Source organism: Tenacibaculum sp. (assembly GCF_048269885.1).
GTDB lineage: Bacteria > Bacteroidota > Bacteroidia > Flavobacteriales > Flavobacteriaceae > Polaribacter.
On sequence record NZ_JBLWTZ010000002.1, the window covers coordinates 1 to 57,671 of the forward strand.

General features: G+C 33.0%; 54 protein-coding genes and 1 tRNA gene. 20 read left to right on the forward strand and 35 right to left on the reverse strand.

The features are described 5' to 3' along the window. On the reverse strand, positions 1-364 hold a 364-nt coding region (locus ACN0WY_RS01305), incomplete at its 3' end, for a GNAT family N-acetyltransferase (RefSeq protein ID WP_417799303.1). Positions 365-367: 3 nt separating this feature from the next. After that, positions 368-2,551 carry a glutamine synthetase III gene (locus ACN0WY_RS01310; RefSeq protein ID WP_330487372.1) on the reverse strand — a complete coding sequence of 728 codons (2,184 nt, stop codon included), beginning with the start codon at positions 2,549-2,551 and terminating at the stop codon, positions 368-370. Positions 2,552-2,735: 184 nt separating this feature from the next. Between ACN0WY_RS01310 and ACN0WY_RS01315 the strand changes: the two genes are divergently transcribed. Then, complete coding sequence (locus ACN0WY_RS01315; RefSeq protein WP_330487373.1) at positions 2,736-3,746, forward strand: glutamine synthetase beta-grasp domain-containing protein; 1,011 nt, start codon at positions 2,736-2,738, stop codon at positions 3,744-3,746. 73 nt (positions 3,747-3,819) lie between these two features. Here ACN0WY_RS01315 and ACN0WY_RS01320 read toward each other — a convergent pair whose 3' ends face one another. After that, a complete protein-coding gene (locus tag ACN0WY_RS01320) occupies positions 3,820-4,761 on the reverse strand; it encodes a calcium/sodium antiporter (RefSeq protein WP_417799304.1) in 942 nt (313 codons plus the stop codon). Positions 4,762-5,279: 518 nt separating this feature from the next. Between ACN0WY_RS01320 and ACN0WY_RS01325 the strand changes: the two genes are divergently transcribed. From ACN0WY_RS01325 to ACN0WY_RS01340, 4 genes are all read left to right on the forward strand, one after another. Continuing rightward, positions 5,280-6,608: a cell envelope integrity protein TolA gene (locus tag ACN0WY_RS01325; RefSeq protein WP_417799305.1), complete on the forward strand. Its 1,329-nt coding sequence runs from the start codon at positions 5,280-5,282 to the stop codon at positions 6,606-6,608. A gap of 88 nt (positions 6,609-6,696) precedes the next feature. Next, positions 6,697-6,849, forward strand: a complete 153-nt coding sequence (locus ACN0WY_RS01330; RefSeq protein WP_417799306.1) for an SsrA-binding protein — start codon at positions 6,697-6,699, stop codon at positions 6,847-6,849. A 12-nt stretch (positions 6,850-6,861) separates the two neighbouring features. Then, positions 6,862-7,095: a putative signal transducing protein gene (locus ACN0WY_RS01335; RefSeq protein ID WP_330487377.1), complete on the forward strand. Its 234-nt coding sequence runs from the start codon at positions 6,862-6,864 to the stop codon at positions 7,093-7,095. Positions 7,096-7,170: 75 nt separating this feature from the next. After that, positions 7,171-7,244, forward strand: a tRNA-Arg gene (locus tag ACN0WY_RS01340). An 89-nt stretch (positions 7,245-7,333) separates the two neighbouring features. Here ACN0WY_RS01340 and ACN0WY_RS01345 read toward each other — a convergent pair. After that, positions 7,334-7,564: a hypothetical protein gene (locus ACN0WY_RS01345; RefSeq protein WP_417799307.1), complete on the reverse strand. Its 231-nt coding sequence runs from the start codon at positions 7,562-7,564 to the stop codon at positions 7,334-7,336. 16 nt (positions 7,565-7,580) lie between these two features. Further along, positions 7,581-8,006: a VOC family protein gene (locus ACN0WY_RS01350; protein ID WP_417799477.1), complete on the reverse strand. Its 426-nt coding sequence runs from the start codon at positions 8,004-8,006 to the stop codon at positions 7,581-7,583. Positions 8,007-8,375: 369 nt separating this feature from the next. Here ACN0WY_RS01350 and ACN0WY_RS01355 point away from each other — a divergent pair, with 369 nt between their 5' ends. Next, a complete protein-coding gene (locus ACN0WY_RS01355) occupies positions 8,376-9,356 on the forward strand; it encodes a GlxA family transcriptional regulator (RefSeq protein WP_417799308.1) in 981 nt (326 codons plus the stop codon). A 109-nt stretch (positions 9,357-9,465) separates the two neighbouring features. Continuing rightward, positions 9,466-9,918 (forward strand): carboxymuconolactone decarboxylase family protein, encoded by a 453-nt coding sequence (locus ACN0WY_RS01360; RefSeq protein WP_417799309.1) that lies wholly within the window; start codon positions 9,466-9,468, stop codon positions 9,916-9,918. Positions 9,919-9,988: 70 nt separating this feature from the next. On the opposite strand, the gene ACN0WY_RS01365 is transcribed toward ACN0WY_RS01360, so the two are convergent. The 10 genes from ACN0WY_RS01365 to ACN0WY_RS01410 all read right to left on the reverse strand — a co-directional run bounded on the left by ACN0WY_RS01365 (position 9,989) and on the right by ACN0WY_RS01410 (position 23,267). After that, on the reverse strand, positions 9,989-10,567 hold the full coding sequence (locus ACN0WY_RS01365; protein WP_417799478.1) for a YdeI/OmpD-associated family protein: 579 nt from the start codon (positions 10,565-10,567) through the stop codon (positions 9,989-9,991). Between the two features lie 139 nt (positions 10,568-10,706). After that, a complete protein-coding gene (locus tag ACN0WY_RS01370; RefSeq protein WP_417799310.1) occupies positions 10,707-11,153 on the reverse strand; it encodes a heavy-metal-associated domain-containing protein in 447 nt (148 codons plus the stop codon). Positions 11,154-11,166: 13 nt separating this feature from the next. Next, a complete protein-coding gene (locus ACN0WY_RS01375; protein WP_417799311.1) occupies positions 11,167-12,870 on the reverse strand; it encodes an efflux RND transporter periplasmic adaptor subunit in 1,704 nt (567 codons plus the stop codon). 4 nt (positions 12,871-12,874) lie between these two features. Continuing rightward, positions 12,875-15,367: a heavy metal translocating P-type ATPase gene (locus tag ACN0WY_RS01380; protein ID WP_417799312.1), complete on the reverse strand. Its 2,493-nt coding sequence runs from the start codon at positions 15,365-15,367 to the stop codon at positions 12,875-12,877. A 2-nt stretch (positions 15,368-15,369) separates the two neighbouring features. Beyond that, positions 15,370-16,605 carry a TolC family protein gene (locus tag ACN0WY_RS01385; protein WP_417799313.1) on the reverse strand — a complete coding sequence of 412 codons (1,236 nt, stop codon included), beginning with the start codon at positions 16,603-16,605 and terminating at the stop codon, positions 15,370-15,372. After that, positions 16,595-20,407, reverse strand: coding sequence for an efflux RND transporter permease subunit (locus ACN0WY_RS01390; RefSeq protein ID WP_417799314.1), 3,813 nt, complete (start codon positions 20,405-20,407; stop codon positions 16,595-16,597). The genes ACN0WY_RS01385 and ACN0WY_RS01390 overlap by 11 nt, the downstream gene beginning before the upstream one ends. 103 nt (positions 20,408-20,510) lie before the next feature. Then, positions 20,511-20,930 (reverse strand): HYC_CC_PP family protein, encoded by a 420-nt coding sequence (locus ACN0WY_RS01395; protein WP_330487387.1) that lies wholly within the window; start codon positions 20,928-20,930, stop codon positions 20,511-20,513. A 50-nt stretch (positions 20,931-20,980) separates the two neighbouring features. Then, positions 20,981-22,045, reverse strand: coding sequence for a magnesium/cobalt transporter CorA (corA, locus tag ACN0WY_RS01400; RefSeq protein WP_417799315.1), 1,065 nt, complete (start codon positions 22,043-22,045; stop codon positions 20,981-20,983). Between the two features lie 8 nt (positions 22,046-22,053). Beyond that, positions 22,054-22,431 carry a hypothetical protein gene (locus tag ACN0WY_RS01405; protein WP_330487389.1) on the reverse strand — a complete coding sequence of 126 codons (378 nt, stop codon included), beginning with the start codon at positions 22,429-22,431 and terminating at the stop codon, positions 22,054-22,056. A 2-nt stretch (positions 22,432-22,433) separates the two neighbouring features. Beyond that, on the reverse strand, positions 22,434-23,267 hold the full coding sequence (locus tag ACN0WY_RS01410) for a universal stress protein (protein ID WP_330487390.1): 834 nt from the start codon (positions 23,265-23,267) through the stop codon (positions 22,434-22,436). 96 nt (positions 23,268-23,363) lie between these two features. Between ACN0WY_RS01410 and ACN0WY_RS01415 the strand changes: the two genes are divergently transcribed. From ACN0WY_RS01415 to ACN0WY_RS01445, 7 genes are all read left to right on the forward strand, one after another. Then, entirely contained in the window at positions 23,364-23,891 is a 528-nt protein-coding gene (locus ACN0WY_RS01415; protein WP_330487391.1) for a mechanosensitive ion channel domain-containing protein, read from the forward strand. A 402-nt stretch (positions 23,892-24,293) separates the two neighbouring features. Next, entirely contained in the window at positions 24,294-25,685 is a 1,392-nt protein-coding gene (locus tag ACN0WY_RS01420) for an arginine decarboxylase (protein ID WP_330487392.1), read from the forward strand. A 14-nt stretch (positions 25,686-25,699) separates the two neighbouring features. Continuing rightward, the gene (gene speB / locus ACN0WY_RS01425; protein WP_330487393.1) at positions 25,700-26,638 is read left to right on the forward strand and encodes an agmatinase; all 939 of its coding nucleotides are present in this window, start codon (positions 25,700-25,702) and stop codon (positions 26,636-26,638) included. Position 26,639: 1 nt separating this feature from the next. Beyond that, positions 26,640-27,419 (forward strand): RMD1 family protein, encoded by a 780-nt coding sequence (locus ACN0WY_RS01430; protein WP_330487394.1) that lies wholly within the window; start codon positions 26,640-26,642, stop codon positions 27,417-27,419. Between the two features lie 10 nt (positions 27,420-27,429). Continuing rightward, on the forward strand, positions 27,430-28,398 hold the full coding sequence (locus ACN0WY_RS01435; RefSeq protein WP_330487395.1) for a deoxyhypusine synthase family protein: 969 nt from the start codon (positions 27,430-27,432) through the stop codon (positions 28,396-28,398). A gap of 4 nt (positions 28,399-28,402) precedes the next feature. Beyond that, positions 28,403-28,687 carry a hypothetical protein gene (locus ACN0WY_RS01440; RefSeq protein WP_330487396.1) on the forward strand — a complete coding sequence of 95 codons (285 nt, stop codon included), beginning with the start codon at positions 28,403-28,405 and terminating at the stop codon, positions 28,685-28,687. Positions 28,688-28,708: 21 nt separating this feature from the next. Then, positions 28,709-28,969 carry a hypothetical protein gene (locus tag ACN0WY_RS01445; protein ID WP_330487397.1) on the forward strand — a complete coding sequence of 87 codons (261 nt, stop codon included), beginning with the start codon at positions 28,709-28,711 and terminating at the stop codon, positions 28,967-28,969. Positions 28,970-29,007: 38 nt separating this feature from the next. Here the strand turns inward: ACN0WY_RS01445 and ACN0WY_RS01450 are convergent, their stop codons facing one another. From ACN0WY_RS01450 to ACN0WY_RS01490, 9 genes are all read right to left on the reverse strand, one after another. Beyond that, positions 29,008-29,433: a TerB family tellurite resistance protein gene (locus tag ACN0WY_RS01450; RefSeq protein ID WP_330487398.1), complete on the reverse strand. Its 426-nt coding sequence runs from the start codon at positions 29,431-29,433 to the stop codon at positions 29,008-29,010. Between the two features lie 2 nt (positions 29,434-29,435). Further along, positions 29,436-29,765, reverse strand: a complete 330-nt coding sequence (locus tag ACN0WY_RS01455; RefSeq protein ID WP_417799316.1) for a hypothetical protein — start codon at positions 29,763-29,765, stop codon at positions 29,436-29,438. A 476-nt stretch (positions 29,766-30,241) separates the two neighbouring features. Further along, positions 30,242-30,514, reverse strand: coding sequence for a hypothetical protein (locus tag ACN0WY_RS01460; protein ID WP_330487400.1), 273 nt, complete (start codon positions 30,512-30,514; stop codon positions 30,242-30,244). Positions 30,515-30,516: 2 nt separating this feature from the next. Continuing rightward, positions 30,517-30,792, reverse strand: a complete 276-nt coding sequence (locus tag ACN0WY_RS01465) for an ATP-dependent Clp protease adaptor ClpS (protein WP_121146033.1) — start codon at positions 30,790-30,792, stop codon at positions 30,517-30,519. A 5-nt stretch (positions 30,793-30,797) separates the two neighbouring features. Further along, positions 30,798-31,631 carry a 50S ribosomal protein L11 methyltransferase gene (gene prmA, locus ACN0WY_RS01470; RefSeq protein WP_330487401.1) on the reverse strand — a complete coding sequence of 278 codons (834 nt, stop codon included), beginning with the start codon at positions 31,629-31,631 and terminating at the stop codon, positions 30,798-30,800. Further along, entirely contained in the window at positions 31,631-32,389 is a 759-nt protein-coding gene (gene tpiA, locus ACN0WY_RS01475) for a triose-phosphate isomerase (protein ID WP_417799317.1), read from the reverse strand. The genes prmA and tpiA overlap by 1 nt, the downstream gene beginning before the upstream one ends. A 41-nt stretch (positions 32,390-32,430) precedes the next feature. Next, on the reverse strand, positions 32,431-32,925 hold the full coding sequence (locus ACN0WY_RS01480) for a TlpA family protein disulfide reductase (protein ID WP_417799318.1): 495 nt from the start codon (positions 32,923-32,925) through the stop codon (positions 32,431-32,433). Position 32,926: 1 nt separating this feature from the next. Continuing rightward, on the reverse strand, positions 32,927-33,409 hold the full coding sequence (locus tag ACN0WY_RS01485; protein WP_330487404.1) for a TlpA family protein disulfide reductase: 483 nt from the start codon (positions 33,407-33,409) through the stop codon (positions 32,927-32,929). Between the two features lies 1 nt (position 33,410). Then, positions 33,411-34,487: an ABC transporter permease gene (locus ACN0WY_RS01490; protein WP_330487405.1), complete on the reverse strand. Its 1,077-nt coding sequence runs from the start codon at positions 34,485-34,487 to the stop codon at positions 33,411-33,413. Between the two features lie 63 nt (positions 34,488-34,550). Between ACN0WY_RS01490 and pyrF the strand changes: the two genes are divergently transcribed. Then, positions 34,551-35,366, forward strand: coding sequence for an orotidine-5'-phosphate decarboxylase (pyrF, locus tag ACN0WY_RS01495; protein ID WP_330487406.1), 816 nt, complete (start codon positions 34,551-34,553; stop codon positions 35,364-35,366). Between the two features lie 107 nt (positions 35,367-35,473). On the opposite strand, the gene ACN0WY_RS01500 is transcribed toward pyrF, so the two are convergent. From ACN0WY_RS01500 to ACN0WY_RS01515, 4 genes are all read right to left on the reverse strand, one after another. Continuing rightward, positions 35,474-37,138: a RagB/SusD family nutrient uptake outer membrane protein gene (locus ACN0WY_RS01500; protein ID WP_330487407.1), complete on the reverse strand. Its 1,665-nt coding sequence runs from the start codon at positions 37,136-37,138 to the stop codon at positions 35,474-35,476. An 11-nt stretch (positions 37,139-37,149) separates the two neighbouring features. Then, a complete protein-coding gene (locus ACN0WY_RS01505) occupies positions 37,150-40,263 on the reverse strand; it encodes a SusC/RagA family TonB-linked outer membrane protein (RefSeq protein ID WP_417799319.1) in 3,114 nt (1,037 codons plus the stop codon). A gap of 425 nt (positions 40,264-40,688) precedes the next feature. Continuing rightward, positions 40,689-42,179 (reverse strand): RagB/SusD family nutrient uptake outer membrane protein, encoded by a 1,491-nt coding sequence (locus tag ACN0WY_RS01510; RefSeq protein ID WP_330487409.1) that lies wholly within the window; start codon positions 42,177-42,179, stop codon positions 40,689-40,691. A gap of 12 nt (positions 42,180-42,191) precedes the next feature. After that, positions 42,192-45,407 carry a SusC/RagA family TonB-linked outer membrane protein gene (locus tag ACN0WY_RS01515; RefSeq protein WP_330487410.1) on the reverse strand — a complete coding sequence of 1,072 codons (3,216 nt, stop codon included), beginning with the start codon at positions 45,405-45,407 and terminating at the stop codon, positions 42,192-42,194. Positions 45,408-45,804: 397 nt separating this feature from the next. Here ACN0WY_RS01515 and ACN0WY_RS01520 point away from each other — a divergent pair, with 397 nt between their 5' ends. Together ACN0WY_RS01520 and ACN0WY_RS01525 are read left to right on the forward strand one after the other, a co-directional pair. Then, on the forward strand, positions 45,805-46,575 hold the full coding sequence (locus ACN0WY_RS01520) for a LytR/AlgR family response regulator transcription factor (RefSeq protein WP_417799320.1): 771 nt from the start codon (positions 45,805-45,807) through the stop codon (positions 46,573-46,575). A 35-nt stretch (positions 46,576-46,610) separates the two neighbouring features. Next, positions 46,611-47,369, forward strand: coding sequence for an ABC transporter substrate-binding protein (locus tag ACN0WY_RS01525; RefSeq protein WP_417799321.1), 759 nt, complete (start codon positions 46,611-46,613; stop codon positions 47,367-47,369). Here ACN0WY_RS01525 and ACN0WY_RS01530 read toward each other — a convergent pair. The 5 genes from ACN0WY_RS01530 to ACN0WY_RS01550 form a co-directional block, all read right to left on the reverse strand. Further along, complete coding sequence (locus tag ACN0WY_RS01530) at positions 47,352-47,549, reverse strand: hypothetical protein (RefSeq protein WP_125069320.1); 198 nt, start codon at positions 47,547-47,549, stop codon at positions 47,352-47,354. The genes ACN0WY_RS01525 and ACN0WY_RS01530 overlap by 18 nt on opposite strands. Before the next feature lie 168 nt (positions 47,550-47,717). After that, positions 47,718-48,425, reverse strand: a complete 708-nt coding sequence (locus tag ACN0WY_RS01535; protein WP_417799322.1) for a DUF4197 domain-containing protein — start codon at positions 48,423-48,425, stop codon at positions 47,718-47,720. A gap of 53 nt (positions 48,426-48,478) precedes the next feature. Beyond that, complete coding sequence (locus tag ACN0WY_RS01540; RefSeq protein ID WP_330487414.1) at positions 48,479-48,643, reverse strand: DUF5522 domain-containing protein; 165 nt, start codon at positions 48,641-48,643, stop codon at positions 48,479-48,481. An 84-nt stretch (positions 48,644-48,727) separates the two neighbouring features. Beyond that, a complete protein-coding gene (locus ACN0WY_RS01545; protein WP_330487415.1) occupies positions 48,728-49,255 on the reverse strand; it encodes a DUF4136 domain-containing protein in 528 nt (175 codons plus the stop codon). 11 nt (positions 49,256-49,266) lie between these two features. Continuing rightward, the gene (locus tag ACN0WY_RS01550) at positions 49,267-51,261 is read right to left on the reverse strand and encodes a urocanate hydratase (protein ID WP_417799323.1); all 1,995 of its coding nucleotides are present in this window, start codon (positions 51,259-51,261) and stop codon (positions 49,267-49,269) included. Between the two features lie 296 nt (positions 51,262-51,557). Between ACN0WY_RS01550 and ACN0WY_RS01555 the strand changes: the two genes are divergently transcribed. The 3 genes from ACN0WY_RS01555 to ACN0WY_RS01565 all read left to right on the forward strand — a co-directional run bounded on the left by ACN0WY_RS01555 (position 51,558) and on the right by ACN0WY_RS01565 (position 56,502). After that, positions 51,558-51,881, forward strand: coding sequence for a hypothetical protein (locus tag ACN0WY_RS01555; RefSeq protein WP_330487417.1), 324 nt, complete (start codon positions 51,558-51,560; stop codon positions 51,879-51,881). A gap of 70 nt (positions 51,882-51,951) precedes the next feature. Continuing rightward, positions 51,952-55,377 carry a methylmalonyl-CoA mutase family protein gene (locus ACN0WY_RS01560; protein ID WP_417799324.1) on the forward strand — a complete coding sequence of 1,142 codons (3,426 nt, stop codon included), beginning with the start codon at positions 51,952-51,954 and terminating at the stop codon, positions 55,375-55,377. Between the two features lie 207 nt (positions 55,378-55,584). Further along, complete coding sequence (locus ACN0WY_RS01565) at positions 55,585-56,502, forward strand: M43 family zinc metalloprotease (protein ID WP_417799325.1); 918 nt, start codon at positions 55,585-55,587, stop codon at positions 56,500-56,502. Between the two features lie 62 nt (positions 56,503-56,564). Here ACN0WY_RS01565 and ACN0WY_RS01570 read toward each other — a convergent pair whose 3' ends face one another. Together ACN0WY_RS01570 and ACN0WY_RS01575 are read right to left on the reverse strand one after the other, a co-directional pair. Then, positions 56,565-57,257, reverse strand: coding sequence for a YqjF family protein (locus tag ACN0WY_RS01570; RefSeq protein ID WP_417799326.1), 693 nt, complete (start codon positions 57,255-57,257; stop codon positions 56,565-56,567). 12 nt (positions 57,258-57,269) lie between these two features. Then, positions 57,270-57,665: a hypothetical protein gene (locus ACN0WY_RS01575; RefSeq protein ID WP_417799327.1), complete on the reverse strand. Its 396-nt coding sequence runs from the start codon at positions 57,663-57,665 to the stop codon at positions 57,270-57,272. Positions 57,666-57,671: the final 6 nt, after the last annotated feature.

Consider the following 57,671-nt stretch of genomic DNA (forward strand, 5'->3'; position numbering starts at 1 on the left):
CCGCAGGCTCCATGGTTTTACTTGTTTCTAAAATAATTGTATCAAACTGTTCTTGTCTTGCCCATTCTTCTAGCTCATTTAAAATACGTGTTGCTATATGTTTTCCTCTACATGCTGGTTTGACGTACATTCGTTTTACCTCTACTGTTTTGTCCTCAACTATTTTAAAGGCTCCACAACCTACAGGTATTGCTCCTATATAACCTACAATTACATAAGGTAATGCTTCTATGGCATTCAACTGTCTGAAAAACTCATCTTGACTTCCATTAACTCCAGAGAGGTAGGTATCTAGTTCTTGTACCAAACTAACAAAATTCTCATCTTTAGCATTGGTTCTCTCAAAGTTTAATTCGTTCTTCATTAACTATCTTGTAAACAATAATTCTCTGTACTTAGTTAAAGGCCATAAATTATCATCTACCATCAATTCTAGCTTGTCGCAGTGATAACGAATTTCATCAAAATAAGGTTTCACTTTGTTGCAGTAAGCATCTGCATTTTTTTGTCCTTCTAGCTTATTGGCTTTTTTACGCTCTTCAATCATATCTTCTATTTTAGAATTGATTTCAGCAATATGATTAGATATTTTTTGGATTAAATCGATTTGTTCGTTAGCGTATTTCTCAAAATTATTTCCAAAAATTTCTTTCAGTCCTCTTACATTTTCTATCAACGTATTTTGGTATTGAATAGCAATCGGTATCACATGATTTCTCGCAATGTCACCTAACACTCTACTTTCAATTTGTATTTTCTTTGAATATTCTTCTAACTCAATTTCATGACGTGCTTCTACCTCAACCTTATTCATCACGCCCATTTCTTCAAAAAGCGCTATTGCTTTTTTAGAAACTTTTGCTTTCAATGCTTCAGGAGTTGTTTTGTTATTTGACAAGCCTCTTTTCTTTGCCTCCTTTTCCCAAGCTTCTCCGTATCCATCTCCTTCAAATCGGATATTCTTTGATGCTTTAATATATTCTCTCAATACATTAAAAATAGCCTCGTCTTTTTTAAGCTTTTTTGTGTCAATTAACTTATCTACTTCCTCTTTAAACTCATTTAATTGTTTGGCAATAATCGTATTCAGTACAGTCATAGGACCTGCACAGTTAGACCATGAGCCTACCGCACGTAACTCAAACTTATTTCCTGTAAAAGCAAAAGGCGAAGTTCTGTTTCTATCCGTATTATCTAGTAGGATTTCAGGAATTTTACCTACTATGTTTAATTTTAAATCTGTTTTTTCTTCTGGTGATAATTTTCCTTTGGTAACGTTCTCTAATTCATCTAATACCGATGATAATTGTGTTCCAATAAAAACCGATATAATGGCTGGTGGTGCTTCATTAGCACCTAAACGATGATCGTTACTAGCACTTGCTATCGATGCTCTGATTAGTTCTTCGTAATCATGAACTGCTTTGATGGTATTCACAAAAAAGGTTAAGAATTGTAAGTTTTTCATCGGAGTTTTACCCGGACTTAATAAATTAACTCCTGTATTGGTCGCTAAACTCCAGTTATTATGTTTTCCTGAACCGTTGATTCCTGCAAATGGTTTTTCATGAAATAGTACTTTGAATTTATGACGTTGTGATACCTTTTCCATCACATCCATTAATAATGAATTGTGATCTACCGCTAAGTTTGCTTCTTCAAAAATTGGCGCTAACTCAAACTGATTTGGTGCTACTTCGTTATGTCGTGTTTTAACAGGTACTCCTAACAACATACATTCATGCTCTAAATCGCGCATAAAATTCAACACTCGTGTAGGTATCGATCCAAAATAATGATCGTCTAGCTGCTGCCCTTTTGCTGGAGCATGCCCTAACAATGCTCTTCCTGTCATCATAATATCAGGACGCGCTGCTGCCAATGCAATATCTATTAAAAAATACTCTTGCTCCCAACCTAAGGTTGCATTTACTTTACTCACATTCTTATCGAAATACTTACAAACTGCTGTGGCTGCTGTGTCAACTGCTTGCAATGCTCTTAACAACGGCGCTTTATTATCCAATGCTTCTCCCGTATAAGCTACAAAAACTGTGGGAATACATAAGGTAGTACCATAAATAAACGCGGGAGATGTGGGGTCCCAAGCAGTATACCCTCGAGCTTCAAAGGTATTTCGAATTCCTCCATTAGGAAAACTAGACGCATCTGGTTCTTGTTGTACTAATTGACCTCCGTCAAACTTCTCCATTGCCCCTCCTCCATCAACTGTTTCAAAAAAGGCATCGTGCTTTTCTGCCGTAGCTCCTGTTAAAGGCTGAAACCAGTGGGTATAATGAGTGGCTCCTTTAGACAATGCCCAATCTTTCATACTCACTGCAATCTGATCAGCAGTTTTTCTATCAATCTTGGTTCCAAACTCAATAGCATCCATTACACTCTGGTATGCTTCTTTAGTCATGTATTGACGCATTGCTTGCTCGTTAAAAACATTTTTACCAAACAATTCTGAACGACGTTCATTTTCTTCTACTACAACGGCTTCTCTATGCAAAACCTCTTGTAACGCACTGAATCTTAAAGTTGACATATAATAAAGTATTAAATTAGACACTCAAAAATACATTTTTAATTTATACACCCCTAAAAAAACAGGGGTAAAATTAATTTAAAGTTAATTTAAAACAAAAATACCCTTAAAAATTTTGACCTTTAATAAAAAATACTCAATTTTGCCTTGTAATTAACTCGATAACAACACAAAAACAAAAATCATGAGTAAATCAAAATTAGAATACATTTGGTTAGATGGTCATGAACCAACTCAAAACATGCGTAGTAAGACTAAAGTTGAAGAAAACTTTAGTGGTAAATTAGAAGATTGCGCTATGTGGTCTTTTGACGGAAGTTCTACAGAACAAGCTTCTGGTGGTGCTTCTGACTGCTTACTAAAGCCTGTTGCTATTTATCCTGATCCTACAAGAAAAAATGGATTCTTAGTTATGTCTGAAGTTTTAAATGCTGACGGCACTCCACATGCGTCTAATGCACGTGCTAAAATTGACGACAACGATAATGATTTTTGGTTTGGTTTTGAGCAAGAGTACTTCTTAATGGACACTAAAACAGATTTACCTTTAGGTTTTCCACGTGGTGGATTTCCTGGACCTCAAGGAAAATACTACTGTTCTGTAGGAGGAAGATATACTTGGGGAAGAGATTTCGTGGAGGAGCATGCCGATTTATGTATTGAAGCTGGTTTAAATTTTGAAGGAATTAATCAAGAGGTTGCTCCGGGGCAATGGGAATTTCAATTATTTGCGAAAGGAGCTAAAAAAGCAGGTGATGAAATTTGGGTTGCTCGTTATTTATTAGATCGTTTAACTGAAAAATACGGGTACTATATTGAATACCATCCAAAACCAATTAAAGGAGACTGGAATGGTTCTGGTATGCATGCAAACTTCTCTAACACTACGTTAAGAACTTGCGGTTCTCAAGAAACTTACGAAAAAATTTGCGAGGCTTTCAGACCTGTTACTGAAGAACATATTGATGTATATGGAGCGAATAATGATGAACGTTTAACAGGGCTACATGAAACTGCTCACGTATCTGACTTTAGCTATGGAATTTCTGATAGAGGCGCTTCAATCCGTATCCCTATTATTACTGTAGAAAAAGGATGGAAAGGTTGGTTAGAAGACAGAAGACCTGCTTCAAATGCTGATCCTTACAAAGTAGCTGGAAGAATTATAGAAACCGTAAAAGGTGCCAACATATAATTAACACACAACAACACAACTAAAAAAGCCGCAAATTTGCGGCTTTTTTTATACTTTAAATTTTCTCTCTCACTTAAGAGATGGTTAAATACACAAAAGTAATATAGGCAATTAACAACAATACTCCATCTCTCCACCCTAAACGCAATCCTTTTGGGATAAACACTAAAGGTAATATGGCAAACGAAACTCCTAGCATCCAATAAATATCATTATTAATCAAACTATAGGCGTCTGGTTTTACCTCAACAGGTGTAATCATTGCAGTTATTCCTAAAACGGCTAAAATATTAAACACATTAGAACCTACTAAGTTCCCTAATGAAATAGCTTTTTCTTTCTTTAACACAGCAATAATTGATGCAGCCAATTCTGGAACACTCGTCCCTACCGAAACTACCGTTACTCCAATTATAGCATCACTTACTCCTAAGTTTTTTGCTAAAGTTACAGAACCATTAATTAACAATTCTGAACCGCCCCATAAACCAACTCCACCAACAGCTAAAAACAATACTATTTTATACAATGGCAACTCTTCATCATCTTCAGGCATTTCATCAACAACAGCTTGTTTTTGAAAACGTAACAAATAAATTAAAAACACTATCAACATTCCAAATAAGATAGCTCCTTCATAAAACTGAATGGTTTTATCATTCACTATAAAAAAATACAGTAGTACTGAAGCAATCATCATTACCGGCCAATCAGTCTTATAAAAACTTTTTTCTACATCAATTGACGATAGTATCACTGTAATTCCCAACACCAATCCTAAGTTCGCAATATTAGACCCTATAACATTTCCTACAGCAAGCCCTGTAGCTCCATCTAACGCCGATTTTATACTAACTATTAATTCGGGAGCTGATGTGGCAAACGATACCACTGTCATACCTATTACTATTTTTGGTATATGTAGTTTAAGTGACAAACCAACCGCCGCTTTTAACAGCCAATTTCCTCCTAATACTAATAATAGTAACCCAATAATAATATATACAATGCTCATAAAATATTTTTGAGGCGAAGATACTCTTTTGTTACGAAGTTTTGAAACAGATACAACTAAGGAAACACTCCTTTTAAAACGGCTCTTTTTTTCCTCTAACAAACTTAAAAAAAAATCAAAAGGCCCAAATTCTTCTTTTTAAAAGACATCTTTCCCTTTACTTCTCAAATCCACTTCTAAAAACACCTTTAAAACCTTACAGAAACAAACAATAAACAGCAATTAAGATTACATTTCAAAATATAAACATAGAAAACTATGTTATATATTAAAACTAAATTGGTTTATTTACATATACATACGAACTCAATTTAATTAAATACGATTCAAAAGTTTGGTAGTAATATTTCCTTTCTCATATATTGAAAAAACAATTCCGGAATTTATCATTATTTACTAACTAAAACACACGAACCTAACATGATTACACTGGCTTTCAAACTAATTGCTTTTGCGTTAAAAATCGCAACCATCATTTTATAAATTATTTATTAATCAACAATTCAAACATTACTTATATGCTAACATTTATCGGAATTTTATTAATTATTACTGGAGTTATCTCTATTATTTTAAAATCGATTATCAAAAACAATAAAATTATTAACTGGTTTACAACTCAAAGAAGTTTACAATTTTTATTTATCGGGGTTATTATGAGCATAATAACAGGCATATTTTTCTATGCCGAACCTGGTACCGCTTATGCAGTACAATACCCTTGGGGCGGACAAAAAGCAGTATTTCAACAAGGTATTAAAACTAAAATGTGGGGAAGGTTAATCCCTATTCAGTTCGAGATCCCTATAAAGTATGTAATTCCCAATGAAGAAGGAAGATTGGGTGATCAAAGTAAATATGCTTATGTTGACAAAGCTCGTCAGTGGGAATTTAATGATGCCGTAAAAGGTCAAATTGCCACCTCTATCGTTATCAGCATCAACACAAGTGATCGAGATCAATTTTTATCGGTTGCGGATAGGAATAAAACAGAAAAAAACCTAATTCGCTCTCGTATCATCCCCAACATTGATCAATCAATTAAAAATACCTGCAAGTTAATGGCCGCACAAGATTATATCTCAGGACAAGCAGCCGACTTTGATCGTTATTTTCAAGATCAGCTAGAAAACGGGATGTATGTTTTAGAAGAGTATGTAGACAACCAAAAGCCAGATATTATTGGCGACAGCACTGTGGTAAGAACAGTACCTAACAAAGAATCTCGTCAAAAAAGATTCAGAATTAAAATGAATGAGGGGCAGCCTGTTCGTGTTAAAGGAAACTCATTAAAATCATACGGTTTAACCGTAGTACAAGCTGTAGTTAATGAAATTGATTGGGAAGAAACTTTTGACAACCGTTTACAGTTACAAAAAGAAGAAGTAGCACAAACTCAATTAGAAAAACAACAAGCGGAACGCGAATTTTATCGTGCTCAAAAAGAAAAAGCAAAAGGTGAAGCAGAAAAAGCAAAAGAACGTGCCCGATTAGAAAAAGCACAAATACAACAAACAATTGCTGCTGAAACAGAAGCTAAAGTTGCGGAGTTTAATTTAATCAAAGAGAAAAAACAATATGAAGTTGAGCAATATAAAGCTAAAAGTAAAAAAGTTGCTGCTGATGCTCAATACTATGAAAATGCAAAATTAGTAAGCGCTGGTTTAACTCCACAAGAGAGAGCTGAATGGGATTACAAAACAGCAGTTGGAGTAGCACAACAAATTAAGGACCTACATCTACCAGCTACTTACATCGAAGGAAACAAAAGTGGAAATAGTGGGAACTTGCTAGAATCATTAATTGGCGCTGAGCTTGCCAAAAAAATGATGGAAAAGAAAAAGTAAAAACACCTTATCAGAAAGTAAGTTAAACTTACTTTCTGATTTACACTAAATTATTTTTCGTTATTTTTGATAATAGAATCAACAACTAATGAAAAAAAGTTTTTTTACGTTTTTAGCTAAGCTAAACAAGGCTCTTTTACCTTCTTTTACTAAAAAAGAATTGGATATATCGAAAGCATCAAAATTTCAATTGGCTATTATTGGATGGCGTGCTTATGTTACCATAAATTCGTTGGATTAAAAATTTACCATTATGAACAAGCATATTAAAGTTTTCTCGGGATCTCAAATCTTCGTAAACAGACTAAGTCAACTACTTGATGAAATTGAAGTCCCGCATTTAGTTAAAGACAATAAAGAGGCTGGAAGAGTTGCTGGTTTTGGAACCTTAGGTAATTCTATTGACGTATTTATCTATGAATCAGACCTTGAAAAAGCCCAACAGACTATTAACAATTTTAAACAAGAAATAGAAGCTGACAAATAATTTAAAAAGCTTGAAAAAAAATTATTTTTTTGCTTTACATTTTAAAAAACATTCTTATATTTGCACCCGCAAAAAGGCCTCGTAGCATAACTGAATAGTGCACTTGATTACGGCTCAAGAGGTTGCAGGTTTGAATCCTGCCGAGGTCACAAAAAAAACCCTGTTAGATTTCTAACAGGGTTTTATTTTTACAATACATTTATGTGTTAACTTTCTAATATTGTTTTGTCTTTTATACTCAACTCATTCTCCAATACTTCAATACTTCAATATTAAATTCATAAGATTCTACTAACTCAATAATCGAAATAAAGTTAATTTTTGTGCCTACTACTTCAATTCGTAGAATATTATCACAGTCTTCCAAATCAAAATTAATTAGGTAATCTGGAAACTTCTTTCGAAGTTCTTTTAACAAAAACACTTCTTCTTCCATTAATGTTACCGATGTTTTAAAGACTTCTACCATTAAAAAGATATTAAGTTTAACTATACTGTTCGTTATAATTAATCATCCAATGGACACCAAATTTATCGACAAAACTCCCATAATAATCTCCCCAAAACTGATCTTCCATAGGCATTTCAATTTTTCCACCTACTGATAAGCCATTAAACAAACGATCTGCTTCTTCACGACTTTCAGGGTGTAGCGAAATATAATTATTGTTTCCTTTGTTAAGCTTATGCCCCATAGAAGGAACTGTATCAGATGCCATTAAAATAGTATCTTTTGATAATGGTAACGAAATATGCATTGTTCGTTCTTTTTCTTCTTTCGCTAACTTTTCTACATCAGGGGCATCACTCATTTTCATATTTGCGATAAATTCACCACCAAATACAGATTTGTAAAAATTGAATGCTTGCTCTGCATCTCCATCAAAATTTAAATAAGGATTTACTTTCATTTTTCTTGTTTTTAAGATTATGTTTATTCTAATTTTTCTTTCTACTAATTCTTTTATCTTTTCCATTGCTTTAGGCCACATATCTAAAAAGAAGCTTTATACGTTCAGTACATCCTCTAACCCTAGGCTTGCCCATGTTTTCATTGTTTTATACTTCAAACATTCTGTAGTTAACGATGACCTTAACAAGGCTATAGTTTCAATACTATATTCGTTTAAAACTTCTCTCGAACCACCATAATCTACTGATTATCAAAAATAAAAACACAAAACCATACCTCAAAGGCATGTTCCCGACAATACCACGGGTTGATTGCGACAAATGCTTCTCTTATATTTGAAATGGTTTAACCTATTGAAAAACAACTCATGAAACACATTTCTATTCTTGTACCTGAAGGCGACTCTAGTTTGAGTAATTTAGAAGCTACTTATAAAATGTTTACTATGGCTAACAATACCTTATTAAAAGCTGGTAAACAACCCATCTTTACAACGCATCTTGTTGGCACACATAAAAAAGCTAGGTTAAGCAACGGACTATTTAGCATTATTCCTAACACAACAATTGCTGATGTACAAAAAACGGATTTGATTATTATTCCTGCCATTCATGGAGATTATGCTCAAGTAATTTCAAAGAATAGTGCTTTTATTCCTTGGATAAAGGAGCAGTATGCTAATGGTGCTGAAATAGCTAGCCTTTGTATAGGTGCTTTTTTATTAGCTAGTACAGGGCTACTTAACGGTAAGGATTGTGCTACGCATTGGTTGGCTGCTGATGAATTTAGAAAAATGTTTCCTGACGTGAATCTTGTTGATGATAGAATTATTACTGATGAAAATGGGGTATATACAAGTGGTGGTGCCTATTCTTCTTTAAATTTAAACCTTTATTTGGTAGAAAAATTTGCTGGTCGTGACATGGCTGTGCTTTCTTCTAAAATTTTTGAAATAGATATTAGTCGTAATAGCCAATCTCCTTTCATTATTTTTAAAGGACAGAAATCTCATAATGATAAAGAGATTTTAAAAATTCAAGAACATATTGAACAAAATTATCAGCAAAAAATAACTGTTGATGAGCTTTCTGAAAAAATTGCTGTAAGTCGTAGAACTTTTGAAAGACGCTTTAAAAAAGCAACTTCCAATACCGTTATAGAATATGTACAACGTGTTAAAATTGAAGCTGCTAAAAAAGAATTTGAGAGAGGAAATAAAACGGTTAGTGAAATTATGTATGAAGTTGGTTATAATGACGCTAAGGGATTTAGAAAAGTTTTTAAAAAGGTCACCAATATGACTCCTTCTGAATACGCTAACAAATATCGTAAAACTGTTTATGTTTAAATTTTAACTAATCTTTTTCCTAGCTCTCTACACCTCTTATCGTTTCTTAAACAGGCTTAAGTTTTAACTTTACACGGAATAATACCTTTGGTTTATCAAATTAAAAATTATGAAACAAAGACTAAACATTCAAGAATTAGAGCCTAATGCTTACAATGCAATCTTAGAAATTTACAAATACCTTGAAACAACAACGCTTTCAAAAAAGAGTAAGAACCTTATAAAAATAAGAGCTTCACAAATTAACACTTGTGCTTATTGCATAGAAATGCACACAACGGAGGCTTTAAAAAACGGAGAAGGACAAAACAGAATTTTTGCATTGAGTGCTTGGAAAGAATCCCCTTTATTTTCTAAAGAGGAAAAAGCTTTATTAGCTGCTACTGATGAAATAACACTAATAAGCAATAAAGGACTAACAGAGAAAACCTTCCAAAAGCTTAAAAATTACTTTAGCGATAATGAAATAGCACAAATTATTATACAAATAGGAGAAATTAATATTTGGAATCGTATTGCCGTGTCTACACAAATGTTTCACGCTACCGCTAAGGTTTCGTAATATGTAATAATATGATTTATCTAGTTTTCATCTAAGTTTCTATAAAGCTACTTAAATTTAGGTAGCTTTATTACCTTTCATTATGTCCTTTGCCTTCTATCATTTTGGGTATCGATTTTTCTATTCTCGATAAACGTGTTTTCGATTGTTTTGCTTGAGAAAAATACAACAAGTAACTTCTCTGCCTCCCTGGGGTTAAAGCTTCAAAAGCTTTTTTTACATCTGAATTTTCTTCCAACACTTCTTTAAATTCACTTACCATTTCAAATTCTGAAGTTTTCTTAGTCTCCACCTTTAAACCTGCTTTTTCAACTGCTATCGCTTCAAAAACATATCTTTTAATAGTTGACGTCAAACCCACAACCTCTTCTGGTTTTGTAAATCTAATTTGACGAGCTGATTGTACATTTTTTGTCTGTTGAATTAAAATTCCGTCAGTATCTTTTAACAGAGCTCCTTTATAAAAAAGCAATGCACAATAATCTTTAAAACCATGAATTAATACAATATTTTTTCCTTGAAAAGTATAACAAGGGTGCTTCCATTTAAAATCTTCTTCAAGACCACAATCCAAACAAATGCGTCGTAAGAGCTTTGTTTCTTCCTGCCAATTTTTTATGTTCTCTATATACGTATCTACTTTTTCCATCGCAACTTTATTTGTATTCACTTTTAATATACTACGCCAATAAAAAGCCTTAGCTAAAATTATTGTTTTTTTTTGAAAGCATGGTTAAAACAAGAAAAAAAGTGTAACGATTTTAAAATTTCGTTACACTTTTTTCTAATTAGTGATTAGACGTTTCGTCTGCTTTTACATCCCCTTGTAAGCTCATTTCCATATTGTGATCGTACTGACAACAACCTGGTAAATTTTCGTACGCCCCTTCGTTTCCAGCAACTTTATCGGTATCGTAACCCGATGCTGCAATTGCATTATGAATAGCATCTAAATTAGTCTTAGAATCATCAAACGACACATCGATTTGCTTTCGTACCTTATCCCAATCAGCTGATGCTACTCCATCAACACCGTTTACTGCCTTTTCAATGGTGTTTTTACACATTCCACAATTACCTCTTACTCCAAAAGTTGCTTCAGTCATTGCTACTTCTTTAGTAGTAGTTTGCTCTGTTTGCGCTTCTTTTGTTTCTGTTTCTTTTTTAGCTTCGTTTTTACAACTTACTAAACCAATAGCAGCTAACATAGCTACTCCTAAGATTACTTTTTTCATTTTGAATTGATATTTAATTATTAATAATTGTTTCTTTTACCTCACCACATTTTAGCATCATATCGCCAAAATACGGGTTTAACACTTGTTTTTCTTTACTTAACCAATAAGCTCCTTTATCACTATCTGCCATAGGGCAGTATTGTTTATAGCTAACCTCATTTATCCCAAAAGATTGAACTGCCATAATAAAATGCTCTGATAATACTTTAAAGTGCTTTCGTTGTACATCTACATTTGTGGTTTTTGCAATTTCTGCATTACTTGACTTTAGTGTAGGAACTAATTGCATCCACTGTTTATGAGCTTCTTCATTCGTTAACAACTCCATGTCAACTAATGTTAAATCTTTTTGTAGGTTGCCTGCACTTGCTTTGGCCGCATCAGCATCCGTTTTTACCAAAGCATCTTTTAAGTCTATATACCCGTCATAAGCTTTTTGCAATTGTTCCTTAAAAGCTTCAGGAGTACTGAAAGATTCCATAATTTCTTTTGTATGATTCATCATTGACTTCTTCCCTTGTAATTGCGCTGAAGCATCTATGGTAAATACTCCATTCGTAACAATTTCTTCTCCTGATTTCAAGCCTTTCTCTACTAAATAGTTCTCTCCTACTCTTCTTCCTAACACGACTTCTCGCATTTCAAAAACGGGTTTACTTGCGTCAGGTTTTACATATACAACTGAACGTTTTCCGGTCCATAAAACTGCCGTAACTGGAATACTCAATTGCTGTTCTGTTTGTTTTTCTGTAGCTTCCACTTTTCCTGTAACAAACATAGCTGGTTTAAACTTTCCTTTGCTATTATTTAGAACTGCGCGCATAGTAACTGTACGAGTTTCTTGGTTTAATACAGGATCGATAAACGAAACTTTCGCTTTAAAAGTTTCGTTGGAATAGGCATTGGTTGTTATTGATATATCTTGACCTACTTTAAAATTACTGATTTGATTTTCATACACATCAAAATTTGCCCATACTGAGTTTAAATTGGCTATTTTTAATAATACTTGCCCCTGACTTACATAATCTCCTTGTTCAACTAGCTTCTCTGATACTGTACCAGAAACCGTAGCATATACAGGAAAGTTTTCTTTTACTTTTCCTGTTCTTTCAATTTGATTGATTTGATTTTCAGACAGCTTCCATAATTTCAGTTTATTTCTAACTGCTTTATACAATGCTGACTGATTTTCTTTTACTGACGCTGCTGTTAATAATTCTTGTTGTGCTTTTACCAGCTCAGGAGAATATACAGTTGCTAACAACTGCCCTTTTCTTATTTTTTCTCCTGTAAAGTTCACGTTTAAACGTTCTATTCTTCCTGCAAAATAACTTACTTGTACTGCATTTGATTTTTCGTTTTCTGCTATTTTTCCTGATAGTGTAATTGTATTATCTGTACTTATAGCATTACCAATCACAGTTGTCTGTACATTTGCTAATGCCAACGCATTTTTAGTTAATTTAAACTGATTTACTGCCAACCCTTCTGCTCCAGCTTCCGCAGGAATTAAATCCATTCCGCAAATAGGACAGTCTCCTGGTTCTGGTTGCATAATTTGCGGATGCATAGAGCATGTCCACATTTGATTGGTTTTTGAAACCTCTTTGTGATTGTGGCTTGATTCTTCATTAGAACTACCACCAAATAGCAACCAACCCAACAATAGACCAACAGCTAATATTCCTAAATAGATAAGATATTTTTTCATTTTACTAAATTTTTATTCTTCTTAATCGTAATGCATTTGCAATAACAGACACCGAACTAAAACTCATAGCCAAAGCTGCAATCATTGGTGATAATAATATTCCAAAGAATGGAAATAACACACCTGCTGCAATAGGTACTCCTAACGTATTATAAACTAATGCGAAGAATAGATTTTGTTTAATATTCCTCATTACAGCATTACTTAAATAACGAGCTTTTACTATACCGTGTAAATCACCTTTCACTAAGGTTATCATAGCACTTTCAATAGCTACATCTGTTCCTGTACCCATTGCTATACCTACATCACTTTTTGCCAATGCAGGTGCATCGTTAATACCATCGCCTGCCATTGCCACCACTTTACCTTTGTTTTGAAGTTTCTCAACTTCTTTTAATTTGTCTTCGGGTAACATACTCGCTTTAAAGTCTGCCAGATTTAATTCAGATGCTACCGCTTGTGCTGTATCCTGATTATCTCCAGTAAGCATTACCACATCTATACCTTTACTTTGCAGTTCTTTTATAGCTTTTGCACTAGTATCTTTAATTTTATCTCCTATAACTACATAACCCACCACTTTTTTATCAATAGCTAAATAAGAGACTGTTTTCCCTTGCTTTTGATAAGTTTTAGCTTCACCTTTCATTTTAGAAGTTATTTCAGCATTTACATATTCCATCATTTTTGGATTACCTAAAGCTATTTTTTTACTATCAATTACAGCTTCTACACCTTTTCCTGCAACTGCACTAAAATTGGTAGATTTTAAAATTTCAGCATTAAGTTCTTTACCATATTTTACTGTTGCTTCTGCCAATGGGTGTTCACTATTTGTATTTAAGGAAACTATAAAATTTAACACCTCATTTTCTCTGAAACCATTTTCAAATGCGCCTACTTTTTCAACTGTTGGTTTGCCTTCCGTAATTGTTCCTGTTTTATCCACTATAAGGGTATTTACCTTATTCATTTTTTCTAATGCTTCTGCATTTTTAATAAGCACACCATTTTGAGCACCTTTACCTACACCGACCATAACTGACATTGGTGTGGCCAAACCTAACGCACAAGGACAGGCAATAATTAATACTGCAATAGCATTAACCAATGCATAAACATAAGCTGGTTCTGGTCCCCAGATAACCCAAACAATAAAAGTGATAACAGAAATAATAACTACCACAGGTACAAAGTAACCCGATACTTTATCTGCAAGATTTTGAATAGGTGCTCGACTTCTACTGGCATCATTTACCATATGAATAATTTGTGATAAAAGTGTATCGCTACCTACTTTTTCAGCTTTCATCAAAAAGGATTGGTTACCATTTATCGTACCACTACTGACTTTATCATCTTTAACCTTATTAATTGGAATAGGTTCACCTGTAATCATTGATTCATCAATACTGGTTTCTCCCTCTGTAATAATACCATCAACTGGGATTTTATCACCTGGTTTTACTTTAAGAATATCATTAAGTTCTATCTTATCAATACTCACTTCTACTTCTTCACCATCAACTATTTTCACAGCTTTATTAGGTGCTAATTTGAGTAATTCTTTTACTGCCGAATTGGTTTTACTATGCGCACGAGCTTCCAACAATTGACCTAAAAGCACTAATGTTAGAATAACTGTTGCTGCTTCAAAATACACGTGAACTGCTCCCGATTCGGTTTTAAATTCATTGGGGAACACATCAGGAAACACCATACCTACCACACTAAACAACCACGCTACCCCTGCACCTATACCAATAAGTGTGAACATATTGAGGTTCCATGTCTTGATACTTTTATATGCTCTTTCAAAAAACATCCAAGTTGCATGAAACACAACTGGAATGGATAAAACGAATTGTACCCAATTCCAATACTTCTGTTCCTTTATTTCATATAAAGGATTGTTATGTAGCATTTCGCTCATAGCTATTAAGAAGATAGGTAGTGTAAATGCTGTTGCTATCCAAAACTTTTTCAATAGTTTTTTATAGGTCTTTTCTTCAGCAGAAAGATCTGGTTGCATTGGTACTAAATCCATACCGCAAATAGGACAAGAACCTGCTTCGTCTTTTACAATTTCGGGATGCATTGGGCAAGTCCATTTTTGCGCTGTATTTGCACCTACTTTTTGCTCTTCAACCAAATCCATTCCACAAACAGGGCAATCTCCCGGTTTATCATAAGTTTTATCGCCTTCGCAATGCATTGGGCAATAAAATGTACCTGTACCATTTTTTGAGGTTTTATCCGTTTTAGGTTTTGAATGATGATCTCCTTGATGATGAATACTATATCTACCACCATCATCTTTCAAAACCTTTTGAAATGTTTCTAAAGGAATATGCTGTTCCATTTCTATTATAGCTTCGGCTTTTTCTAAATTAACCGATACCTTTGAAACATCTTGTGCTTTTGAAAGTGTTTCCTCTATGTGACTGCGACATCCATTGCAAGTCATTCCATGTATGTAATATGTATGTTTCATTCTTATTCAGTTAAATAATTAATAGTGGCACTTTGCGTATAATAAGCTACTTCTAACGTTATCATATTCGTTTGAAACTTCAATTGTAATTCTTGAATATCTAACACATCGTTAAAATCTATGGTTCCTGTTTCGTAACTTTTCACTAAAATTTGTGCTGCATTTTTAGCTTGCTCCAAATTTTTAAGTTGTGTTTGGTAACTTATTACAGATGCTTTTCTATCTGAAACTGCTCTGTATAATACAGCCTCTAACGTATTATATCGTTGTTCCTTTTGTGATAAAATTTCCTCTTGCTGTAACTTATTTTGCTTGCTTATAGACTTGTTCTTTTTATTAAAAATTGGAATAGACAATGACACCATTGGCATTACAATATCTTTTCCATTACCTACCACATTCATATCGGTACGCTTACCAACATTCACATAATCGAGTCCGAAACCAATCATTGGTTGTTTGTCTTTTTGGTTTAAGAATTCAGACTTTTCTACAGAAGTATACAACTTATCAAACTTTATCAGTTCTGGATGTAACTTTAAAGTACTTGGTTGTATTTTATCCACTTCTTTCGGAATTTGCAAACTATCAACCACCAAAATTGATGTATTCACCTCTTGATTCAATAATTTATTAAATGCTTTTTGCATTCCTACAAAGGTTTCTTGTAACACTTCTTTTTGTTGTCCTAACTCGTTTTGTCTTATTTGTAACCTTAACACATCTACTGCGGAAGCTTTTCCTACTTCAACAGAAGTCAATGCTAACTTTTCATAGGTTTCGAGTAACGCAATATTTTCGTCTAATACTTTTTGTTTTGCTTTAACTTCATAAATCTTGTAATACGACTGCGCTACTGATGTTGCTAGTTTACGTTTTACAACCACGATATCCTGATAAGCTGCATCAGCTAAAGAAGACACATAGTTTTCTCGTGCTGTTATAGTTCCGAAAAAAGGAATCATTTGCTTTACCGAAAGTTTAAATTGCTGCGGACCTGTACGCGTTTCTGGTGTACTTACAAAATACCCCGCTCCAAACTCAGTATTAGGCAATGTATGTACTTCTTCTTTTTTCTCAGAAATGCGTTTATACTTCGTATCAAACTGTTGTACTTCTGGGTTGTTTTCTAAAGCTATCTTTATATATTCTTGCAACTCCTGTCCTTCCATCTTAAGAAACAAGAAACAAGAAACAAGAAACAAGACTATCTTTTTATTTTCTATTTTAATACTCATCTCCTTTCGTTTTCCTTTTTAATAAAAATTCTTCTCTCCAACTGTACAATACAGGTACTATAAAATACGAAGTCACATCTATAATCATTCCTCCAAAAGCTGGAATAGCCATCGGAATCATAATATCACTTCCTCTTCCTGTTGAAGTTAATACTGGTAACAAGGCTAAAATAGTGGTGGCTGTTGTCATTAAGCATGCTCTAATACGTTTATTCCCTCCGTGTAATGCAGATGCTCGAATGGCTTCGATTGTTTGCGGTTTTTCTCTATTAAATGTTTGTGTTAAATACGTTGCCATTACCACACCATCATCGGTTGCAATTCCGAACAGTGCAATAAAACCTACCCAAACGGCTACACTTAAATTTATCGGATGCATTTGAAATAGTTCTCGTAAGTTTTCTCCAAATACACTAAAATTCAAGAACCAATCTTGCCCGTATAACCACATCATGATAAATCCTCCTGCAAAAGCTACTGTAATTCCTGTAAACACCATTAACGAGGTAGCTACAGAACGGAACTGAAAATACAGTATTAAAAAGATGATCATCAAAGCTAATGGTACTACTACTGATAATGTTTTTTCTGCCCTTAATTGATTTTCATAGGTCCCTGTAAACTGGTAAGAGATTCCTTTAGGAACAACTAGCTCTCCTAAATCTATTTTTTGTTGAATTGCTTTTTGAGCTGTTTCTACCACATTTACCTCAGCAAAACCATCTAACTTATCAAACAGTACATATCCAATTAAAAAAGTATCTTCACTCTTAATCATTTGTGGTCCTTGCTCATAACGAATCGTTGCTAATTCACTTAACGGAATTGGCGTTCCTTTTGCTACTGGCACATAAATACTTTCCAAATCAGTCGGATTGGAACGCAGTTCTCTTGGGTAACGAACTCGAATTCCGTAACGTTCTCTTCCTTCTACCGTTTGCGACAATTGCATCCCTCCTACCGCTACTTTCAATACATTTTGTACCGTTTGAATAGCAATTCCGTAGCGAGCTAATTTTTCTCTATCTATGTCAATTAACAAATAAGGTTTCCCTACAATTCTATCTGCAAAAACCGCCTCTTTTTTAACTCCTTTGACCTCTTTTAAAACTCCTTCAAGTTCTACTCCAAAGGCTTCAATTTGCTTTAAATTTTGTCCTTTTACTTTAATTCCCATCGGAGCTCGCATTCCTGTTTGCAACATGACCAATCGAGTTTCAATAGGTTGTAATTTAGGTGCCGATGTTACGCCTGGTAACTTGGTTACCTTTACGATTTCATTCCAAATATCATCAGGCGACTTAATATTTGGTCGCCAGTTACGATAAAACTCTCCATCTTCATCTTCTATTAATTCATTTGAAGAAACCTCATAAAAAGCAACTTCCGATGTCTTATCTGTTAAACTCGGATTTGCTACCGTCTTACCATTTTTCAACACAAACAACCTGTCTTCATTTACTCGATAACGTTGACGCTCTCCATCTGAATTTAATGCATATTCTGGCTTGTAGTTAATCACATTCTCATACATTGATAAAGGTGCAGGGTCTAACGCTGAATCTGTTCTTCCTGCTTTACCAACTACCGTAGCTATCTCTGGTATATTAGCAACCGCCATGTCTAACTGCTGTAATACTCGCTTATTTTCCTCTACTCCGGAATGAGGCATAGAAGTTGGCATCAACAAAAATGATCCTTCATTTAACGAAGGCATAAATTCCTTTCCTGTATTTTTAAAAATAAGGAACCCACAAGTTAACACGGTTAATGGAATGGTTAAAAACAGCAGTTTATTATTCAATGCCCATCGCAATATCTGATTGTAATATTGTTGAAGTAAACTGAAAAAACCCAACAATCCGAAACAAATCAGAGCTACAAATAAAAGGTTGGTTACAATACTTTTATCAACTCCTAAAGGTCTCCAATATTCTGCCAACAAACCTACAATCGCTACTGCAGATATAACAATATTGACTGTATTCACTGAAAATGAAAAGTGAAAAGTGAAAAGCGAAAAACGAACCTCCTTATTTCCTGAATAGTTACTCCAAAACTGTACAACTCCAAAAGCTACCAATACAATTCCTAACCAGTATCCGTAAAAAACAGCTGTAATACCTAATGCTATTAAAACTCCATTTATAAAATACTTAAAGTTTTTTGTCAACTCTTTTTTCTTAAATAAAACAGCTGCAAATGGTGGTATTAAAAATAAGGCCACTATAATAGCTGCTATTAAAGCAAACGTTTTGGTAAATGCTAGTGGACGGAATAATTTTCCTTCTGCACCAATCATAGTAAATACCGGAATAAAACTAATAATAGTTGTCATTACTGCAGTTACAATTGCTCCTGAAACTTCTGCTGTTGCATTGTAAACAATTTGGTTAATGGATAGAGATTCCTCGTCACTCATACCTCGTTCTGTCGGAATGTCACTATTCTCTTCTCTCTTTTCTTTTCTCTCTAAATGACTTATGATATTTTCAGAGAGTATGACTCCAACATCTACCATGGTTCCAATAGCAATAGCAATACCTGATAAAGCCACAATGTTTGCATCTACACCAAAGGCTTTCATTGCAATAAAAACCATCAACACTGCCACTGGTAATAATCCTGATATTAATACAGAAGCTCGTAAGTTAAAGACCATTACAACAATTACTAAAATGGTAATTAGTATTTCTAGCGTAAGAGCTTCGTTCAACGTATCTAACGTTTCATGAATCAACTCTGTACGATCATAAAACGGAACAATCGTTAATTGAGAAGTGCTACCATCTTTTAACTCTTTACTTGGTAAACCTGCACTTAACTCTTTAATCTTTGCTTTAACATTGGTAATTACTTCTAAAGGATTCGCTCCGTAACGAGCTACTACTACACCTCCTACTACCTCAGCCCCTTCTTTATCTAAAATTCCTCTACGAGGTGCTGCTCCTAACGATACTTTTGCGATATCTTTTACTCGTATTGAAGTATAATTTTTAGCAGTGACTACAGCGTTTTCAATATCTGCTATTGACTTTACATATCCTAAACCACGAACTAAATATTCAGCTTGATTTATTTCTATCGTTTGCGCTCCAATATCTTGATTACTTTGCTTTACTGCAGCTACAACTTGTTGTAAACTGATATTGTATTGACGCATCAATTCTGGCTTTACGTCTATTTGGTATTCTTGAACATATCCACCTATCGAACTTACTTCAGATACCCCATTGGCTGATGAAAGCGCATATTTCACATAATAATCTTGTACACTACGCAACTCGTTTAAATCCCAACCTCCAGTTACCTTTCCTTCTTCATCACGTCCTTCTAATGTATACCAAAAAATTTGCCCCAAACCTGTTGCATCAGGGCCTAAAGAAGGACTTACTCCTTCTGGTAATAAATTATTGGGTAATGAATTTAGTTTTTCAAGAATTCGAGAACGACTCCAATAAAAATCTACTCCTTCATCAAAAATCACATAAATGCTTGAAAGTCCAAACATAGAAGAACTACGGATGGTTTTTACCCCTGAAATTCCTAATAAAGATGTTGTTAAAGGGTAGGTTATTTGGTCTTCTATATCTTGTGGTGATTGTCCATCCCACTTTGTGAAAACAATTTGCTGATTTTCTCCAATATCTGGTATGGCATCAACCGCGACAGGGTTCTTTGGTAAAAAACCTGTATCTAAATTAAATGGTGCATTCACAGTTCCCCATCCTACAAATACGACGAGTAATATAACTGCTACCAGTTTGTTTTCTATTAAAAATTTAATGCTTTTATTTAGCATAAAAAATGATTTTAAACAATTAAACATTGATGTTAAAAAAACATCGAATACGACAAATCATCCCATTGAACTTTTCAAAAGGAGAATTAGTTATTGTTTAAAATCATATTAAATATACTTCATCAAGTAACTGAATATCCTTGATGACCAGTGGAGGTGTATAATCTTTAAAAGGAATTACTTTATCGTGAATTCCTTCAAACAAATTAATATAACTATAGTAAAATGATGCTATAAAAACTTGTTGGTCAAAAGATAATTGATCAAAAGATGTATGTTTTAAAGTATCTTGTCCTTCCACTACAGAAGCTATATCTTGACAACAATTTTTCTTGATCACTGAGCATTCTTTAGGTTTTGATTCTTGCTTCATATCCATTCCGCAAGATTCTGCCTTTACAAAATAGCTTGTATCTACTAACATATCACCACAAAAGTGACTGTTAACGGTAAATGACATTGTAGATAACAACACTACAAAAGTCATTACAATAGATGCTATTTTATGAAATGCTTTTTTCATTTTACTCCACAAAAGTACAAAAAATTAATTTTCAAAAACTTAAACAATCCTTAAAACCATTTTTTGTATTTAAAATACCCTAACATTACTACTACTGTAAACAGAATAACACCCCACATTGCAAAGTATCCATTACGATACCTAAGCTCTGGAATGTACTCAAAGTTTGTACCGTAAATACCCGCTATAAAAGTAATAGGAATGAATACCACCGAAAATATCGTCAGTATTTTCATTATATCATTCAAACGATTGTTTACATTAGTTGAATATACAGTAAGTTGTTCACTCAACATACTTTTGTAATTTTCAACTGAATCATAACTTCGTTGAACCAGATCGTTTAAATCGTTAAAAAATGGTTGTTCTTTTTTAGTTATTAATTCAGTTTTTAAAGCTCTAAAACTGTTTATTGCCTCACGAGCTGGCCGTATTGCTTTTCTAAAGTAATTAAGTTCTATTTTGTATTTATTAATTTCTTGTAATGTATTTTTATGAGGTTGCAGTAAAATTTTATCTTCTAAATCTTCAACTTTCTCACCAAAAGTTTCCATTAAAAAATTGTAATTATCTACAATCACATCCAACAAACAGTATTTTAAATATGTTGCATTATAATTTCGTACTCTTCCTTTTTTATGACGTAGCCTTTCTCTTACGGGCTCAAAAATGTCGCCTTGTTTTTCTTGAAAAGTGAGTAGCACATTTTTTAATAAGTACATCGATATTTGCTCTGCCTCTAATTGATGCTTTTCTTTGTTTAAAAACAACATTTTAATACTTGTAAAAATATAATGCTCTTCAATATCAACTCTAGGCCTCTGGTCTGTATTCACTATATCTTCAAGAACAAGTGTATGAATATCAAACAACTCTCCTACTTTTCCTATCAGCTCAACATCGTGTAAACCATCTATATTAATCCAAAGTCTTTTGTATTTACTTATATAATTTTCAAGTTCATTTATGGTTTCTAGCGCTACTTCTTCAAGTTCATTTTCATCATAACCTATGAGTCGTATTCTAGTATTTTCTTCTTTTTGATTTCCTACAAAAACTGGACTTCCAGGAATTACATTTTTAGTATTTTTTTGTTTGGTTATAAACCTTGTCATCTGTTTAGTTATACGAGATTAAATAATTTGTAAAGTCGGGCTAAAATTATAAGTTCTGATTTATTTTTTCCAGCATATGAAGTAGAAATTTCATGTGATGCAGCTAATAAGTCGTGCATTACCTTTTTTGTGAAGTCCTCTTTGTGTGTTAAATAGTATCTCTTAAAGTCTTCATAAGCTTCTTCAGAAGTGACTTTTTCTTTAATCAATTCTCTTAGGGTTTCATAAATTAGTTCGCTATCAGATTTATTTTCTGATGTAGCCCAATTTAATTCTACTCTTTTAACAATACGCTTTTTTTCCTCTATGGTTATATTTTTATCGGCCATAGAAACGGCGTAAAACAAATTCGCTATATTTTTATAGAATTCTTCAGTAAATTTCATAGTTATGCTATTTCTGGTAAGATCAAGATAGGAATTTTACTGTTGAATGCCGATTTTTTTATTATATTTTCTTCTAACAAACGGTTAAAGAAATTATACTTGTGGTTTATTAAAACCAACAGTTCGCTTTCTGTTTCTTCAATATGTTTTTCAACTGTTAATGTTTCAGAACCTTCCCAATCTATTTTTTTATATGCTGTATTTACCCCTTGTAGCAGTGCTCTTAATTTCACTTTATTCCTCTGCTGATTCTCAGACAAAAAATTCTCTTCAGACAAGCATACAACCTCTAATACACATTTTTTAACTGTAGTTAAGTTAAGTAAAAACTGTAACTCTTTGGTAGTAAACAATCTTCTATAGTTTGTTGAAAACACTATTTGATGTAATGGTTTATACTTGTAATTCATAGGAACTACAAGTATTGGGCACTTATTAACTACATTAATCATTTTCATGGTATTTGTACCAATAAATGTTTCTGCCAAACTTTTTGCCCCTTTGGTACCCGCAATAACAACATCTATGTTCTTTTCTTTAATAGTGTTTGTAACTGCTTTTGTTAGTGAGTTAGACGCTACAATATACTCGTAATTAAAACTCGTATCTTCTCTTCTTAAAACCTCCATTAAATACTTTAACTCCTCTTCAATTTCATTATCCATTTCATTAAACCATTTTTCGTTTTCTTCATCACTCAACAGCTCTGAAGGTTGACTTATATATACATCTAATAAGTAAATAGTTACCTCAACACCTTTAAACAATTGTTTGGTATAGTTTAAGGCATTAATCGCTGCTTCAGAAAAATTATACGGTATCAAAATATTCTCCATAACGGTATACAACTATGATTATCAATCAAATATAATTTTTTATTTTGAGATATTATTTACAAAACCAGAAGTATATTTGTACAAAAAGAACTAAACATGAAAAATCGTTTTTTAGAATTGTCTTTACACAACCCTTTCTTACAATTCTTGCTTTTAATAGCATCCTTATTTTTTTTCATTCATGTTACCAAAAAACTAACAAGGTCTTACATTGTAAAAAATGCTATTGAACCTCATCGAAGAAAATTAATTTTAAACCTCAGCTATTTTTTATACTATACTTTAGCCTTATTTATTTCATTAATTATTTTTGGTATTAACTTTAAAGAAGTAATTGTTTTTGCTTCATCAATACTTGCTGTTTTAGGAGTTGGTTTTTTTGCACAATGGTCTATTTTATCTAACTTAACGGCTAGTATAATCTTATTTTTCTACCATCCGATGCGCATAGGTGACACTATCAAAATTATAGATAAAGATTTCGACTTACAGGGAGTTGTTAAAAACATAACAGGCTTTTATGTTCTGTTGTATATGCCCGAAGAAAAAAGAGAAATAACTATCCCTAACACGACTATTTTATACAAAGGAATTGAACTGATAAAAAAGCGAAACAACCCCTAAAACACTGTGGGTTAATTTTTTAAAAAAAATAAAAAAAAGTTTGTTGTATTAAAAAATAGTTTACATTTACCGCATCTTATTACATAAGTCAAAATGTTATGTTTTACTTATTTCGGCAATAACTTCTATGGGAAGATAGTGAGTTATTTAGTGTTTGAGAAGCACAACCGAAAAATTAAGGTTTCTTCCAACTTTCAATACTCTCTACCACTGAATTTTTATAAGCAGTGCGGTGATTGTTTAGCTTTAAGAGTCTAACTATTCATTTTATTTTTATTTAACAACTTGTTGCACAACAACAATATTTGTTATCTCTTTTTGTTTAAAAAAGTTTGGGCACCTGCCTTTACTGTTTTTTGAATGATTTTCTGTACCCAACATACAGCTACAACTAAAATAATAATGAATACTAAATATAAAGACTTAATAGAACAAACGTTTGATTTTCCCCAAGGGGAATTTCATACTGAAAACAACAATTTATTTTTTCACAACATTGATATGATGGAGTTAGTGAAGCAATACGGAGCACCGTTAAAATTCACCTATCTACCTAAAATATCAGAAAACATAAACAAAGCTAAAAACTGGTTTCATAAAGCAATAGAGAAACATAATTACCAAGGTAATTACAACTATAGTTATTGTACTAAAAGCTCGCATTTTAAATATGTATTAAATGAAGCGTTAAAAAACAATATACATATTGAAACATCATCTGCTTTTGACATTGATATTGTAAAATCGCTTAAAAAAGAAGGAAAATTAAGTGATGATGCTTATGTTTTGTGCAATGGTTTTAAACGAGATCAATACATTGCTAATATTGTAAGTTTAATTGATGGAGGCCATACAAACTGCATACCAATAATAGATAATTACGAAGAACTAAACTTGTTGCTTGACGAAACCAGAAGTAGGTTTAAGGTAGGAATTCGCATTGCCTCTGAAGAAGAACCTAAATTTGAATTTTATACGAGCCGTTTAGGAATTGGTTATAAAAATATTGTATCTTTTTACGAACGTGAAATCGCTAATAATCCTCAAGTAGAGTTAAAGATGTTACACTTCTTTATCAATACAGGTATTAGAGACAATGCTTATTATTGGAACGAATTATTAAAATGTTTACGAGTATATACTAAATTAAAAAAGGTATGTCCTACCCTAAACAGTTTAAATATAGGAGGAGGTTTTCCTATTAAAAACTCACTGGCATTTGATTATGACTATGAGTATATGGTAGATGAAATTATCAATCAAATAAACCTTGCTTGTAAAGAAGCTGGTGTAGAGGTTCCTAATATTTTTACTGAATTTGGTAGTTTTACTGTAGGGGAATCTGGTGGAGCTGTGTATGAAGTATTATATCAAAAAAAACAGAATGACCGTGAAAAATGGAATATGATTAACTCATCTTTCATTACCACCTTACCTGATTCTTGGGCCATTAATAAGCGTTTCATCATGCTTCCTCTAAATAAATGGAATCATAGATACGAACGTGTTTTATTAGGAGGGTTAACGTGTGATAGTGACGATTACTACAACTCTGAACAACATGTAAATGGTATATACCTGCCTGTATACGAAAAAGAAAGTCCGCTGTACGTAGGCTTTTTCAATACAGGAGCATATCAAGAAACCATAGGTGGTTTTGGAGGGCTACAACACTGTTTAATCCCCACACCGAAACATATACTAATTGACAAAAACGAGAATGGTGATTTAACCACCAAATTATTTAAAGAACAACAAAAAAGCGAAGAACTATTATCTATCTTAGGATACTAGTAAAAAATATCAAAATGAAAAAAAGAAATTACGCAGGAATACCTGACCAATATGCAAGATTAGAGAATGCTAAAGTAGTACTTATCCCTGTTCCTTATGACGGAACTAGTACTTGGCAAAAAGGAGCTGACAAAGGTCCTGAAGCTTTTTTAGACGCTTCAGAAAACATGGAACTATACGACATAGAAACTGATAGCGAAGTATATAAAGAAGGTATTTATTTAGCGGATGCAGTTACAGAAAACGCTTCTCCTGAAACGATGGTAGAGGCAGTACATGCAACAACGAAAAAATTCATCAATAAAAATAAGTTTGTTACCCTTTTTGGTGGAGAACATTCAATTTCTATCGGTACTATCCGTGCTTTTAACGAATGTTTTAACAACCTAACAGTACTACACATTGATGCGCATGCTGATTTACGCAAGGAATATGAAGGCAGTTCATGCAATCATGCTTGCGCTGTATATGAAGCGAGTCAAACAACTAACTTAGTACAAGTAGGAATTCGCAGTATGGACATATCAGAAAAGTCTTCTATGAACATGGACAAGGTCTTTTTTGCACACGATATGGCGGTAAACGAATACTGGATGGATGAAGTTATTGACCAATTAACAGGTAATGTTTTTATTACTTTTGATTTAGATGCTATCGATCCCTCATTATTACCAAGTACAGGAACACCAGAACCAGGAGGGTTGTTTTACTATGAAACCTTAGAATTTTTAAAGAGAGTATTTATCGAAAGAAACGTAGTAGGTTTTGACATTGTAGAATTATGCCCTAACGAAAATGAGAAGTCTTCAGACTTTTTAGCGGCTAAATTATACTACAAAATGTTGAGCTATAAATTTTCTTCTACTATGGAAGATGAAGAAGATTACGACGACGACGAAAGCTCACCTTTTAACAAATTAGCAAAGTTTAAAAGCGACGACGACGATTATTAAAATGCACCTACAAACAGTAGCATATCATCTTGAAAAGCGAATAGCACTGAGTGCTATTCGCTCACAGTTTGAATCGTATGAATTGGTAAAAAGAGAGCACTCTTTTTTACTATACAAAATCTCAAACAACTCATACATTTATATAAAAGAATATGGAAGTGTTGTTTTTATGAACTGTACAGATGATTTAACTAATCAAATTGTTAGTTTTTTAATTCCAAAAAAAACGTTGGTTATCAACAGCCTCCCTTCAGAAAAATACAATATTACTTTTTCTGATACGATAGAAGTTGATTTCGGAACTATTCAAATTAAAGAATTAAACGATGATGTGGCGCATATCATTATGCTTAACCTAGCACAATCGGTAGCGTTGATGAATTATGTAAATAAAACATCTGATTTACATGACAAAACATTAGTATATTCGAAGCAGTTAGAAAAAACAGGAAGTTTTAACCTTTCTAAAATTCAAATGAGAAAGTTTATCGGAAAAACGATGAATTTAAAAAATAACATTGCCGAAAACCTGTTTGTTTTTGACTCACCAAATGTTGCTTGGAACAACAAAGATTTGTCTGATTTAGATTACAAGTTAAAAGATGAATTAGATATTGTAAAACGTCATCAAGGAATTGAAAATAGTTTAAACGTAATTAAAGAAAATTTAGATTTATTCAACGATATACTACAACATAAATATAGCAGCATGCTAGAGTGGATTATTATCATTCTAATCCTTTTTGAAGTGGTCCAAGTAATTGTTGAAAAATCAATTTAAAAAATATATAATGAACAAACCTATAACCAATTTTATAGAAAAATACTTCCTACACTTTAATGCTGCAGCGCTAGTAGATGCTGCTAAAGGGTATGAAGCTCAATTAGAGCAAGGCTCTAAAATGTTAGTATCGTTAGCTGGTGCGATGAGTACAGCTGAGTTAGGTAAAATTTTTGCTGAAATGATTCGTCAAGATAAAGTCGATATTATTTCTTGTACAGGGGCAAACCTTGAAGAGGACATTATGAATTTAGTAGCGCACTCACACTACAAAAGAGTTCCTAACTATCGTGATTTAACTCCACAAGATGAATGGGATTTATTATTAAAGGGATTGAATCGTGTTACAGATACTTGTATTCCAGAAGAAGAAGCTTTTAGACGCCTACAAAAACATATTTTCAAAATTTGGAAAGATGCAGAAGAAGCTGGTGAACGTTATTTCCCTCACGAATACATGTACAAATTATTACTCTCAGGTGTTTTAGAAGAGTATTACGAAATAGACTTGAAAGATTCTTGGATGTATGCTGCTGCTGAAAAGAACTTACCTATTGTTGTTCCTGGATGGGAAGACAGTACTATGGGAAATATTTTTGCTTCTTATGTAGTAAAAGGAGAACTAAAAGCTGCTACGATGAAATCAGGTATTGAATACATGACCTTTTTAGCAGACTGGTATACTGAAAACTCTGAAAATGGCATCGGATTTTTCCAAATTGGAGGAGGAATTGCGGGAGATTTCCCTATTTGTGTAGTGCCAATGTTATATCAAGATTTAGAGAGAGAAGACACTCCTTTCTGGAGTTATTTCTGTCAAATTTCAGATTCAACCACTAGCTATGGATCGTATTCAGGAGCTGTTCCTAATGAAAAAATTACTTGGGGTAAGTTAGATATTGACACGCCTAAGTTTATTATAGAAAGTGACGCAACTATTGTTGCTCCATTAATATTTGCTTATTTATTAAAAATGTAACCTTATGAAGAGAGTTATTGTAGACTATGCTAAGTTAACTACTAATATTTTAGATTTATTAGTTGAGAGGTATCCTGATGGATATGATCATTCGGACATTATTTCCTTTAAAAATAGTAAAGGAGAAACGGTAAAAGCTGTAGAAGTAAATACTGAAGACACTCTTTTTTTAGTAAAAATAAGTTCTCAGCTACAACAAACAATGGAGGATCATGAAACTGATGATGACGATAATGACGATGATACTTTTGATGAAATCGAAATAACTGACGATTTTGATAATGAGTAAGTAGTAAATTGTATTTAAACCATGGCTTATTATAACTCACAACAAACAGTTACATTAGTCGGCGTTTATCAAGGATACACAAACGGCTATTATGTTTTCGAATTAGAAAACGGAGATATTATTGATTTTGAACAAATCAACAAAAAGAATCTTGAGCATTTAGATTTAAAATCTTCTGCTTACAAAAACAAAAACTTCGAAATCACCTACAAAGAAATTTTTGACGATGTAGACGACGAAGATCTTGTGATTTTTAAGTTGGAAAATTTACAATTGCTTTAAAAAACAAATCCCATTCTGTACAGAATGGGATGTTACTTTTATAAGATGTTTAGTATTGATTTATACTGATCTAAATCTATTTCACCACTGAAAATTTTTGTGGTTTTAGAAATAATTTCCTCTGCCTTTTCTTGTGAAAAACCAAGTTGAATAGCATACCTCAAAATTAACTTTAACTCAGCTTCATCTATTTGATGGTCTGAGTAAATTATTTTAAATAAATCTAACAAACGCTCTAATCTATCGTCTGTTTTTGCCTGTGGCACTACTGGATACTTTTTAGAGTTTTCTACTATTTCTTGATATTCTGCTTCTGTTATATCTAACTTTCTAGCAAATCGATTCACTAATTTTTCTTCTTCTTCATTTAAATCGCCATCAATAATCGCAAGATTAACAATAGCACTAAAATGTGCTACGTTATTTCTATGCTTACTTGACTCGTATAAATCTACAATACTCATAATTATTCTACTTTTTTTATTGATTGTAGTACAGGAGTTTCAATTTCATCGTCTGACACCTTATAATCATACGTAATTTCAAATACCTGTCCTACAAATTTATCTTCTTTTAAGTTATAAATTTTTAATATTTTATCTGATATAGTTTCAAAGCTAATTACATCTTCATCTCCCTCTTCGTTTTCATACGAAAAAGTATACCCATACTCATCATAACCTTGAAAAGTTGCTACAGTTTTTATAGGATCTATAAGTTTGTTTTGTTGAGTAGTAAATGCCAAACCTACCCCAACAAATAATATAAAAACTGTTTTTATAATCGTATTCTTCATTCTCTTTAAAATTTTAATTATCTACCTTTTTTATCTTGGATATTAACCACAACAAGTCCAAGTTTCTTTTAGCAAAGGCTACTTTTAGCTATGCTCGTGGTATTTAAAGAAAATGATGTTACATAGGCTTTTATTTTGCTGTTTCAGCTACTATAAAGATACATTATTTTTTACTCTTTTTTACTTAGCATTAATTATTTTTTAGTTAAAAAATCGAATAAAAAAGACCTTAAACTTTCGCTTAAGGCCTTTTCGTCTAACCAAACTTAGTATAAAAACTAACTACTACTATTTTTAGCCTTTTAAAAAAACTTCTCTTTGTAAGCTTCAAGCAAAAAAAGAGAAGTTATGCATTTAAGAGGCAATATCTTTAATCGAATTTTGTGCTGTTCTTTTGCTTACATTAGTATGACACTATAATTTTAAATTGGTCACTTAAAAGCATAAAAAAAACTCAAATTTTATTTTTGAGTTTTTTAATACAAGTATTTTCTAAGTACTATTCTGTGTTCTGGTATGGATTTGTCGTAATTTTCCACCAATAATTCTAGTATTGTCGGTGGTTCTTTTCCTATACTCTTTTTTGAACTGTATTTTGATACATAAAGATTAAACTGAGAATCTTTCTTTTCAAAAATTAAAAAATGTTCGTTGTTTAGTTCTGAAAAACTTATATCGTTGTCTTGAAATGCTCCAGAACTGTCTTTAAAAAATTCTGAAAATTCGTAATACCTAAAAACGTTCTCCATTCTTACACTATCTCTGCTGATAAACCTAACTCTAATAATTTAGAGCACCTTGGTTCTAAGTCTTTATACTCACCTGTTTTAACCGAACACTTCCCCTTATAATGTACCAAAATAGTACATTGCTCTGCTTGTTCTAGCGTATGGTCACATACAGTTACAAGGCTATCAATTACAAAATCAAAGGTATTTACATCATCGTTGTGTAAAACAATTTCATGCTTTCTTGTTTCATTTAATAAAACATCTAGCTCTTCTTGAATTTTTTCTATCGTACTCATTTGTTTTATTTTTGATATTGCAAAGCTACCCAATTATTTCTTTGTATGGTATCTTTTAATGTTAAACTGTACTTAGACACCTCATTATCAATCACTGGAATATCTTCACTATAAAACCCACTTAATAATAAAACTCCATTTTCAGTCAAACAGTTCGCATACGTTTGCATATCGTTTAACAAAATATTTCGGTTAATATTTGCTATGATTACATCGTATTTTTTTCCTTTTAATAAGGATGCATCTCCTTCATAAACTGAAATATGTTGACATGAGTTTCTCTCTACATTTTCTAAAGAGTTTTCATAACACCAAGCATCGATATCAATAGCATCGATAGGTTGTGCTCCTTTCATCTCAGCAAAAATTGCTAAAATCCCTGTACCACACCCCATATCTAACACCTTTTTACTTGCCACATCTAAATTAAGTAAATGTTGTACCATCATATGAGTAGTTTCATGATGACCTGTACCAAAACTCATTTTTGGCTCAATAACAATATCGTACTTCAAGTTCGGGTTTTCATGAAATGGCGCTCGGATGCTAACCAAATCGTCTACTTGAATAGGATTAAAATTCTTTTCCCATTCTGCATTCCAATTGGTTTGTTCTATTTCTTTGTGCTCGTATTGAATTGAAAACTCTTCTGATTTCAATACAAACACATTGTCTAAAATAGCTTCGTTCCAATCATCTTTTTGAATATACGCTACAACTCCGTTTTCATTTTCTACAAAACTTTCAAACCCTAAAACACCAAGTTCTGCTATTAAGATTTCAGTTGCTGGATCTTTCGGCACTACTTCAAAAGTATATTCTATATAAATATTATCCATTAAATTGATTTAATTATTGCTGCAAAATCTTCAGCTTTTAACGCTGCTCCACCTATTAAACCTCCATCGACATCTGGCTTAGAAAAAATCTCTTTAGCATTTGCAGGTTTTACACTTCCTCCATATAAAATTGAAATGGTATCAGCTGTATCTTTCCCATATTCTTTCGCAAAAAGTTCTCTTACAAAAGCGTGCATTTCTTGTGCTTGCTCCGGTGAAGCTGTTTCCCCTGTTCCGATTGCCCAAACAGGCTCGTACGCTAAAATAATGTTTGCGAAGCTCCCCTTTTGAAGGTGGAACAATGCTTTTTTTAGTTGGTTTTCAACCACTTTAAAGTGATTCTCAGACTTTCTATCTTCTAGTAATTCTCCAAAACAAAAAACAACTTCTAATCCATTACCTAAAGCAGAATCTACCTTTTGTGCCAATAACGCATCTGTTTCGCCAAAATACTCTCTACGCTCAGAATGTCCTAAAATTACGATGTTTACACCAAGATTTATTAACATATCTGCAGAAACTTCTCCGGTAAATGCGCCATTCTTTGATTGGTGCATATTTTGCGCAGCTACTTCTATGATTGACTTTTGGGTCTTTTTTACTGCTGATTGTAAGTTTACAAAACTAGGAGCAATCATTACTCTGGTACCTTTTTCTATACCCGCTTTTACTTCTTTCTTTATTCCTTTGATTAGTTCTTTTGCTTCATCAAGGTTTTTATTCATCTTCCAGTTACCTGCAACTATTTTTTGTCTCACGTGTATTATTTTTTCTGGTTATTGATTTTGTGTTTGCAAAATTACATTATTTCTAGGCTTTGACGAATTAATTTATCGCTGGCTTTTGTAGCATCAAACACCATGATTTTCCCATTCTCATCAATTACTAAAAATCTTGGAATCCAATTTAAGTCTAAAAACTTACCAAACTTTCCTTCCCAACCCGATTGCATAAAGTAATGGTCTCCTTTTATTTTTAGACGCATAATGGCATTTTTCCAATCTCTCGTATTTCTATCTAAAGACAAAAAAACATAAGCTGCTTCTTTATATTCTTCCTGAATATGTTGCACTTCGGGAATACTTTTTAAACAATCTGGGCACCAAGAAGCCCAAACGTCTATTAATATCTTTTTCCCTTTGTGCTTTTTTAAAATTTTATTAAAAGGAGTTTCATTTCCTTCTGAAGAAATAAAAACATCCTCTAAAGCTTCTCTCGAAAACTTACCTGGGTTTTCTTTTGAGCAACTTAACATGCTTATTCCAATAAAAACTATGAGTACTATTCGCTTCATTCTACTGTGTCTTATTTTGAAGTTTATCTGATACTTTTGATGCTTTATATACCTTAATTTTTCCTTCTTCATCTATAATTAAAAACCTTGGAATTGTTTTTAAGTTTAAGAATTCACCAAGTTCCCCTTTTCCTTTTTTGGGAAGGTAATAATGTTGTCCTTTTACAAAAATGCTTTCTAAACCTCTTTTCCAATCATGGTATGAATGGTCTACTGATACAAAAACATACGTAAGTTCTGGGTTTTTCTTCTGAAACAGTAAAACATCTTCAAAGCTACGTTGACTATAAGGACAATAACTTGCAAAGATTTGTATGAAAATTTTCTTCCCTTTATGTTGTTTTAAGACTTCCTTAAATGAAGTTGACTTTCTTTCTAGAGTTAATAATTCTTCATTCAAAGATGTTTGAGTAAAATGTTTGGGCTGAAAAACAGCACAACTTGACAAAAAAACTATGGCAATTAATAGACCGAATTTTCTCATTTTATTGTAACCTTATTCTTGGATCTAACCAACTGTATAAAATATCTACTATTATATTAATAATTATAAACAATGTAGCCACGACTAAAACAGCTCCCATAATTACGGGCAAATCAAGCGTATTTAGCGAGTTTACTATTTCTTTTCCTAATCCGTTCCAGTTAAAAATATATTCCACAAAAACCGCTCCAGCCAACATGGAAGCAAACCATCCAGAAATTGCTGTTATTACTGGATTTAACGAGTTTTTTAAAGCATGCCTTTTAATTACTTGGTACAGTGTCAACCCTTTTGCCTTAGCTGTTCGAATATAATCTTGACTCAAGGTCTCTAACAATGAATTTCTCATCAACTGGATTACAACCGCTAAGGGGCGAATTCCCAATACTATTGCTGGTAACACCAAGTTCTTCCATTGAATGTGCATTCCTTCACCAAAATCATCCACTTCATACAAACTCCCTGTCATTTCTAAGTGAGTGTATGTATGCAATACAAACCCAAAAAACCAAGCAAACAATATAGCTGAGAAAAATGAGGGTACACTCATTCCTAAAGTACTAACTACTGCTATGAGTCTGTCAAAAAAGCGATCTTTAAATAAGGCCGAAAAGATGCCTAAAACAATCCCTAAAAGCAAAGCAATAGTTATGGCAACTACTGCCAAAATTGCTGTATTGGGTAAAGTTTCTTTAATCACTTCGGATACATTTTTCCCATTTTTTTGAAATGATTGGCGTAAATACGGAGTTTTTACAACCACCCCTGTATTTCCCATAGAAAATAAAAGATAAGCATCGTATTTATCTTCTGACAAAAAAGTATAATTTTCTTTATTCTTACTGTGAAAAGACAACGGAGAAACATCATTCAAATAATACAAATACTGAGTAAACACAGGTTTATCGAATCCGTATTTTTTTCGTATATTTTGTAATTGTTCTGTGTCTTCTCGCTGATCTAACATCATACGAGCAGGGTCACCTGGTAAGATATTAAACAGTAAAAATATTACAGTAACTACCCCTAACAGTGTTAAGAATCCGTAAAAAAATTTGTTAACGATATATTGAAACATATATAACAAAGATAACAGAAACTGCTAAATTTATGTACTTTTGCCTAACTTTTACAACAACACATGACAACACAACAACTTGTATCAGAAATTCAAAAAAAGAAATCGTTCTTATGTATTGGACTGGATGTTGATTTAGATAAAATCCCACCCCATTTACTTCAAGAAGAAGATCCTATTTTTGCTTTTAATAAAGCTATTATTAATGCTACTCACCATCTTTGTGTAGCATATAAGCCTAACACTGCTTTTTATGAAGCGTATGGTATTCAAGGATGGAAATCTCTTGAAAAAACGATTAATTACCTAAACGAAAAATATCCTGAAATTTTCACCATTGCAGACGCTAAACGTGGAGACATTGGTAATACCAGCACCATGTATGCAAAAGCTTTTTTTGAAGATTTAGCTTTTGACTCAGTAACAGTTGCTCCGTATATGGGGAAAGATTCTGTTGAACCTTTTTTAGCTTTTGAAGATAAGCATACCATTATGTTGGCTTTAACCTCTAATCAAGGTGCTTTTGATTTCCAGACGCTAAGCGTCAATAACAAAGAACTTTATAAAGAAGTTCTTGAGGTATCTAAATCTTGGAAAAACTCACAAAATTTAATGTATGTAGTTGGTGCTACTAAAGCTGAATATTTAGCGGATATCAGAAAAATTATTCCTGAGAGCTTTTTATTGGTTCCTGGAGTTGGTGCACAAGGAGGAAGCTTAGAAGAAGTTTGTAAGTACGGAATGACCAATAATACCGTGGGCTTATTAATTAATTCTTCACGTGGGATTATTTATGCTTCTAGAGGTAGTGATTTTGCAGAAGCTGCAGCTACAAAAGCTACAGAACTACAACAACAAATGAAAAATATTTTAAACTAAAAAAAGCCAAGGTTAATGACTCCTTGGCTTATAATTAACTCAAAGAACTGCATTAAATGAGAACAAAAATTTAATGCAATTGGCTTCTCGTTCTATTCACAACTCTTTTAGTTTTGATCACTTGGTGTTATGTTTGGGTTTGCATTAATTTCCGCTTGAGGAATTTTAAAGATCCAATCATCATTTAAAGAAGGTTTTTGTACTTGATAAGCGCCTTGATAAAGTACTGCTGAAGCTCCAGAACCTCCATTGGCTCCGTGATCTATTCCTTCATCCCAACGGATTTTATCTGTATATCCAAAACCTTCTCCCCATAACTCTACTGCTCTTTGAAACTTAATATGGTTCATTAAAGATTCTTGTGTATTATAAATAGTTACATCATAAGCACTATCACGCTCTTCACCTAGAGGTTTTAATGCATTTTGAGCTCCTATCACATCGTTCATCATTGCTCTTGCTTCAGCTTCTATTAAATACATTTCTGAAGCACGCATATATATTATATCGTCAGGATCAATAGAACCAGGATTCTTATTTTTCAATTTAAAGTGCATATATGGGTGTTGGTTAAAACTATTTGTAATACCATATTCTGCGTTTATTTCTGCTCTTCTGGCATTATAAGCAACTAAATCCCCTACATAATTAGGGTCTCTTGGTAATCCTGTATCAGAGTCAAGACCACCTTGATTATTTGAAGCCGAAAAGTTTGTGTTAGGTGCATCTATAATAAATACACCTTTTCTATAATCTGTATCAGGAATTGCATCCACTATCCTTCTGTCAGCTATTTTAGGATTATTTCTAATTTGACTTCCATTAAAAGTATTGCTAGCTAGATAAAAATAAGAACGAAAGAATGTTGTTTCCGTTTGAATAACATTACTTCCCCAAATAACTTCAGAAAGATCATTTGTGTTAAATCCTGATTTCCATTCTGATTCATTCATTAACGGATAATTTTGACGTGCTATTACAGCAGCATCTGCTGCTGTTTGCCAATCTCCTTTAGAAAGAGCCCATCTAGCTTTCAATCCATAAGCGACCTCTATATTTAACTGCGATTTTACTTCTGCCCCTCCTGATGCTCTTGATGCCCCATTTTCAAAAGCACTAATCGCAGCATCCAAATCTAGTCCTATTTGATTATAAATCACTTCAACTGTTGATCTTGGCTCACTAGTAAAAGGAGACTCTGAAGAAAAAAGCAAAGGCACACCAGGATCTGTACTAGGAGTACCTATCAAATACCCCCTACCATAATGCTGTACTAAAGACAAATAAGCATAAGCTCTATAGGTATAAGCCTGTCCTAAAATTGTATTTAATGTTGGGGTTTCTGTTAAACTACCTTCTAAAATTCCATTAATCAATAGATTTGCATGTAAGATTATATTATATCTATGATACCACAGTAATTCATTTGTAAGCGATGTTGGTTGGGTATGTGAGTTCCATTGCATTTCAGTTCTCCAACCTAAATTATTAGCATTAGCACTATGAATTAGTCCTCCTGATAAATTATCTCCCAATGGTATCCAATAGTGATTTCCTGCTCTTTGAGAATCTCCTCCAGGAAATATATTTTGCGACTGAGAATACAATCCTCTATGCACTCCATTTAACACTAACTGCATGTTTGTTTCATTAGCTAATGCATCAGCTGCAGAAATAGCATTGGTTGGGGTTCTTTCAAGAAAGTCTTCTTTACATGCTGTTGCCGAAATAAGGGTAACAGCTATTAATAAGTATTTTAATTTATTTAACATAATGATTTTTTTTAGAATGAAACGTTTATACCAAAAGAAATAATTCTTGGCGGAGAGAAATCATCGCCAGATGGCGTTCCTGCTAAATTATACTGAGGATCTAAGCCTTTTCTCTTACTCTTTAAGAAAAGGTTTTCTCCGGATAAATTAAATCTTATATGGTCCATTTTAAGAGACTCTACAACTTTTTTATCCAATGTATACCCTAAGTTGACATTTTTTAATGCCCAAAAAGACGCATCAGTTAAAAACCTGTCTGATTGAGTTCTAACCAAATCTGGATTTCCATTTTCTAACCTCGGAACATTTGTTATATCTCCGGGTTGTCTCCATGCATTTAATATATCTGGATGTAAAGACCTTCCGTAGCTTCCACTGTGCATCATGGAAGAGTATGCATTATCTAACACTTTTCCTCCAACACCATATGTTATTAAAAAATCAAAAGTGAAGTCTTTGTATGTCATTTTATTCAACACAGAACCTAAAAGATCTGGCACAGAAGAATCTCCTGTATAGGCTCTTTCTGTATCCTGCCAATCATTGGTTGTTTCATGGTTTCCATTTGCATCTAAAACAGGAACACTTTCTCCATTTTCATCTTGTTCGTACATATAAAACAATTGATCTCCATTAGCTGGGTCTACACCTGCTGTTCTTAATAAGAAATAATCAAACCTAGACCTGCCTTCAGCCCAACGTTTTGAGCCATTTATAAATGGATCTGGTAATTTTGTGATTTCATTTTTAAACGTGGAAGCTTGAAGTGTTAAGTCCCATTTAAAACTCTCTTTATTAAAAAGATGGGCTGTGAGGCCTACTTCCCATCCTGAATTAAACATATCACCTGCATTTACTGGAACTTCATTTAATCCATTACTAGGTGCAATAGGCAAAAGGTAAAGTAAATCTGTAGAATTTTTTTTATAATACTCAACAGAACCATCTAAAAAGTTATTGAAGAGTGCAAACTCCAGTGCTATATCAAAATTCTCTATGGTTTCCCATTGTAAATTAGCATTCCCTATATCTGTAAAAATAATGGCAGGATTAGCTGCATTGGACGTTATTGAAAAACGAGCTTGTGACAAATACGAATCTAACAGATCATCATTCCCTACTTCTCCATAAGAAGCTCTTAATTTTAATCTATTTATAAAAGAGATCTCTTTTATAAAGCTTTCTTGGTCAATACGCCAAGAAGCACCAACAGAGTAAAAAGTACCCCATCTTTTGTCCATATCAAATACAGAAGATCCATCACGTCGAACAGAACCACTAAAATAATATGTATTGGCATAGTTATAGTTCGCTCTAAAAAAATAGCCTTCAATTGCTTTATCAAAAGTTGCCCCATCTAAATCTACAATATTTGAAAAGTTAGCAAATTCAAAAATTCCATTAGCTGCTTGTATGGTGGCCAATCCTTGTAAATTAGAAAAGCTTCTTTCAAAACTCTCATGCCCTGCAAGTAATTCTAAGTTATGGTGGTCAAAATTTTTAGCATAAGTTAAAATTTGATTGAAATTTTCTACTTCTCGTCGTCCACGGGCTTCACTTAACCTTCCATCTGGCTGAGCATCTCCTATGATTGCATTTTCATATTCCTTTTCAAACAACTCGTTAATATCTCTACCATAAGTAACTTTAAAATTAAGCCCTTCAAAAAGTTTTATATCTCCATAAAATCTAAATCCATAAGTATTATCTTTATCACTTTCGTTATTCAGCAATAATTCTTGAAGTGCATGGCGACCTTGGTTGGTTGGTCTTGAACCTATATTGTACTCCGGAAAACCTTCTCCTGAATCAAAAACTAGGTTTCCAAATTCATCTCTTACAATATTCCCTTGTAAATCATTCACGTATACTGGATAAACAGACCCCATGCCCAATGCAAAACTAAATGGATTTACAATACTCCCCGTTCCTGCAGAACTTGGTCCTCTTGCTTCAGTTATAGCAATATTAGCACTTCCTCCTATTTTAATACTCTTACTAACATCAAAATCAGCATTTAATCTTGCCGTTATCCGTTCAAATCCAGAGGTTACCACATAACTCTCTTCATCTAAATACGAAGCTGAAAAGTACACTGTATGATCCTCACCACCTGCTGATATCCCTACGTTATAGTTATTTCTAATCCCCGTTTGTTGAAGTTCATCAAACCAATCGAGACTCTTATATATAACACGTGCATTAGGATTTAACTTCCCATCTACTCCAACAATTTGATCATTTAGTACATTGAACGGATTATACCCTAACTGGTTGTAAATATTAGCACTAGCAAATGCTGCATCTCCTCCACCAGCACTAGAGTTCTTCAATGCCTCCCACATAGTTTCATAATACTGGCCTGGTGAGACTTGATCGTATATTTGAATCCCATTTGTTACAACTCCAGATTGAGCTGTAAGACTGACTTTTACTCCGCCCTTTTTTCCTTTTTTGGTGGTTATAATTACAACTCCATTAGCTGCTCTGGAACCATATAATGAGGTAGACGACGCGTCTTTAAGCACTGTAAAAGACTCTATATCTTCCTGGTTTATTGTATTTAGCTCTCCTTCATATTGAATACCATCTACTATAAACAATGGATCTGTATCTCCATTGAGTGTACCAACACCTCGAATTATAATATCAGGAGATGCTCCAGGCCCTGCGGAAGATGTAAATTGTATACCCGTTGCTCGCCCCTCTATAGCCGCAATTGGAGAAGTTACATTACGAGTAGCTAAATCTTTTACACCTAAAACACTAGCTGAACCAGTAAATGCTTCTTTAGTAGTTGTACCATAAGCCACCACTACTACCTCATCTAGTAAATTAGTATCTTCCTCCATTTTAATACTTAAAACTGCAGTAGTTCCGACCGTTCTTTCGACGGTTTTGAGTCCTACAAACCTAAACACAAGTATGTCTCCTTGGTTTACTTTAATGGCATACTTCCCATCAAAATCTGTTTCAACACCTCGGCTAGTACCTTTAACTACTATACTAACACCTGGTAAGGGTCCCGTTTGATCAGTTACTGTTCCTGTAACTGTTTTTTCTTGCGCTGAAATCGTCATGCTTATTAGCGCAAACATTAACATTAGGTAATTTTTTAACCTCATAAATTAAAGATTTAAAACCTAAGGTTTTTTCTTTGGAGAGGTTCTTTTGGGAGGTTGCGCTGATGGGTTAAGTCAAAACCTTAAGAAGATTAGAAATTTAAAATTACAAAAAAAATGCTAAAAACCAATTATTTAACATTTAAGAGCAAAAAGTACATAAATACATAAAAAATAAAAAAGTCAAGGTTAATGACTCCCTGACTTTATAATTAATTCAAATAATTACACCAATGAAAACAAAGTTGGTATAAGTTGACACAAATGTATGAAGCTTCCCTCTCCCCTTTTATAACTTTGATTTGAATTGCCATTTTTTTGAACTGAAAAACTACTACTTTAACATGAAAAGGGCTGAGTTTAAAACTCAGCCCTTTCTTTTTAGGGGAATGCGTATTCCAATAAGAAAATTATTTTACCTAAAGGAATTAATTTATAAAGGGATTGTTTTGAACTTCAGATTGTGGAATTTCAAGAACTAATCTATCATCATTATAAGGTATAGATTCTCCTGTTAAATATGCATGGTTAGAACCTCTTGTTAATGTTGCTTTATTTCTTTTTAACGCAAAGAAACTTTTTCCTTCACCCCAAAACTCTACTCTTGTTTGTAAATAGATTTCATCTAGTAAAGCTTGACCTGATAAAGCATCTATATAAGCATACTCTGCAGCATTCTCATATCTCTCTGACAACAAGTCTTTTATACGGTTTTTAGCTTCTACTTCCAATCCTTCTTTAGCTGCCATTTCTGCTGATAATAAGTACATTTCATCAACTCTCATATAAATATAATCTGATTCTATATTTCGTTGACCTCTGAATTTTTTAGCAGAGTGGTAAAACTTATTTATAGGCATTAAATAGCTTCCTGAAGTTGCATCACTATCAAACTGCGTTTTTCTAATATCGTTATCGTTTATAGAGTTAAACAGACCTAAATCTATTTGTTTTAAATCTCCAAACGACTGGTAGCTAAATGTGTAATAATCCATTTGCCCCCACCATGATACTAAATCTAATCCATTGTCTATGGTAATGTCAACACCCCACATCCAACTTGGATTTTCAGCAACACTATTAAAACCTCCTGTTACTCTTTCTTTAGAAGTTAACGGGAATCCTCCTTCATTTATAACTTCTTCTGCTAATTTTCTAGCATTAGTATTATCAGTTCCAGTACCTCTTGAAGCATATACATAAGCTAATAAAGCCTTAGCTACATGCTTGTTTATTTGGTATGTTTCTTCTCTGTTATACGATTCTAAAAGAGTAATTGCTTCCTCTAAATCTTTTACCATTAACTTATATACTTCTTCTGTAGTACTTTGTGGTTGTGCATCAGAATTAGCTTCTGTATAGATAGGTAAGATTTTTGATGTAGGTGTATACTCAGGAATATACAATTGAGTTAAATAGAAATATCCATAAGCTCTTAGCGCTTTCGCTTGTCCCATTTGCTCTCTATTGGCATCTGTAATTACAGCATCATTACCCCCTAAAGACCTAATTACCAAATTACTAGAGTTGATTATTCTATAATAATACCTCCAAGCCATATAATTTGGCTTAGTAAATGTAAAGTCGTTAGTAGCGATTAATTGCGCTATGCTACTATACCTATTATAAACATTTTGAGCAAGAGCTAAATCTCCAGATAACATGTCGCTAATAACATCATATGCTTTTTGTCCATAATCTTCATGTGAACCTGGTAATCCTCCTGTTTCAACTTGTAACATTGTTTCATAAATACCTCTTAAGGTACCATTTAAAACACCTGGATAAATCTTTCCTGTCTCTGATACGTCTTCAACAGTAACGTTTTCAGTAGGGCTTTCCTCTAGAAAATCATCACTACAGCTTATTGAAAGAGCTACAACTGCCCCTAATAATATTGGTTTTATATATTTTCTCATATTGTTTTAAATTTAAAATTTAGCTCTTACACCAAAAGTTATTGTAGATAATGGTTGATAACGGTATACGTCAGACGAACCTGTTTCCGATGTCATCGGATTAAATCCATTTCTAGCACTTAATAAAAATAAGTTGTCTCCTGCTACCCATAAGTTTAAAGATTTAACTCCTGAATTCTCTATAAAACTACTTGGTATAGTATATCCTAATCTAACATTGCTTAAAGCTAAATAGTCTGTTGATGTTATAAAACGTGAAGAAACAGAGTTTACTTGAATGTTTCTATCACTAATTAATCTTGGTACACTAGCAATGTCACCTGGTTGTTTCCAGCTATTTCTTATATCTGTATGCCAGTTACCTGATCCAACTTGTCCGTTATCCATTAAGCTAGCATATACATTATCGTAAGAGTGACCTCCTAAACTATAACCAAACAACGTGCTTAATGTAAAGTCATGTACTTTTGCATTTAATCTAAATGCTCCTCTAACTTTAGGTATAATAGACTTGTTTATATACTTCTGAGTAGCGTCACTATAAGTGCTTGTTGTAGTTTTACTAATTGCATTCTTTGGAAATTGGTTTTTGTATTCTGCTAAACTTCTAATTCCTTCACCATCATCTATCGTTCCATTATTATTAGCATCGTGATAGTACTGGTTCCAAAGAGGAGCTCCTGTTTGTGTGTCTACTCCAGCCCATTCTCTCATGTAATAATCAAAAAGACCTTTTCCTTTAGCTCTACCAAAACTTCCTGCGATATCTAAAAATTTTCTTTCTCCAGTTGCTGGATCGATAGGCATTTCAGTTAGTTCACTATTAAACATTTCTCCATTAATACCAAAATCTAACTTATAGTTTTCTTTTTCTATTAAATGCGCTGTTAAGTCAAATTCAACTCCTGAGTTTCGTAATGTACCATCATTTACATCAACAAGACCATTACCTGACGAAGGAGGTAATCTTCTTTCAAAAATTAAATCTTCCGTATTCTTTATATAATAATCTACAGATCCTTCTAGCTTATTATTTAAAACAGTAAACTCTAATCCTGTTTGGAACATTTTAGAAGTTTCCCATGTTAAATTAGGATTTTGTATTGCATTAGGTCTTAATGAAATTTGACCTCCTAAGTTACCTATAGTATAACTATCTCTACCAGAGTAAATATCAACCCCTGCTTGATCTCCTAAAATACCATAACTCGCCTTAAACTTTAAAAAGTTGATAAAGTTGATATCAGAGATAAAGTTTTCTTCAGATAAAACCCATGATGCTCCTAAAGACCCAAAAGTTCCCCATTTGTCTTTAGCAAATCTAGAAGACCCATCACGTCTTATAGCTCCAGAAAGGTAGTATTTTCTTTTGTAGTTATATGATACTTGTCCAAAGTAACTTTCTAAAGCAGATCTAGTACTGTAACCTGTTGGAGGCGAAGAAACTACCACATAGTTATTAGGATCTTTTAACCCGTTTTGTAAATTAACAACTCTATTTTTACTTAAGGTACTAATTTGGAATTCAGACTGATTAGTTTCGTGTGCTACTAAAGCAGAAAGGTTATGGTTTCCAAAATTCTTGTTATATCTAAAAATATTTAAGAAGTTCTGAGTTAAAACACTTTCGTTTTCTTTGTATAAAGTTCCTCTTTGTTGTACAGCAAAGCCATAGAATGGATTCTGAACTTCATTATAAATTTGGCTGTAATATTGAGCTCCATATTGTGTCTCAAACTCTAAGCCATCTAAAAGAGATACTTTAAATGAGAAATTACCATTTAATGAGTGACGATCAGAACCTATAAAATTATGTTGAGCATTTCCTAAAGCATTGGTACCTCCACCAAAACCTCTGTCTCTATAATCGTATTGATTTCCTCCATATTTAGGGTCTTCTACAAAATCACCATTTGCATCACGTAAAAATAAAGGATAAATAGATGGAATATTATCTACGTACCAAAAAATACTTCCTGAGTCATCAGACTGTCCGTTTTCGATAGATTTTCCTAAAGTATATCCAACATTTGCTTTTGCTGTTAACCATTTTGCTGGTTTGTGAGTAATGTTTAATCTTGACGCATATCTTTTATACCCTGAATTGATAGAGTATCCTTTATCATCTAAATAACCAAAAGAGCTAAAGTACTTAGTATCTTCATTCCCTCCACTCATTTTAACGTTTGCCTCAGTTCTTATAGAAGATTGAAAAGCATAATCTCCCCAGTTTTCTGGAGTGTACTTTCTTGATAACCCAGGTCTTACTTTTCCTGTAGCTGGATCTATTATTTGAGAAACATCATTAGTAGTAAAATAATTAAAAGCATTACTAATTCCTCTTCTTGAATCAAATAAATTTTGATTTGCATAAGCTGCTCCGTCTATGGTTGGGTCAATATCTAAACCTCTATTGGCCATTGCATGCCAAGACAACTCTAAATATTCATCTGGAGATTTTATAACATCATACCTTGGTAATAACTGAAAATTAACCCCTGTTTTTAAATCAACTTCTACAGATGTTTTTCCTGATTTACCAGACTTTGTTGTAATCATAATTACACCATTTGCTCCTCTAGAACCATAAATAGCAGTTGCCGAAGCATCTTTTAATACTGTTGTAGAAGCAATATCTGAAGGGTTAATAGAGTTTATTGATCCTGAAAAAGGAACTCCATCAACTACATATAATGGATCTCTACTTCCATTCACAGAACCAAAACCACGAATACGAATAGTTGCTACAGTACCTGGTTGTCCTGAGGTATTGATTACATTAACACCTGCAACCTCACCTGCTAAAGCTTGAGACACATTAGAAACACTTTTTGCTTCTAAAGCTTCTGCTTTTACCACTTTTGCCGTACCTGTAAAAGATTGTTTGGTTGTTGTTCCATAACCAACAACTACGATTTCGTCTAATATGTTACTGTCTTCTTTCATTAAAACATTTAGTTCTGAAGCTGCTCCTACAGTTCTTTCTGTTACTTGCATTCCAACGAAACTAAAAACTAAAACATCTCCTGTCTTTGCTTTTAATGAATACTTTCCATCAAAGTCAGTTTCAGTACCTATGGTCGTACCCTTTAAAATTACATTTACACCAGGCAACGGCCCTGCACTATCAGACACCACTCCAGTGATTTTTTTCTCCTGTGCACTCATATTCAGTAAAAAACCAAAAAAGAAGAATACACAGATTACATTTTTCCAATGTAGATTCATAAATTATTAAATTTTTATTAATTAACAGTTGTAAATCTAAAGGCTATAAGTTTTTGTTAACACTCATTTGAAGTTAACAACCTTTATTTTGATGTGAAAAAACAATTTTAAGAAGTCGGCAACACACACCCCAAAAACAGCTAAATGTTAATTAATGTTAATTTTTTTAAAAAGCCCCTATTTTAATAGAATTCTAGAGGGCTTCTTCTTTATTTTTGCGGCTCGTTTTATTTAAATAATAAGTAAGCAAATCCCTTCTATTTACTAATTAAAATCAGACTATAAACTTTAACAAATAATTAAAGTTTCTAATATTTATTTAACTAAACTTTAATAAATTAAAAGTTAGGGTATCTCCTAGTTTTAACTGTTATAGCTACAAGAAAACAAAATGTATATGAAAATATCAATTCTAATCGTTGACAACGAACAAACTGCTAGGTCAAGATTTAAAAAATTAGTCAATGACTATAGTTTTATGGAAATTGTAGATGAATGCTCTAATGGTTTAGACGCTATAGAAAAAATAAATATTTTACATCCTGATGTAGTTTATCTTGATACAAAAATCAACAATATGACAGGGTTTGATATTATAGAAAAGATAACCTTACCTAAAAAACCTATTTTTATTTTTACCGCTTCTTCTAATGAACATGCAGTAAAGGCTTTTGATTATTTTGCTTTTGACTATCTTTTAAAACCATTAGAAGAAGACAGGTTTTATGCTTCAATAAAAAAGGTTATAGATTATAAAAAAATAGAAAAGCTTTCAAGCTTGGATAACATTTTAGACCTTGTAAAAGAAAACACTTCTATTGAAATGCCTGTAAAAGGTACTAAGATTAATATCAAATCGGGGAATAAGATAATTTTCTTGGAACGAAATACTATTAAATACATTTCTGCTTCTGGATATTATGTAGAAATTTTTACTACGGATAACAAAAAATACTTACTGCGAGAATCTTTATCTAGTATTATCAAAAGATTAAATTCTAACTTATTTATCAGAATTCATCGATCAACTATTATTAACTCTAATTTTATTGATGAAATTATCACTTCTAACTATGGTGAAACAGATGTAAAAATTAATGACAACAAAACATTCAGAGTAAGCAAAAGCTATAAAAAAGAATTTCAGGAACTTATGGGGGTTAAATAATACCTCTTTTTTTTTGATTCCTTACTTTTGCTTGTATGAGTATTGAAAAAAAGTATAAAAGAATAGTTTCTTTGGTTCCTAGTCAAACAGAACTTTTAGTTGATTTAGGGCTTGAAGATTGTATTGTAGGACTAACTAAATTTTGTATTCACCCTAAGCATCTTTTAAAAACCAAAACAATTGTTGGCGGGACAAAAAATATAAAAATTGATAGGATTAAAAGTCTTCAGCCTGATATTATCTTATGCAATAAAGAAGAAAATACCAAAGAAATTGTTGCCGCTTGCCAGCAAATAGCATTTACTCATGTTTCCGACATTTTTACACTTTCCGATTCTTTAGAGTTAATTTCTCTTTATGGGAGTTTTTTTGACAAGCAAGTTGAAGCTAAAAAAATGATTGATGAATTGACATCAAAAATAAGTGATTTTAAAAGGTTTATTACAAATCAAAACTATAAAAAAGTAGCTTATTTTATCTGGAGAGACCCTTGGATGGTTGCAGCAAACAACACGTTTATAAACCATCTGTTAGAACTAAACAAGTTTGTTAATGTTTATGCCGATGAAAAGAGGTACCCTGAAGTTAATATAAAAGAACTTCAAAATAAAAAGCCAGCATTTATTTTATTATCCTCTGAGCCTTTCCCTTTTAAAGAAAAACATAGTACCGAAATAAAAAAGCACATAAAAGATGCATCACCTATCTTAGTTGACGGTGAATACTTCTCTTGGTATGGTAGTAGACTGTTAAAAGCTTTTGATTACTTTAAGGAATTACACAACAGGATTTGACATATCTTCATCTAAATATTTTATTCTATTTAGCTTTTCCAATATCTTCATTGCTTTGAATGCTGAGCGATCACTTTTACACTCATCTTCATACTTATAATCATTAGCTGTCTCAACCAATCTACGATATCTTTCTTCAAGATGTTTTCTATATCTTCGTAATTGATTAATTCTTGACATTTCTAAATTGGGTTAACACGGATTATAAATATACATATTTATTTGATTTACAACCACATAAAACAACAATTAAATATAAAATGGGGAAAACACCCGTAATTGCCACCTACCAACAACAAAAAAACTCTTGAAAAATCAAGAGTTTTTTTGTTGTTGACAGTATGTACACTACCTGTTATCTTGTAACGCAAAAACCTGTCGTAATAATGCTGTATCACGTAATCCTATTTTATTACGTATGCCTTTTTCTTCAACTGCAATCATTGTAAAAACCCCATCCAATGCTTCAATTGTTACGTAGTCTGTTAAATCTGGATTTACTTTTTTAACAAATGGAATACTATTGTATTTTAAAATTAAATTTGACCAAATTTTATCCGCTCCTACTTTAGCAAACGAGTTTTTAATTACAGGATTAAACTCAGCATATAATGCAGAAGTTGTTTTTCCTTCTAAATAAGAAGTCGCTGCGTTATCAGCTCCTAATAAAATATTTTTTGCATCTGTAAACGTAATTTCCTTAACGGCGTTCACAAAAATTGGAGTCGCGGTTTTTACAGCATCTTCAGCAGTTCTATTAATTGCTTTTAGACCTTCATCTGCTAAATTACCTAAGCCAATACTACGCAACCCTTTATCTACTGCCTGTAATTCTTCTGGTAATAAAATTTTCACCAAGTCATTCTTATAAAAACCATCTTTTGAAGTTAATTTTGTTACTTGATGCTGAATACCATTATCTAAAGCTTGACGCAAACCATTACCTATTTGCTCTTGTGTTAATACTCCTCCTTGTGGTAATTGATTTACTACTTTTTGTAATTCTGCACACCCCATAAAAGTAAGTGCAATAAAGAATACTGTAATTTTTTTCATGTCTACTGGTTTGATTTTATCTATTAGAAACAATAAACTAATTATTGTCACATTTATTTGAAGCTGTCAGTATTTTTATCATATCCATACGGACAATGTTTACAGCCGTTTTTACAGCAATACCCTCGTCGTAAATGATATGTTTCTTTAAAAACCCTATACCCTTGTTCATTGGTATAATACTCATCAGGAGTAGGTTTTAATATCTTATTTCTCATGCTACAAATATCATAAAAAAAATACGTTAAACAGACTTTATGTTTCTGCTTAACGTATTTTTATATATCTTAAAAATTTAAACCTTACTTTTTAGCATTAGGTGGATACTCCGCCATAATTTCAGCTACAAATTCTTTAATACGTGCCTCTTTTCTTTCTACACTGCTTGTACTTAAAGCTCCTGTTCCTATTCCTTGCCATACTAACTCTTTTTTGTCAGCATCTAACAAATCAATAAACAACGTTCCTTCTGTATATTGAGAAACCGTTACTGGACTTGAACCATAATACCATGGATAATAAAACCCTCCATAATAATTATCATTCACATTGATACGCTCACGAGATTTCGTAAACAAACTCACCAAGACATCTGGTGTAGCTGATTTTGTCATTCCTTTCGCCATCAACTCTGCTTCAATAGCACGCATAATACGTTTTTTATCCAAATCAGAGATTGGAGCTTTGTCTATGCCTGTTTTGTAAAACGCAAATGTTTTATACTGATTAAAATCAGTTTGTGTATCATAATCTGTGACCACTCTTACCGAACTACATGAAGTAATTAGTAAAGCTACAATTGGCAAAAAAAGTAATTTTAAATTTTTCATTTTCTTAGGATTTACATGTTGTCTAATAACGCATCATCTACTAAGTTTGGAAGGGTTACTTTTAGTTTCTTTTCAACCTCCATCGCTCGTTTAATGGCAAAAACAGCTTCTTCATTTCTTGCCCAACTACGTCTTGCTATTCCGTTATTCACATCCCAGAAAAGCATTGATTGTAAGCGTCTTGATGCATCTTTAGAACCATCAAGAAGCATGCCAAATCCACCATTAATTACTTCTCCCCAGCCTACTCCACCTCCATTGTGAATAGAAACCCAAGTAGCTCCTCTAAAACTATCGCCTATTACATTATGAATTGCCATATCTGCTGTAAAACGAGAACCATCATAAATGTTAGAAGTTTCACGATACGGTGAATCCGTTCCAGAAACATCATGGTGGTCACGACCTAACACTACTGGACCTATTTTTCCTTTCTTAATTGCTTTATTAAAGGCTTCAGCTATTTTCATGCGTCCTTCAGCATCTGCATATAAAATACGTGCTTGTGAACCTACTACTAACTTATTTTCCTGTGCCCCTTTTATCCACTGAATATTATCTGCCATTTGCTGTTGGATTTCTTCTGGAGATTTTTTCATGATTTTCTCCAACACCTTACAAGCAATCGCATCTGTTTTCGCTAAATCTTCTGGTTTCCCAGAGGTACACACCCAACGGAAAGGACCAAAACCATAATCGAAACACATAGGTCCCATAATATCTTGTACATAACTAGGGTACTTGAACTCTCTTCCTAACGTCGGATTCGGATTCATTACATCAGCACCTGCTCTGCTCGCTTCTAACAAAAAGGCATTTCCATAATCGAAGAAATAGGTTCCTTTTTCTGTATGCTTATTGATTGCTTTTGCATGACGACGCAATGTTTCTTGCACTTTTTCTTTAAATAATTCAGGATCATTCGCCATCATCTCATTTGATTCTTCAAACGACATATCTACTGGATAATATCCTCCTGCCCATGGATTGTGTAACGATGTTTGATCTGAACCTAAATCGATATACACATCTTCTTCAGCAAACTTCTCCCAAACATCAACCACATTTCCTAAGTAAGCCAACGAAACAACTTCTTTATTTTCTTTTGCCTTACGAACACGTGCTACTAACTCATCTAAATCGGTAATTTTTTCATCAATCCAACCTTGATCTAAACGAACCTGCGTTATTTTTGGGTTCACCTCAGCACATACTGTAATACAACCAGCAATATTTCCTGCTTTCGGTTGCGCACCACTCATTCCTCCTAAACCAGCAGTAACAAATAAGTTTCCTTCTGGTGATTTTCCTATCTTTCTAAATCCGTTTAACACAGTAATCGTAGTTCCATGTACAATTCCTTGCGGACCGATGTACATATAACTTCCCGCTGTCATTTGACCATATTGAGTAACTCCTAAGGCATTGAATTTCTCCCAATCATCTGGCTTTGAATAATTAGGTATCATCATTCCGTTCGTTACCACTACTCTTGGCGCATCTTTATGGGATGGGAATAGTCCCATTGGATGCCCTGAATACATTACCAATGTTTGCTTATTTGTCATCTCCGACAAATACTTCATCGTTAATAAGTACTGTGCCCAGTTAGAAAATACTGCTCCGTTACCACCGTATGTAATTAATTCGTGAGGATGCTGTGCTACTGCATAGTCCAAATTGTTTTGAATCATTACCATAATAGCCTTTGCTTGCTCTGATTTCCCTGGATATTCATCAATAGGACGCGCGTACATTTTATAATCAGGACGGAAGCGATACATATAAATTCGACCGTACTTTTCTAATTCTTCTGCAAATTCAGGTAATAGTTCTTCGTGGTGTTTTTTATCAAAATATCGCAATGCATTACGTAGAGCTAACTTCTTTTCTTCATCAGTTAAAATTTCTTTACGTTTTGGTGCGTGGTTTATCGTAGTATCATACTCCTTTTTTGGAGGTAATGCAGTTGGTATTCCTTGTTTTATTTGTTCTTTAAAAGTCATTTTATACGTTTTTAAGTCTTCAAATAAGATTGAAAACTTGTTAATAATTAAGTTTTTGGTAAGCGTAAAAATGAAAAACTATGGATAACGGATATCTGCTCTGTGGTACTGAGCTTCAATCCTCTTCTTATATTTTAAAGTTAAAAAATCCATCTTCTTTGAAGTTTGCACAAATATAAGTGTATACTGTTAAAAACTGTACTTTAAAAAAGTATAAATTTCACACTTGCTTTATTTCTTCTTACATTCCTAACAATAAATTGTACCTTTGGTAAGTTTATTGCACAAACAGGTTTATGATATTTATTTCAAAACATATAATTCCAAAAGGTTTTTCTGGAATGACATTATACCCTTTTATATTCTTAAAAAGAGAAGATTTAAAAGCTGATCCTGTTTTAATAAATCATGAAAAAATACACTTAAAACAGCAATTAGAGTTACTAATTGTCTTCTTCTATCTTTTCTATTTTTTAGAATGGCTTATCAAGCTATTCATTTATCGAAAAACATCATTAGCTTATAAAAACCTAAGTTTTGAGCGAGAAGCCTATCAAAATGAACATAATTTAGAATATATCGCTACTCGAAAGAGATGGGTATTCCTTTCTTATTTATAATTGTTAAAACATCCTGCTATTTTTTAAGATTTCCGTAAATTGCGTACCCGAAAATTAAGACAATTTACGAATGGAACAAATAACTCCCTATAAACCTAAACACAAAGTACGAATTGTAACTGCGGCTTCTTTATTTGACGGGCACGATGCTGCCATTAATATTATGCGCCGAATTATTCAATCTACTGGGGTTGAAGTAATTCACTTAGGACATGATCGAAGCGTTGAAGAAGTAGTAAACTGTGCTATTCAAGAAGACGCAAATGCCATTGCTATGACTTCGTACCAAGGTGGACACAACGAGTACTTTAAGTACATGTACGATTTATTGCAAGAAAAAGGAGCTGGACATATTAAAATATTTGGTGGTGGTGGCGGAGTAATTCTACCTGAGGAAATCAAAGAGTTGATGGACTACGGAATTACTCGTATTTACTCTCCTGATGATGGTCGTGAATTGGGATTACAAGGAATGATTAACGATTTAGTACAACAATCAGACTTTGCCATTGGAGATACATTAAATGGAGAAATCGATAAATTAGCCGATAAAGAAGTGGGGAGTATTGCTCGTGTAATTTCTGCTGCGGAAAACTTCCCTGAAGTTGCCAAAGAGGCTTTGGATACTATTCACGAAAAAAATAAAAATGCTACAACTCCAGTTCTAGGAATTACAGGTACAGGTGGTGCAGGTAAATCAAGTTTAGTAGACGAATTAGTTCGTCGTTTCTTAATTGATTTTCCAGAAAAAACTATCGGATTAATCTCTGTAGATCCATCAAAAAGAAAAACGGGTGGAGCTTTATTAGGTGATCGAATTCGTATGAATGCTATTAATAATGAGCGTGTATACATGCGTTCGTTAGCTACACGCCAATCTAACTTAGCATTATCAAAATATGTAAATGAAGCAGTAGAAGTATTAAAAGCTGCAGAATTTGACTTAATCATTTTAGAAACTTCAGGTATTGGACAATCAGATACAGAGATTATTGAACATTCTGATACTTCTTTGTATGTAATGACTCCTGAATTTGGTGCTGCAACTCAGTTAGAAAAAATCGATATGCTTGATTTTGCTGATTTAGTAGCCATCAACAAATTTGATAAAAGAGGTGCTTTAGATGCCTTACGCGATGTAAAAAAGCAATACATGCGTAACAACAATTTATGGGATGTTCACATGGATGACATGCCTGTTTTTGGAACGATTGCATCACAATTCAACGATCCAGGAATGAATTCGTTGTATAAAGCGATTATGGATAAATTGGTTGAAAAAACGGGAGCTGATTTACAGTCTACTTTTGAAATTACAAAAGAAATGTCTGAAAAGATATTTGTAATTCCACCTAGTAGAACACGTTATTTATCTGAAATTTCAGAAAACAACCGCGCTTACGACAAAAAAGTTGATGAGCAAGAAAAAGTAGCTCAGAAATTATATGGAATTTTCAAAACTATTGAAAGCGTTTCTGAATCTGAAATAGTACTAGATAAATCAGGAATTGAAGAAACTTCTATTAACAAGACAGAAGAAAACAAAGATTTTCTTAAGCTTTTAATTGCCGAATTTGATCGTGTTAAAATGGATTTAGACCCTTACAACTGGGAAATCATTTTAAACTGGCAAGAGAAAGTAAAAAAATACAAAGATCCTATTTACTCGTTCAAAGTACGTGATAAGGAAATTAAAATAGAAACACATACAGAATCACTTTCACACACGCAAATTCCGAAAGTTGCTTTACCAAAATACCAAGCTTGGGGTGATTTATTACGTTGGAATTTGCAAGAGAATGTTCCTGGAGAATTTCCTTATGCTTCAGGATTGTATCCATTTAAACGTACCGGAGAAGATCCAACACGTATGTTTGCGGGTGAAGGTGGACCTGAACGTACCAACCGTCGTTTTCACTATGTGAGTTTAGGAATGCCAGCAAAGCGTTTATCTACAGCATTTGACTCAGTTACATTATATGGAAACGATCCAGGACACAGACCTGATATTTATGGTAAAATTGGAAATGCTGGAGTGTCTATTTGTTGTTTAGACGATGCTAAAAAATTATACTCTGGTTTCGATTTAAGTCATGCCATGACTTCGGTTTCTATGACCATCAACGGTCCTGCTCCGATGTTATTAGGGTTCTTTATGAATGCTGCCATCGATCAGAATTGTGAAAAATACATCAAAGAGCACAAGTTAGAGAAAAAGGTTGAAGCAAAGCTTAAAGAGTTATACGACGATAAAGGTATTGACAGACCTAAATACAATGGTGATTTACCAGAAGGTAATGACGGATTAGGTTTGTTGTTACTAGGTGTTACAGGTGATCAAATCTTACCTGCAGATGTATATGCTGAAATTAAAGCAAATACCTTAGCACAAGTACGTGGTACGGTTCAAGCAGATATTTTAAAAGAAGACCAAGCACAGAACACGTGTATTTTCTCTACGGAATTTGCTTTGCGTTTAATGGGAGATGTTCAAGAATATTTTATTGAGAAAAATGTTCGTAATTTCTATTCAGTTTCTATCTCTGGATACCATATTGCAGAAGCTGGTGCAAATCCGATTACACAATTGGCGTTAACTTTAGCAAATGGGTTCACTTACGTAGAATACTACTTATCAAGAGGAATGGATATTAATAAGTTTGGACCAAACTTATCATTCTTCTTCTCAAATGGTATTGACCCTGAATACGCTGTTATTGGTCGTGTAGCTCGTAAAATTTGGGCGAAAGCGTTAAAATATAAATACGGAGCGAATCCAAGAGCACAGATGTTAAAATATCATATTCAAACTTCTGGACGTTCATTACACGCTCAGGAAATTGATTTTAATGATATCCGTACAACCTTACAGGCGTTATATGCAATTTACGACAACTGTAACTCGTTACATACAAATGCTTATGACGAAGCAATTACAACGCCTACAGAAGAATCAGTACGTCGCGCGATGGCAATTCAGTTAATCATCAATAAAGAATTAGGATTGGCTAAAAATGAAAACCCAATTCAAGGTTCATTTATTATTGAAGAATTAACCGATTTAGTGGAAGAAGCAGTATTAACAGAATTTGATAGAATTACAGAACGTGGTGGTGTGTTAGGAGCGATGGAAACGATGTATCAACGTTCTAAAATTCAAGAAGAGAGTTTATACTACGAAACCTTAAAACACACAGGTGAATTCCCAATTATTGGCGTAAACACCTTCTTAAGTTCTAAAGGTTCTCCAACGGTTACTCCACAAGAAGTTATCCGTGCTACGGAGGAGGAAAAACAATTCCAAATCAAAACGAAAGAAAACTTAAACAAAGCGCATGAAGATAAAATAGAACAACTTTTATCTGAAATGCAATCGGCTGCCATTAACAATCAAAACCTTTTTGAAAAATTAATGGATGCTACTAAAGTTTGTTCGTTAGGTCAAATTACTTCTGCTTTATTTGAAGTTGGTGGTCAATACAGACGAAACATGTAAAAGGCAAAGCCTTTAAATAAATATAAAAAGCCTCACTTAAATTTAAGTGAGGCTTTTTATACTTTTAATTGTCTTCTTTATTAAAGAGTTTCTATTCTTTAAACTTTTGTTTTAAAATAATAAAATGTTAAATAAAAAAATTACACGCAACCTTTCGATTTCTGTAGCGTCTGGTCAATAATAATTTGATACAACTCCATTAATTCTATGAAAAACATCTTTTTAATAACTACTCTTTTCTCTTTACTATTTGCTTGCAGTAGCGAAACTAAAATTGATTTACCAGAACCTCCTTTAGATAACTTAGAAGTTTACACCTTACCCGTAGTCGTACACATAATACATGGCGGAGAAAGTATAGGCGAAGGCTTTAACCTAGCTACCGAACGTATTAAAGAACAAATTCAATCTTTAAATCACGATTTTAGAAGAGTAGCAGGCACTTTAGGAGAAAACAACTCCCCGCTTAGTGGTGACTCATTTATTCAATTTAAACTTGCAGAAATAGCCCCTAACGGAAACCCGACTAACGGAATTAACCGTATTAATTATTACGACAACACTCCCGTAAGAGGTGATAAAGACAGATTTGATTGGCTTCCTGAGTTTGAATATTGGAACCCTGATAAATATATCAACATATGGGTATATGGCGGGTATGCGCCAAATACATTTGCTGGCGCAGCTTCTTTTCCTACCACTAACTTACCTGGAATAGAAGATGAGTTAAAAACCATAGGTGATGGTATTTTAATTAATGTTCATCATTTTGGAAAATCCGATGTTTCTGGAGGTCTCAATCTTGGTAAAACATTAACCCACGAAATGGGACATTTCTTAGGTTTATTACATATTTGGGGAGCTGCTCTTGAAGGAAAACCTTGTTATGACCATGACGATTTTATTGATGACACACCACCTGTAAGTAGTGCTATTGATGGTTGTGATGGGACAATTCCTAAAGCTTGTGACGGACAACCTGCTCCTGTAAGCAACTATATGAATCTTACTGATGATAGATGTATGAATATATTCACCAAAGGGCAAATTAAACGAATGAGATATGTACTTGAACATGCAGAAAGAAGAAAAACACTAATTACTTCTGATGTAATAAATAGATAACTTAATTATTGAAAATTTTAACTAGACAAATAAGTAGAAATAGTTTTATCTCTACTTATTTTTTATAAAACTGTTTTGTTTTCAACACTAATTTCAGAACCTTCTAGTAAAAATACAGAGCTAGGTTTTTGACTCTGCAAAAAAGAAAAATGCGCTCCATAAGTAGCTTTAAAATCAATGTTAATTGTATGGTTAATTACTGGATAATATTTCCATGTAGGATGCTTTACTTCGTATTCAGTTGTTCTATTTTTATCCTTAGCATATCCCCAATAATGCTCTGCTATGAATTCAATTTGGGTATTCGGTTCAATCGCTATTGATTTTTGTAGGCTTTCAACGGATATTGAATTCCATTTCTTATTTATTTTCCATTGATAAGACACTTTAAACATATCATCTTTCTCAGTCCAACTGTGTTTCATAGGTAATGTTTGATAGTTTTCTTTATAAATAGTATTCGCTACAAAGGTTATAGCTGGCTTAGGTACTATTTCTTTTATAAAAACTACCCCTCTCTTATCTTTTCTTTTTACATAAAATCGAAGGTTTACTTCTTCAAAATTTACATGAAAAGGAATTTTTACCCCTAATAACTTTGTATTTAAAAACATAAAACCGACAACACTTATATAGCATTTGTTCTCATAAAAATCTAACTTAGTACCTTTAGGTATAAACTCTTTTAGCACGTCTGGATTAACCTCATAATTTATCATGACCAATTTTCGCCATTCTGCTTTTAAAAAACTCATATAATTTCATTTTTAGTTAATATATATACTCCAAGTTACTATACTGATATATATCCAAAAACATGTAAAAAAAACGTGAATAGCTGTTTCGAACTTTTTTCCTCTCCACAATTTAGGTGAATACACAAATAACTGCATAAACAATCTAATAGACCAAAAAATAGCAAAGCCTAATATAATTTTTCTTCCAAGGTTTGTTTCTATCAATTCTTTACTTTCTAACACTAAAATACTTCCCATTAAAAACACTGTTAGTGCTATAAAAAAAGTATGAACCATCATCATTTGCCTATTCATTAAACTAAGATTCTTTAATTCATCTTTCCAATTAAAATATTTTGGAAAAATAACATGTATTAAAGCCAAAAGCATTAACAAACCCCCTATAATCTTTAAGTGAACCTCCATAACTAT

Coding starts and splice junctions, on each gene's coding strand:
- ACN0WY_RS01520 (WP_417799320.1), top strand. CDS start 45,805: ATGAAAATATCAATTCTAATCGTTGACAACGAACAAACTGCTAGGTCA.
- ACN0WY_RS01505 (WP_417799319.1), bottom strand. CDS start 40,263: ATGAGGTTAAAAAATTACCTAATGTTAATGTTTGCGCTAATAAGCATG.
- ACN0WY_RS01390 (WP_417799314.1), bottom strand. CDS start 20,407: ATGCTAAATAAAAGCATTAAATTTTTAATAGAAAACAAACTGGTAGCA.
- ACN0WY_RS01440 (WP_330487396.1), top strand. CDS start 28,403: ATGAAGAGAGTTATTGTAGACTATGCTAAGTTAACTACTAATATTTTA.
- ACN0WY_RS01445 (WP_330487397.1), top strand. CDS start 28,709: ATGGCTTATTATAACTCACAACAAACAGTTACATTAGTCGGCGTTTAT.
- pyrF (WP_330487406.1), top strand. CDS start 34,551: ATGACAACACAACAACTTGTATCAGAAATTCAAAAAAAGAAATCGTTC.
- ACN0WY_RS01545 (WP_330487415.1), bottom strand. CDS start 49,255: ATGAAAAATTTAAAATTACTTTTTTTGCCAATTGTAGCTTTACTAATT.
- ACN0WY_RS01570 (WP_417799326.1), bottom strand. CDS start 57,257: ATGAGTTTTTTAAAAGCAGAATGGCGAAAATTGGTCATGATAAATTAT.
- ACN0WY_RS01310 (WP_330487372.1), bottom strand. CDS start 2,551: ATGTCAACTTTAAGATTCAGTGCGTTACAAGAGGTTTTGCATAGAGAA.
- ACN0WY_RS01515 (WP_330487410.1), bottom strand. CDS start 45,407: ATGAATCTACATTGGAAAAATGTAATCTGTGTATTCTTCTTTTTTGGT.
- ACN0WY_RS01455 (WP_417799316.1), bottom strand. CDS start 29,765: ATGAAGAATACGATTATAAAAACAGTTTTTATATTATTTGTTGGGGTA.
- ACN0WY_RS01330 (WP_417799306.1), top strand. CDS start 6,697: ATGAAAAAAAGTTTTTTTACGTTTTTAGCTAAGCTAAACAAGGCTCTT.
- ACN0WY_RS01530 (WP_125069320.1), bottom strand. CDS start 47,549: ATGTCAAGAATTAATCAATTACGAAGATATAGAAAACATCTTGAAGAA.
- ACN0WY_RS01490 (WP_330487405.1), bottom strand. CDS start 34,487: ATGTTTCAATATATCGTTAACAAATTTTTTTACGGATTCTTAACACTG.
- ACN0WY_RS01370 (WP_417799310.1), bottom strand. CDS start 11,153: ATGAAAAAAGTAATCTTAGGAGTAGCTATGTTAGCTGCTATTGGTTTA.
- ACN0WY_RS01460 (WP_330487400.1), bottom strand. CDS start 30,514: ATGGAGAACGTTTTTAGGTATTACGAATTTTCAGAATTTTTTAAAGAC.
- ACN0WY_RS01575 (WP_417799327.1), bottom strand. CDS start 57,665: ATGGAGGTTCACTTAAAGATTATAGGGGGTTTGTTAATGCTTTTGGCT.
- ACN0WY_RS01480 (WP_417799318.1), bottom strand. CDS start 32,925: ATGAAGCGAATAGTACTCATAGTTTTTATTGGAATAAGCATGTTAAGT.
- ACN0WY_RS01430 (WP_330487394.1), top strand. CDS start 26,640: ATGCACCTACAAACAGTAGCATATCATCTTGAAAAGCGAATAGCACTG.
- ACN0WY_RS01560 (WP_417799324.1), top strand. CDS start 51,952: ATGGAACAAATAACTCCCTATAAACCTAAACACAAAGTACGAATTGTA.
- ACN0WY_RS01355 (WP_417799308.1), top strand. CDS start 8,376: ATGAAACACATTTCTATTCTTGTACCTGAAGGCGACTCTAGTTTGAGT.
- ACN0WY_RS01360 (WP_417799309.1), top strand. CDS start 9,466: ATGAAACAAAGACTAAACATTCAAGAATTAGAGCCTAATGCTTACAAT.
- ACN0WY_RS01550 (WP_417799323.1), bottom strand. CDS start 51,261: ATGACTTTTAAAGAACAAATAAAACAAGGAATACCAACTGCATTACCT.
- prmA (WP_330487401.1), bottom strand. CDS start 31,631: ATGGATAATATTTATATAGAATATACTTTTGAAGTAGTGCCGAAAGAT.
- ACN0WY_RS01420 (WP_330487392.1), top strand. CDS start 24,294: ATGAATACTAAATATAAAGACTTAATAGAACAAACGTTTGATTTTCCC.
- ACN0WY_RS01350 (WP_417799477.1), bottom strand. CDS start 8,006: ATGAAAGTAAATCCTTATTTAAATTTTGATGGAGATGCAGAGCAAGCA.
- ACN0WY_RS01395 (WP_330487387.1), bottom strand. CDS start 20,930: ATGAAAAAAGCATTTCATAAAATAGCATCTATTGTAATGACTTTTGTA.
- ACN0WY_RS01315 (WP_330487373.1), top strand. CDS start 2,736: ATGAGTAAATCAAAATTAGAATACATTTGGTTAGATGGTCATGAACCA.
- ACN0WY_RS01435 (WP_330487395.1), top strand. CDS start 27,430: ATGAACAAACCTATAACCAATTTTATAGAAAAATACTTCCTACACTTT.
- ACN0WY_RS01345 (WP_417799307.1), bottom strand. CDS start 7,564: ATGGTAGAAGTCTTTAAAACATCGGTAACATTAATGGAAGAAGAAGTG.
- speB (WP_330487393.1), top strand. CDS start 25,700: ATGAAAAAAAGAAATTACGCAGGAATACCTGACCAATATGCAAGATTA.
- ACN0WY_RS01375 (WP_417799311.1), bottom strand. CDS start 12,870: ATGAAAAAATATCTTATCTATTTAGGAATATTAGCTGTTGGTCTATTG.
- ACN0WY_RS01555 (WP_330487417.1), top strand. CDS start 51,558: ATGATATTTATTTCAAAACATATAATTCCAAAAGGTTTTTCTGGAATG.
- ACN0WY_RS01450 (WP_330487398.1), bottom strand. CDS start 29,433: ATGAGTATTGTAGATTTATACGAGTCAAGTAAGCATAGAAATAACGTA.
- ACN0WY_RS01320 (WP_417799304.1), bottom strand. CDS start 4,761: ATGAGCATTGTATATATTATTATTGGGTTACTATTATTAGTATTAGGA.
- ACN0WY_RS01525 (WP_417799321.1), top strand. CDS start 46,611: ATGAGTATTGAAAAAAAGTATAAAAGAATAGTTTCTTTGGTTCCTAGT.
- ACN0WY_RS01535 (WP_417799322.1), bottom strand. CDS start 48,425: ATGAAAAAAATTACAGTATTCTTTATTGCACTTACTTTTATGGGGTGT.
- ACN0WY_RS01325 (WP_417799305.1), top strand. CDS start 5,280: ATGCTAACATTTATCGGAATTTTATTAATTATTACTGGAGTTATCTCT.
- ACN0WY_RS01565 (WP_417799325.1), top strand. CDS start 55,585: ATGAAAAACATCTTTTTAATAACTACTCTTTTCTCTTTACTATTTGCT.
- corA (WP_417799315.1), bottom strand. CDS start 22,045: ATGACAAGGTTTATAACCAAACAAAAAAATACTAAAAATGTAATTCCT.
- ACN0WY_RS01500 (WP_330487407.1), bottom strand. CDS start 37,138: ATGTTAAATAAATTAAAATACTTATTAATAGCTGTTACCCTTATTTCG.
- ACN0WY_RS01485 (WP_330487404.1), bottom strand. CDS start 33,409: ATGAGAAAATTCGGTCTATTAATTGCCATAGTTTTTTTGTCAAGTTGT.
- ACN0WY_RS01380 (WP_417799312.1), bottom strand. CDS start 15,367: ATGAAACATACATATTACATACATGGAATGACTTGCAATGGATGTCGC.
- ACN0WY_RS01410 (WP_330487390.1), bottom strand. CDS start 23,267: ATGGAGAATATTTTGATACCGTATAATTTTTCTGAAGCAGCGATTAAT.
- ACN0WY_RS01385 (WP_417799313.1), bottom strand. CDS start 16,605: ATGAGTATTAAAATAGAAAATAAAAAGATAGTCTTGTTTCTTGTTTCT.
- ACN0WY_RS01405 (WP_330487389.1), bottom strand. CDS start 22,431: ATGAAATTTACTGAAGAATTCTATAAAAATATAGCGAATTTGTTTTAC.
- ACN0WY_RS01510 (WP_330487409.1), bottom strand. CDS start 42,179: ATGAGAAAATATATAAAACCAATATTATTAGGGGCAGTTGTAGCTCTT.
- ACN0WY_RS01415 (WP_330487391.1), top strand. CDS start 23,364: ATGAAAAATCGTTTTTTAGAATTGTCTTTACACAACCCTTTCTTACAA.
- ACN0WY_RS01465 (WP_121146033.1), bottom strand. CDS start 30,792: ATGAGTACGATAGAAAAAATTCAAGAAGAGCTAGATGTTTTATTAAAT.
- ACN0WY_RS01365 (WP_417799478.1), bottom strand. CDS start 10,567: ATGGAAAAAGTAGATACGTATATAGAGAACATAAAAAATTGGCAGGAA.
- ACN0WY_RS01335 (WP_330487377.1), top strand. CDS start 6,862: ATGAACAAGCATATTAAAGTTTTCTCGGGATCTCAAATCTTCGTAAAC.
- ACN0WY_RS01540 (WP_330487414.1), bottom strand. CDS start 48,643: ATGAGAAATAAGATATTAAAACCTACTCCTGATGAGTATTATACCAAT.